30 protein-coding genes, 1 pseudogene and 1 CRISPR repeat array are annotated in these 51,079 nt (G+C 60.5%); of the genes and pseudogenes, 7 read left to right on the top strand and 24 right to left on the bottom strand.

Annotated features, from left to right (window positions below; all coding sequences use genetic code 11):
- Positions 1-773 (bottom strand): formylglycine-generating enzyme family protein (locus tag LLH00_16320; GenBank protein ID MCE5272845.1); only part of this gene is annotated, 773 nt, incomplete at its 3' end.
- A 29-nt stretch (positions 774-802) separates the two neighbouring features.
- Positions 803-2,143, bottom strand: a complete 1,341-nt coding sequence (locus tag LLH00_16315) for a PQQ-binding-like beta-propeller repeat protein (protein MCE5272844.1) — start codon at positions 2,141-2,143, stop codon at positions 803-805.
- 234 nt (positions 2,144-2,377) lie between these two features.
- On the opposite strand from LLH00_16315, the gene ettA reads away from it, so the two are divergent.
- Entirely contained in the window at positions 2,378-4,048 is a 1,671-nt protein-coding gene (gene ettA, locus LLH00_16310) for an energy-dependent translational throttle protein EttA (GenBank protein ID MCE5272843.1), read from the top strand.
- Positions 4,045-4,527, top strand: coding sequence for a GNAT family N-acetyltransferase (locus tag LLH00_16305; protein ID MCE5272842.1), 483 nt, complete (start codon positions 4,045-4,047; stop codon positions 4,525-4,527). The genes ettA and LLH00_16305 overlap by 4 nt, the downstream gene beginning before the upstream one ends.
- 8 nt (positions 4,528-4,535) lie before the next feature.
- Here the strand turns inward: LLH00_16305 and LLH00_16300 are convergent, their stop codons facing one another.
- From LLH00_16300 to LLH00_16255, 10 genes are all read right to left on the bottom strand, one after another.
- Positions 4,536-5,321: a hypothetical protein gene (locus LLH00_16300; GenBank protein MCE5272841.1), complete on the bottom strand. Its 786-nt coding sequence runs from the start codon at positions 5,319-5,321 to the stop codon at positions 4,536-4,538.
- Positions 5,322-5,369: 48 nt separating this feature from the next.
- Positions 5,370-6,164, bottom strand: a complete 795-nt coding sequence (locus tag LLH00_16295) for a hypothetical protein (GenBank protein MCE5272840.1) — start codon at positions 6,162-6,164, stop codon at positions 5,370-5,372.
- A gap of 278 nt (positions 6,165-6,442) precedes the next feature.
- Positions 6,443-7,534 carry a response regulator gene (locus tag LLH00_16290; protein ID MCE5272839.1) on the bottom strand — a complete coding sequence of 364 codons (1,092 nt, stop codon included), beginning with the start codon at positions 7,532-7,534 and terminating at the stop codon, positions 6,443-6,445.
- Between the two features lie 13 nt (positions 7,535-7,547).
- Entirely contained in the window at positions 7,548-11,501 is a 3,954-nt protein-coding gene (locus tag LLH00_16285; GenBank protein ID MCE5272838.1) for a PAS domain S-box protein, read from the bottom strand.
- Entirely contained in the window at positions 11,498-12,598 is a 1,101-nt protein-coding gene (cheB, locus tag LLH00_16280) for a chemotaxis-specific protein-glutamate methyltransferase CheB (protein ID MCE5272837.1), read from the bottom strand. The genes LLH00_16285 and cheB overlap by 4 nt, the downstream gene beginning before the upstream one ends.
- 15 nt (positions 12,599-12,613) lie before the next feature.
- The gene (locus LLH00_16275) at positions 12,614-14,950 is read right to left on the bottom strand and encodes a response regulator (GenBank protein ID MCE5272836.1); all 2,337 of its coding nucleotides are present in this window, start codon (positions 14,948-14,950) and stop codon (positions 12,614-12,616) included.
- A 22-nt stretch (positions 14,951-14,972) separates the two neighbouring features.
- A complete protein-coding gene (locus LLH00_16270; protein MCE5272835.1) occupies positions 14,973-16,586 on the bottom strand; it encodes a methyl-accepting chemotaxis protein in 1,614 nt (537 codons plus the stop codon).
- Between the two features lie 18 nt (positions 16,587-16,604).
- Positions 16,605-17,177 (bottom strand): chemotaxis protein CheW, encoded by a 573-nt coding sequence (locus LLH00_16265; GenBank protein ID MCE5272834.1) that lies wholly within the window; start codon positions 17,175-17,177, stop codon positions 16,605-16,607.
- A complete protein-coding gene (locus LLH00_16260; GenBank protein ID MCE5272833.1) occupies positions 17,152-18,696 on the bottom strand; it encodes a chemotaxis protein CheR in 1,545 nt (514 codons plus the stop codon). Before LLH00_16260 ends, LLH00_16265 begins: the two co-directional genes overlap by 26 nt.
- Positions 18,689-19,159: a chemotaxis protein CheW gene (locus LLH00_16255; GenBank protein ID MCE5272832.1), complete on the bottom strand. Its 471-nt coding sequence runs from the start codon at positions 19,157-19,159 to the stop codon at positions 18,689-18,691. The genes LLH00_16260 and LLH00_16255 overlap by 8 nt, the downstream gene beginning before the upstream one ends.
- A gap of 654 nt (positions 19,160-19,813) precedes the next feature.
- Between LLH00_16255 and LLH00_16250 the strand changes: the two genes are divergently transcribed.
- Positions 19,814-22,321 (top strand): hypothetical protein, encoded by a 2,508-nt coding sequence (locus tag LLH00_16250; GenBank protein ID MCE5272831.1) that lies wholly within the window; start codon positions 19,814-19,816, stop codon positions 22,319-22,321.
- 101 nt (positions 22,322-22,422) lie between these two features.
- Here LLH00_16250 and LLH00_16245 read toward each other — a convergent pair whose 3' ends face one another.
- The gene (locus LLH00_16245; GenBank protein ID MCE5272830.1) at positions 22,423-23,094 is read right to left on the bottom strand and encodes a hypothetical protein; all 672 of its coding nucleotides are present in this window, start codon (positions 23,092-23,094) and stop codon (positions 22,423-22,425) included.
- A 518-nt stretch (positions 23,095-23,612) separates the two neighbouring features.
- On the opposite strand from LLH00_16245, the gene LLH00_16240 reads away from it, so the two are divergent.
- Complete coding sequence (locus tag LLH00_16240) at positions 23,613-23,924, top strand: hypothetical protein (GenBank protein MCE5272829.1); 312 nt, start codon at positions 23,613-23,615, stop codon at positions 23,922-23,924.
- Between the two features lie 103 nt (positions 23,925-24,027).
- Here LLH00_16240 and LLH00_16235 read toward each other — a convergent pair whose 3' ends face one another.
- The 8 genes and pseudogenes from LLH00_16235 to LLH00_16200 all read right to left on the bottom strand — a co-directional run bounded on the left by LLH00_16235 (position 24,028) and on the right by LLH00_16200 (position 40,666).
- Positions 24,028-25,623 (bottom strand): DUF4832 domain-containing protein, encoded by a 1,596-nt coding sequence (locus LLH00_16235; protein MCE5272828.1) that lies wholly within the window; start codon positions 25,621-25,623, stop codon positions 24,028-24,030.
- Positions 25,624-25,874: 251 nt separating this feature from the next.
- Positions 25,875-27,089, bottom strand: a complete 1,215-nt coding sequence (locus LLH00_16230; GenBank protein ID MCE5272827.1) for a PorV/PorQ family protein — start codon at positions 27,087-27,089, stop codon at positions 25,875-25,877.
- 61 nt (positions 27,090-27,150) lie between these two features.
- Positions 27,151-30,444 (bottom strand): hypothetical protein, encoded by a 3,294-nt coding sequence (locus tag LLH00_16225; protein MCE5272826.1) that lies wholly within the window; start codon positions 30,442-30,444, stop codon positions 27,151-27,153.
- 68 nt (positions 30,445-30,512) lie between these two features.
- On the bottom strand, positions 30,513-33,614 hold the full coding sequence (locus LLH00_16220) for a TonB-dependent receptor (protein MCE5272825.1): 3,102 nt from the start codon (positions 33,612-33,614) through the stop codon (positions 30,513-30,515).
- Between the two features lie 345 nt (positions 33,615-33,959).
- Positions 33,960-34,370, bottom strand: a complete 411-nt coding sequence (locus tag LLH00_16215) for a response regulator (protein MCE5272824.1) — start codon at positions 34,368-34,370, stop codon at positions 33,960-33,962.
- Between the two features lie 249 nt (positions 34,371-34,619).
- On the bottom strand, positions 34,620-36,098 hold the full coding sequence (locus tag LLH00_16210; GenBank protein MCE5272823.1) for a sigma-54 dependent transcriptional regulator: 1,479 nt from the start codon (positions 36,096-36,098) through the stop codon (positions 34,620-34,622).
- Positions 36,095-39,736 carry a GHKL domain-containing protein gene (locus tag LLH00_16205; GenBank protein ID MCE5272822.1) on the bottom strand — a complete coding sequence of 1,214 codons (3,642 nt, stop codon included), beginning with the start codon at positions 39,734-39,736 and terminating at the stop codon, positions 36,095-36,097. The genes LLH00_16210 and LLH00_16205 overlap by 4 nt, the downstream gene beginning before the upstream one ends.
- Before the next feature lie 594 nt (positions 39,737-40,330).
- A pseudogene (locus tag LLH00_16200) lies at positions 40,331-40,666 on the bottom strand (PAS domain-containing protein).
- A 641-nt stretch (positions 40,667-41,307) separates the two neighbouring features.
- Here LLH00_16200 and LLH00_16195 point away from each other — a divergent pair.
- From LLH00_16195 to LLH00_16185, 3 genes are all read left to right on the top strand, one after another.
- Positions 41,308-41,619: a hypothetical protein gene (locus LLH00_16195; GenBank protein MCE5272821.1), complete on the top strand. Its 312-nt coding sequence runs from the start codon at positions 41,308-41,310 to the stop codon at positions 41,617-41,619.
- Positions 41,620-42,862: 1,243 nt separating this feature from the next.
- Entirely contained in the window at positions 42,863-43,537 is a 675-nt protein-coding gene (locus LLH00_16190; protein ID MCE5272820.1) for a response regulator transcription factor, read from the top strand.
- Entirely contained in the window at positions 43,518-44,930 is a 1,413-nt protein-coding gene (locus tag LLH00_16185; GenBank protein ID MCE5272819.1) for a HAMP domain-containing protein, read from the top strand. The genes LLH00_16190 and LLH00_16185 overlap by 20 nt, the downstream gene beginning before the upstream one ends.
- Positions 44,931-45,139: 209 nt before the next feature.
- On the opposite strand, the gene LLH00_16180 is transcribed toward LLH00_16185, so the two are convergent.
- From LLH00_16180 to LLH00_16170, 3 genes are read right to left on the bottom strand one after another with little or no spacing between them, the layout of a single operon-like run.
- On the bottom strand, positions 45,140-48,217 hold the full coding sequence (locus LLH00_16180) for an efflux RND transporter permease subunit (protein MCE5272818.1): 3,078 nt from the start codon (positions 48,215-48,217) through the stop codon (positions 45,140-45,142).
- Positions 48,214-49,278 (bottom strand): efflux RND transporter periplasmic adaptor subunit, encoded by a 1,065-nt coding sequence (locus LLH00_16175; GenBank protein MCE5272817.1) that lies wholly within the window; start codon positions 49,276-49,278, stop codon positions 48,214-48,216. Before LLH00_16175 ends, LLH00_16180 begins: the two co-directional genes overlap by 4 nt.
- Entirely contained in the window at positions 49,275-50,417 is a 1,143-nt protein-coding gene (locus tag LLH00_16170; GenBank protein ID MCE5272816.1) for a TolC family protein, read from the bottom strand. The genes LLH00_16175 and LLH00_16170 overlap by 4 nt, the downstream gene beginning before the upstream one ends.
- A gap of 418 nt (positions 50,418-50,835) precedes the next feature.
- Positions 50,836-51,067: a CRISPR direct-repeat array (repeat unit 32 nt; unit sequence GTTTCAATCCACGCCCCTGCGCGAGGGGCGAC).
- Positions 51,068-51,079: the final 12 nt, after the last annotated feature.

Here is a 51,079-nt window from a genome sequence, read left to right as displayed (position 1 = left end):
CGGCAGACCCGGAAACCCACGAAACGGCTCTTGCGCTCCGGGTCGAGGCAGGAGCGGTAGCCGCGGCCCCAACTGCTGACCAGCGAGAGAAAGCTCCCCCCGCGCACGGTGCGCTCCGGGCTCCAGGCTCGGCCAGTGGGGTTGTCCGTAGGGAGGGCCTCCTCGGCCAGGGGGTCGTGGTTGTCGTTCACCCACTCCCAGAGGTTGCCCCGCATGTCGTACAGGCCGTAGAAATTGGGCGGGTAGCTGCCCACCGGGCGGGTGGAGTGGGATTTCAGGTCGGCCAGAAGGCGGGGGACACTCTCGTTGTCCGGACCTCCAAGGTTGGCCGCCCGCAACAGGGCCGCCGAGTCGGCGGGCGCGGCCTGGCTGTCGGCGGCGCTCCATTCGGCATCCGTGGGCAGACGGTACCCGTCCGCCGCAAAATCGCAGGCCCCGGAGGAAAGGTCATAGCAGGGGCGGAGGCTCTCTTTGAGGCTCAGCGCGTTGCAGTAGCGCAGCGCCTCCCACCAGCTCACGTTATCCACGGGCAGTTCGCCGCCCCGGTGCAGCGCGGGGTTGTAACCCATCACGGCCTGGAACTGCGCCTGGGTCACCTCGGCGCGGCCCATCAGGAACGGGCTGATCCGGACGGTTACGTTGACCAGTGTGGCCGGATCGGGATAGCTTCTTTCCGTGGCCGGGATGTTCACCAGGTCCTCCGCCGCGGAGCCAGTCGCCGCGGAGGCGGCCAGTGCGGCGAGCGCGAGTGGCAGTATCGCTTTCAATCTCATCCGTCGCTCCTTTCGTTTATCACGCAGATTCACTCCACCGCGTAGAGGCAACTGTCCGTGGCGGCGAAATAGACCGCCTCCTTTGTCACCAGGGGCGAGGTGATCACCGCGCCTGCGCAGAGCATGCTCTCCAGTTGCTGGCACATCTGGTCGTACACCGGCTGGTCGGTAAGCTTGAACGCCGCCTTGTTCATCGCTCCATCCGGCAGGAGCACGCCGCGCGGGTCGCTGCGCGAGCCGAGCGTGCTGTACTCCCAGAGCTTTTCGCCCCCGGGCAGGCCCAGGGCGTACAGACGGCCGTTGAACGAGCCGACATAGACCGCGTTGCGCGCGGCCACGGGTGAGGAGAACACGAACATCTTGGCGTCGAACTCGAACCGCAGCGCACCCGTGGCCCGGTCCAGGGCAATGAACCGTCCGCTGTCCGAGGTGCCGAACAGCACCAGGCTGTCGGTCAGGGCGGGCGAATCCACCACCCAGGAGGGCTCGGTGGAATAGGCCCAGAGTTGCTTTCCGGAGGCCGCCTCCAGGGCGTAGAGGTGCCCGTCCCGGCTGCCGAAATAGACCGCGCCGCCGCCCGCCGCGGGTGAGCCCTGGTTGCCGCGCATCAGGTTGCCCTTGGGGTCGGCGCCGGTGGAGAAACGCCAGAGCTCCCGGCCGGTTTCGGCGTCCAGGGCGTAGAAATTGGTGTCGTAGCCGCCCACGAACACGCGCCCCTCCGCCAGCGCGGGCGAGGAATGCACCACGTCGCAGGTGGGGAAACGCCAGACCTCGCGGCCCGTAGCCAGCTCCAGGCAGTACAGGCTGCCGTCCCCACTGCCGAAATACACCTTGCCCTGCCAGATCGCGGGGGAGGAGTCGAAAAAGTCCCAGGGGTCGGTCAGGACCGTGTCCCGTCCGGCCAAGCCGAACAGCCCGCCGCTGGAGTAATGATTCTCGCCGCGGGTGGCGAACTCCCAGAACGTATCTCCGTCCGAGGCCCGCAACGCATAGAACGAACCGTCCCCCCCGGTGAAACAGACCACACCCTCGGACACGGCGGGTGTCGAGCGCACCGGGGCCAGGCTGCGGAATTTCCAGACCCCGCGGCCGCTGGCGGCCTCCACCGCGTAGAGGCAACTGTCATCGCAGCCGGCGAACAGGACCCCGCCGCTCAGCACCGGGGATGAGAAAAAGCGCCCACCGCCGCGGGCGATCCACTTGACTCCCTTATGTCTGGCCGGGCCCTCCAGGTCGCAGAACCCGGTGCGGGCGGCATCGCCGCGGAACATCACTGCGGCGGGAGCCTTGGCCCCCGGCTTTTCATGGCAGGCGAACAGGACAAATAGCGACAGACAGACAGAAAAAGCGGGCAGGCGGAAAGAACGCATCTATGGGGCCCTCTCGGGGACAGGGGTTCTCCCGGCGCGCCGGGGCAGCGTCGGCCGGGACCAATCAAATATCGCAACTGTGGGGGCGCTTGTCCAGACCGATGCCTCCACGAGCCCTTGCCAGGCGGGTATGTAAAGCGTTATCTTTCCGCACGGAACACTGTCGGCGGACTCCCCCCGACTGCGGCCCGCCGGGTGCGGGCGACAACCTTTTCACCGGATGAGAGTACGGCTATGGAACAATATATTTTTACCATGCTGAGGCTGAATAAGTTCTACGGACAGAAACAGGTGCTCAAGGACATCAACCTCTGCTTCTTTCCCGGGGCCAAGATCGGGATCGTGGGTGAGAACGGCTCGGGCAAATCCACCGTGCTGCGGATCATGGCCGGCCTGGATGAGGAGTTCCAGGGCCGGGCCGAGATCACCAAGGGCTTCCGGGCCGGGATGGTAGCCCAGGACCCGGAGCTGGACGGCGACAAAACGGTGCGCGAAAACCTGGAGCAGGCTTTCGCTGGCACGATGGCCCTCATGCGCGAGTACGAGGAAGTGACCGCCAAGATGGGCGAGCCGCTGGATGACGACCAGATGCAGAAAGCCCTGGACCGCATGGGCGAGCTGCAGGAAAAGCTGGACGCCGTGGATGCCTGGAACCTGGACACCAAGCTCAAGCAGGCCGCCGAGGCCCTGATGCTGCCGGATGACGAGCGGATCGTGGACAGCCTGTCGGGCGGCGAGCGACGGCGCGTGGCCCTGTGCAAGGCCCTGCTCGAGCAGCCCGACCTCCTTCTGCTGGATGAGCCCACCAACCACCTGGACCCCGAAACTGTCGACTGGCTCGAATCCCAGCTCGTCGACTACCCCGGCACCGTGATCGTGGTCACCCACGACCGCTATTTCCTGGACAACATCACCCGCTGGATACTGGAGCTGGATGGCGGCCACGGGGTGCCCTGGGAGGGCAACTACAGCACCTGGATCGAGCAGAAACTGCAAAAGCTGCTGGGCCAGGAGAAAAAGGAATCCCCCCGCTACCGTATGCTGGAGCGCGAGCTGGCCTGGATCCGGATGAACAACAAGGACCGTCACGACCTGAGCCAGAACCGTCTGCGCGAGTTCGAGAAGCTGGTGGCCCGTGAGTCCTCCGAGGAGAGCGAGCTGATCCAGATCGCCCCCGGCCCCGAGCTGGGCGACCAGGTGATCGAGCTGCGCGGGGTGACAAAGGCCTACGCCGGCGGCGAGCCGGTGATCCGCGACCTCAACTTCTCGGTGCCCAAGGGCGCGATCGTGGGGCTGGTGGGGCCCAACGGCGCGGGCAAGACCACCCTGTTCCGCCTGATCACCGGGGCCGAGAAGCCCGACACGGGCGAGGTGGTGGTGGGCAAGAGCGTGAAGATCGCCTACTCCGAGCAGGAGCGCAGCGGCCTCGACCAGGGCCGCAGCCTGCTGGATGAGATCGGCGAGGGCGCGAGCGAGGTCAGCCTGGGCAAGCGCAGCATGCCGCTACGGCGCTATCTGTCGCTCTTCGGGTTCCGCGGCCCCGACCAGCAGAAAACCGTGGGCCAGCTCTCGGGCGGCGAGACCAACCGCTGCCAACTGGCCAAGGTGCTGAAAGTCGGCGGCAACGTGCTGTTGCTGGATGAGCCGACCAACGACCTGGATGTCAACACCCTGCGCATGCTGGAGGAGGCGATCCTCGATTTCAGCGGCTGCGCCCTGGTAATCAGCCACGACCGTTTCTTCCTCGACCGTATCTGCACCCACCTGCTGGTGTTCGAGGGTGGGGGCCAGGTGCGCTGGTTCGACGGGAATTTCCGGGACTATGAGGAATGGCGCAAGAAAGAGCTGGGCTCGGGCCTGTTCGAGAACCGGCGCAGCCGTTACCGCAAGCTGGTACGCAAGTGAGCGGGGCCGGGGAGGGAACCGCTACGCTTGCCATCCGCCCGGCCGTGGCCGCGGACTCCGCGCTGATCGCACGGTTCAACGCCGCCATGGCCGAGGAGACCGAGGGGCGCGCCCTGGACCGGGCGCGCCTTCTGGCCGGGGTGGAGGGCCTGATCGCACGGCCGGAGTATGGTTTCTACCTCGTGGCCGAGTGGAGCGGCGAGCCCGCGGCCTGCCTGCTGGTCACCTACGAGTGGAGCGACTGGCGCAACGGCCTGTTCTGGTGGGTGCAGAGCGTGTACGTGAGCCCGGAGCACCGCCGCAAGGGCATCTACCGGGCCATGTACAGCCGCGTGCGCGAGCTGGCCCAAGCCGACCGTCTGGTCTGCGGCCTGCGCCTGTACGTGGAGACGGACAACACGGCGGCCCGGCAGACCTATGAAAGCCTGGGCATGCGCGAGGCCCATTACCGGATGTACGAGGAGGTTTTCCGGGCCTGAGCCCGCGCTCAGTCCGGGCAGTTGAACGAGTGGTTGTCCTGCCCCGCGTTGATGCATCCGATGATCTCGCTGGAAAGCTGCGGCTTGTAGCGCGCCAGTTTCTCCCAGTAGCTTATCGCCAGAGCTTTCGTCTCCTCGATCTGTTCCTCCAGCGTCCGGTAAGGGTGCACCGTCTCATCGAAGCTGCAACTGCATTCGTAACGGTTGTCCTGTGCTTTCATCCACAGCAGGCAAAAATATTTGTCATGGTAGAACCCACCCAGCACGTATAAAACATCACTGATGTACGGCCCCTGCGGGAACTCCTTCTCGTACTGCAAAGCCAACTCGATATTGGGCAAGTCGTATTTCAGGTAGCCCTCATCGCCGTAGATCGCGGCGTAGAGGGTGTATTTGCGGAACGGTGAGTCCGGGTCGAGTTGGTGGGCCTGCCAGAGGAAAAGACCGTCGTACACCACATTTATGCTGTAATACTCGACCTCGAACCCGATGTCGCCGTATTTGTCCGAATCGAACGGCGGCAGGCCGGGGTAGTGCTCCGAGTTGCAGGCTTCCAGGTTGGTGGCCCCGAGCGAATCGTAATGCTCGATCAGGCGCTGGGCCCGCTGGTCCAGGCTGACAAAAGCCGCCACGGACATGTCCTCGAGGACAAGCTGGTAATCGGCGCACAGCGAGTCCAGGCCCGCCAGGAACTGAATGTAAGCCTCCCGCCGCGCGGGGTCCTCCTCCTGGGCGCGGCAGTACGGCGCGGTGAACAGCAGAGACAGTGACAGAAAGATTGCGGCGGCTTTCATCCTGGCCTCGGGCGTGGTTGATGGTTTGGACGGTCTGGCCGGCGGCGCTCAGTCCGCGCAGTAGTGCCATGAAGAGACTGCATCTTCTGTTAAACTCCCTATCTCCTCATTGAACTCGGCGCGACGGGACGGATACCGCACTTTCAAACGCTGCCAGTACTTGAGCGCCTCCTGGCGGGCGGCGGCTATCTGTACATCAAGCGGCTGGTCCGGGCAAGAGGAAGGCGTGCAGTCGTGGTAATCGTCATCGCCCTTTTTCTCGCAGACAAGGTGGTGATAAAGGTCCGTGTTACAATTACCGATCATTTCCAGCACCTGTTCGATGAACGGCCCCTGGGGGAACTCCCTTTCATACTGGTATGCCAGGTCGATGTCGGGCGCACCCCACCAGGCATCCTCACCGGTTTCAGCCCAAATCTCCGCATAAAGGGTGTAGTTACGCAGGGGGGAATGGCTGTCCAGGCTGTCCGCCACCCGGAGCAGGTAGCCGCCATAGTCGATTGCGTCCGAATAATGCCCAACATCCATACCGAGGTCGCCGACCTTATCGAAATCGAAATTCTCCCAAATCTTTCGCTTCTCCTGATTCTCGTCGTACCTGTGAGTATCGGTCACTCCCAATGCCTGATAGTGCCCGATGAGCTTGCGCGCCCTCTGGTCGAGGTTGACAAAGTCGACGGCCGAGGCCGCCTGGCAGGCCCTCAGATAGTCAGCGTGGAGCGAGTCCAGCTCGGCCACCATCTGCTTGTGTTGCAGTATCAGCAACGAATCCTCACTCTGGGCGCGGCAGTACGGCGCGGTGAACAGCAGCAGACAAACCGGGATTAATGCGGCGGCTCTCATCGGCGTCTCACTCCGGGTGCGGGGTTGGGCGGCATTGCCGCTTGTCGGCGGCTTAGGCGGGCGTGCACATATTATAATCTCCAAGACGAATTATGCACAACATTATTCATTAATTCGTCAGCGGTGGATTAGGTTTTTTCCAGCGGGGGACAGGCGGCGCCCCTGCCGCGGCGCAACAGGGGTGGACAAGCGGCAGGATACACCTGCGCAGGTTGACAGCCCAGGGGTGGGACTGGACTTTCATCTGCGGAACATGCGCCCTGGGCGTTACACGGGGCTCAATTGCTGAAATTCTGACGGATTTCCAGTATCTGCGGCTCGACCGCGAAAAAGGCCTCGACCACGTCCGGGTCGAAATGCAGCCCAGCCAGGGACAGCATCAATTTTTTGATTTCCTCGTGCGGCATCGCATAGGGACGGTAGACCCGCGGCGAGGACACCGCGTCGTAGAAATCGGCCAGGCCCAGGATCCGGGCCGACAGGGGGATCTCCTCCCCTTTGAGCCCCTGCGGATAGCCCGTACCGTCGTAACGCTCGTGGTGGCTCAGGGCGATCTCGGCCCCCAGGTTCAGGAAACTCTGGACCCCGGTCTCCAGGAAAATGTTGCGTATCGCCTCGGCGCCGATCACGGTGTGCCTTTTCATAACTTCGTATTCTTCCGGGGTCAACTTGCCCGGCTTGTTGAGGATCGAGTCCGGGATGCCCACCTTGCCGATGTCGTGCAGGGGGGCCGACTCGAACAGTAGGCTGAAATACTGCTCGTCCAGGATGTTGCGGTGCAGTTTCCGGTCGTACAGGGAACGGGCCACGGCCACCGTGTAGTAGGCCATCCGGTGGATATGGTCGCCGGTCTCCTTGTCCCGGGTTTCGGCCAGGCGGGCCAGGGCGATGATCGTGGCCTTGCGGGTGGCCTCCAGCTCACCGGTGCGCTCGGCCACCCGCCGCTCGATGTCGAAGATGTAGCGGCGGTGCTCGATCCGCAGCGCCCGTTGCTCCAGGGCTTTCTGGACACGGGTCTCCAGCTCGTCCACGTTGATCGGTTTCTGGAGCAGGTCATAGGCCCCGGCTTTCATCGCCTCGACCGCGGTGTCCACCTCGGCGAACCCCGACATGATGATCACGGCCAGGTCCTGGCTGTGCTTGAGCAGGATCGGCAGGGCCTGAAGGCCGCTCATGCCGGGCATGTTGATATCCACGAAAGCCAGGTCGTAGCCCGCCTCTTCCGCCCTGACCATCTCGACCGCCTGCGAGCCGTCCTGCGCCTCGTCGATCTCGAACTGCCCGTCCTCGAAAACACTGCGGACAAAGGTGCGGATGAACGGGTCATCGTCGACAATCAGCAGGCGCGTTTTTTCCTCCAGGACATCCATGATCCACTCTCCGTCAGACATGTTCACCATCGAGCACTTTTCTCACCGCCTGCGCCAGGGCCTTGGCCTGGTAAGGCTTGGCAACAAAACCGTTCACTCCCATCTCTATCATCTCGCGCGTGCTCTGCGGGGCGTAACCGCTCGAGAAAATGATTTTAACCTTGGGGTTGACGGCGCGCAGCCTTTGCATCAGCTCCGTGCCGTTCATATTGGGCATGCCGATATCCGAGATCACCAGATCGATCCGGGAGCCGGCCTCGGCGAATATTCCGAGGGCCTCTTCACCGCTGGCGGCCTGACAGCACTTGTAGCCGAACTCGGCCAGGATACTGGCGGCCATCTGCAGGATCGGCTGCTCGTCATCCACCAGGAGCACGTTCTCAGTCCCGCCCTTGACCACTACCTCGGAAGCGGACTTGTCCTCCACCTGATCGTTGGTGCGGGGTAGGTAGATGCGGAAAGTGGTGCCGCAGCCCGGCTCGCTGTACACGTTTATCAGGCCGCGGTGCGATTTCACTATGCCGTAGACCACGCTCAGGCCCAGACCGGTGCCCTTGCCGGTCTCCTTGGTGGTGAAAAACGGCTCGAAAATCCGGGCCTGGATTTCGGGGGGCATCCCGGCGCCGGTGTCCGTGACCGACACCTGGATGTAGTTGCCGGGCTCGATGTCCAGATGGTTGCTCAGGTAGCGCTTGTCGATGTCAATGTTGGCGGTCTTGAAGCTGATCTTGCCGCCCCCCGGCATGGCGTCGCGGGAGTTGATCGCCAGGTTCATCAGCACCTGCTGCATCTGGGTGGCGTCCGCCCTGATCTGCCCCAGATCCCCGGCCAGGTCCAGGTCGATCGAGCAGTCCGGGCCGATGGTGCGCTGCAGGAAACCGAGTGACTCGTTCAGAATGTCGTTGAAATTGACCACCGCGAAGCGCGGCTTGCCCTTGCGGCTGAAAGTGAGCAACTGGCGGGTCAGCACCGCCCCGCGCTGGGCGGCCTGCTCGATCTCCTCCAGCTTCTTCCGGTCCTTTTCCGGGATGTTAGGCGAGCGCACCAGCAGGTTGGCATAGCCCAGGACTATGGCCAGGATGTTGTTGAAATCGTGGGCCACGCCGCCGGCCAGCAGGCCGATGGATTCCATTTTCTGCGCCTGCACGAGCTGGTTTTCCAGCTCCAGCTCCTGGCTGATATCGCGCTTGACCGCCACGTAATGGACCACCCGTCCGGAAGCGTCCTTGACCGGCGAAAAAGTGACGTCCTCGTGGTAGTCCGTCCCGTCCTTCCGGCGGCTGATCAACCGTCCCTGCCAGAAATCGCCCGCATCGACCGTGTCCCAGAGCTCCTTGTACTGGTCCTCGTCCTGACGGTCGCTCTTGAACAGGTGGATGCTCCGGCCCAGTATCTCCTGGCGGCTGTAGCCCGAAACTTGCTCCAGGGCCGGGTTGACATATTCGATGTTCCTCTGGGTGTCGGCGATGATCACGGTCTCGGCGGCCTGCTCGAAAGCGGCCTGCAGCAGACGGCGCGCCTCGCCCATGCGCTTGCGTTCCAGGACATTGACCACTATCTCTCCGACCAGCACCAGTGGACTGAGGAAATCCTCACCCAGCGGCTTGGCCCCCCGGCTTGTATCGAACCCCAGAAAACCGAACAGCGTAAACTCGCTGACCAGCGGCAGGATCACCAGCGAGGTGAGAGAGTAGCTTTTCAGCCATTCCCGGTCGGTCGCCGCCTGCTCCGGAAGGCTGTCCACGTCGGAAACCGCAATCTTTTCGAAACGGTGCAACCTTTCCAGACACCAGGGGAAATGTTCCGCCGGGAAAGTCATCACCTCGGTCGCCTGGGGCTGGACGGAGGAGGTATGCCAGGAATATATCCTCGCCATGTTCAGGGAATCCCGCGACAACAGGGAAAGATAGACATGCTCGAAATCCGCGAACTCTCCCAATGCCTCCAGGGTGTAATCCAGCCCGCTGTCCTCCTGGCCGTCTTTCAGGTTGTTGAACACCGTGGCGATGGAGGCGACGAATTTTTCGATCTCCAGGCGGTGCTCGAGCGCCTCCTCGGCGCGCTTCAGCTCGGAGATATCCTTGACCGTGGTCCGGATGCCGCAGATCGCCCCGGACTGGTCGTAGACCAGCTTCTCATCCAGCATGCAGTCGATCACCCGCCCGTCACGGCAGAGATAGCGACGGTTGAACGGGGCGACCTCTTTTTTCCCCGCGATCTTGAGGCTGAAATTCTTTCTGGAAATTTCCCGCTCCTCCGGGTCAATCAGGTCAAACACCGGGCGGCCCAGCAGTTGCTCGGGAGAGTAGCCCAGCAGTTCGCTCTCGGTCCGGTTGACTCGAACGATGCTCCCTTTGGAGTCCAGCTCTTGATAGCCCACCGGGGCGTTCTCGTACAGCTCGTGATAGGCCGCCTCCGACTGGCGCAGCTCCTGCTCCATCCGCATGCGGTCCGTGATGTCGTTGTAGATCGCGGCGAAATGGCTCGGGTCGGGGGAATAGACCACCAGGGAGAACCATTTGTCGCGCGGTTCGAAATAAAAGTCCTCCACTCCGGCTTTTTTCTTCTTCATCACACGCGTGGAGATATCGGTCAGATCGGGTATCCCGCCCGGGTGCCGGGCCAGTATCGCGGAGGCTGTCTTGCCAATAAGGTCGCTCCTTTTCAGGCCGGTCTGCTTCTCGAAACTGGAATTAACCTCCAGGAAACGGTAATCCACGGCTTTACCGTCTTCCAGGATCATTTCGTGATAGGAGAAGCCCGAGTACATGTTTTCGAACAGGGAGCGGTATTTCTGCTCACTGGTCACCAGGGTTATCTGCGAGAGCAGCTTCTCCAGCTCCAGATCGGCGTTGCCCAGGCCGAGACCGATATCCAGCGCCACCTCGAGCAGGACCTGTTGGCCCTCCTCGTCCAACGGCGTCCCCTCGGGCAGGGTCACGACCAGCAACCCGAACACCTTGGCGTTGTTCTCCACCCGCACCAGAACCATCTTTTCTATCGGGCAGCTCCTGCAATCGAACAGGTCGGAATCCTCATAGTCATCTTTATCGAGAAGCACGACCTCCGGGCTTTGCAGCGCCCGCTCGAAAATCGCCGGTATGCTCGGCAGGTGCATCTTCTTGGCGCTATAGCGCATGCGACCCATAGTTTCGCTGTCGGCATGCCACTCCAGACCGCCTTTCTCGCAGAGCACGAATACTCTGGCGCACTTGAACGCCCCGGTCGAGACCAGGCTGTCGCAGACCCCCTGCAGCAGACGGCCGCGATCCTTTTCCTTGGCAATCAGCTTGTTCACGTTCCGCACCGCCAGGATGATCCGGTTGAGGTTCCTGATCCTTTCGGTCCGCTCCAGCACCTGCTTTTCCAGGCTCTGGTTCAGGGCCCGCAAATCCTGGTGTGCCTTGTTCAGCTCCACGTTCTTCTTTTCCAGCTCCTTGCCCCGCAACATCACGCTTTCATAGGTGGAAAACAGCAGGTCGAGTATCTGCGAACGGTCGGAGTTGATCAGATGTTTCTTGCCCAGGAAAAACACCTCCAGGCCGCGCTCCGAGACCGGCTGCCAGCGTAGGTCCCGGTTGATCAGGGTGTACTCGACCCGGGACAGCAGGAGATCGTCCTCGTAGGGCTTGGTGAGGAAATTGTCCGCCCCGCTGATCAGGCCCTGGACAATGTCATCCGGCTCGTTCAGGGCCGAGACCAGTATGACCGGTGTGGATTTAAGCTGCGGGTCGCTCTTGATCTGGCGGCACAGCTCGAACCCGTCCATCTCGGGCATGACCACGTCCGAGATGACGATAGCCGGGGGGGTCTGACGGGCCAGGGCCAGGGCCTGCCGGCCGTTCTGGCTCCAGGTCACCCGGTAGCCGTCTTTCTGCAGCACGTGCTGGAGCCGCAACGCCTGAGTCGGGCTGTCCTCCACGATCAGGATGTCGATCTCGCCCTTGTTGATCTTCGGCTCGGTCATGTCTCCTCCCCGGTCTCGCTCCAGGCCTTGTCGACAGCGTCACGCGGCGCCTCGCTCTGGACCGAACCGAGCAGAGCGTCCACGATCTGTCCGGGAGGCAGGACGAGTCCGGCCGCGCCCAGTTTCTGGGCCTCGCCCGGCATCCCGAAAATCATGGAGGACTCGCGGTCCTGTGCGATTGTCAGGCCGCCGCTCTCGCGGATCAGGTTCATCTCCGCCGCCCCGTCACAGCCCATCCCGGTCAGCAGCACCGCGGCGGCCTGCTTTCCGCAGACCCGGGCCACCGAGCGGAACAGGTATGAAACCGAGGGGCGCAGGTGGTTCTCGGGCGGGTCGTCCACCAGGCTGATCCGGTTCGGGTCGAGCAGGCCCATCTGGTAATTGTCCGGAGCGAAATAGGCCCGGCCCGGCATGAGCACCTCGCCGTCCTGCGCCAGCCGCACCTGGACGCTCGAGCTGGAGTCCAGCCAGTCGATCAGCCCCTGGATAAAACCCACGGTTATATGCTGGACCACCAGCACCGGCGCTGGGAAATTCCGCGGCAGACCGGACAGGATTGTCTGCAGCACCGGCGGACCACCGGTGGAGGCCCCGATGGCCACCAGCCGGATGTCGCGGCGCCCGGGCCCCGGTCCGGAGGCTTTCATGCCGCTGCCGGATGGCGCCGCGGGGGTCAGCGACCGGATGCGGCGGACCACTTTCACCTCGGACATCGCCTTGACCAGTTGTATCAGCTCCCGGGCCGAATGGTCGTACTTCGGGTGACCGACCGCGGGCGGCTTGCCCGCGATGTTGACCGCCCCGGCCTCGATCGCCTGGAAAGTCTTGGACAACTGCTCCTGGTCCCAGCTCGCGGTGACAATCACGATGGGAACCGGACTGGAGGCCATGATTTCCCGTGTGGCCTGGAAACCGTCCAGCTCCGGCATGTGGATATCCATCGTGATGACATCCGGACGTTTTGTCCGGGCCAGACTCACCGCCTCCAATCCGTTGCGAGCCTGGGCCACCACTGTCAGCTCCGGGTCGCTCTCCAGGATATGCACCAGGTTGGCGCGGACAACGGCTGAATCCTCTGCAACCATCAATCTGATCACAGGCCGGCTTCCTTCTTAGATAAAGCGTTTTATTGTTTCGAGAAGGTTTCCCTGATCGAAGCTGCTTTTGACTATGTAGGCGCTTGCCCCCACATCGAACCCCCGCTCGCGGTCGCTATCGGAGTCGAGTGCGGTGACCAGTATCACCGGCAGGGCGGCAAGCGATTTGTCGGCCCTTATCCTGGAAGTCAGCACGAAACCGTTCATTTTCGGCATGTCGACATCCGAGACCACCAAGTCGAAAGCGCGCTCCTTGAGCCGGGCGAACGCTTCCGCCCCGTTGGTCGCGGTCTCCACGCCGTAGCCGGACATCTCCAGGATGTTCTTGAGCAGCATTCTGGAGGTCGGGGAATCCTCGACCACCATGAGCGAGGCCTTCCTCTCCTGAGTTTCCTGAGCGGAGGGCCCGTCCCCGGCCGGGCTTTCCGCCCGGGCGGCGGCGGTATGCACCAGGTCGGCCGCGTGCAGCACCGGGACCGCCTGCCCCGTGCCGATCACGGCCACGCCGGTGACATTGCGCACCCGGACCAGTTGACGGCCCAGGCCCTTGATCAGCACCTCCTGCTCGGCCAGGACCTCGTCCACCTGCAGGGCCACGCTTCGCCCGGCCTCGCTCAGTATCAGGGCCACCACCGCTCCGTCACCCTCCGGACCCTCCTCCTGCTGCGTGCGCAGGCGAAGGACCTCCCGCAGCTTGACCAGCGGCGCCTCGACCCCTTCCCAGCGGACAGTTTCCCGGTTCTCCACTGTCCCCACCTTGTCCCGCGGCACTTTCAGCGCGGCGCCGACTTTCACCGAGGGGATCAGGAACAGCCGTCCCCCGCTGCGCAGCAGGACCGCCCGGGTGGTCGAGACAGAGACCGGGACCACCATCCGCACGCAGGTCCCCTGCAGCGGCGTCGATTCGAGCGACACTGTCCCGCCCAGACGGCCCAGAGCCTCGCGCACAATGTTCAGCCCCAGGCCGCGGCCGGACAGGTCGGTGACGAACGCGCTCGTGGACAGCCCCGGCTCGAAAGCCAGGGCCAGCAGACGGTTGCGGTCGGTATCCTCTGCGCTCTCTCCGGCGAGGATCCGTTTTTTCTGCGCCTCCCGCCGCAGCGACTCCACATCCACCCCGCGCCCGTCATCCGAGACCGCGATCTCGATCCGTCCGCTGTCCAGCCGGCGGGTGCGCAGGCTGATCCGTCCCTCCGCCGGCTTGCCCGCGGCCAGACGGTCCTCGGGTTTTTCGATCCCGTGGTCGATCGAGTTGCGCAATATGTGGTTGAGCGGATCCTTGAGTTCCTGCAGCACCCGCCGGTCCAGCTCCAGGCTCTCGCCCTCCAGCTCGAAACCGATCTGCTTGCCCTGCTCCCGGGCCAGACGGCGCACGAGCTTGGGGTAGGTGCGGAACAGGGAGGACGCCGGAAGAGTGAGCAGGCCGAGCGTCTCAGCCAGAAGGAAATCGACTGACCGCGACAGGGAACGGCTATATTCGACTACCGATTTCTCGAGGCCGGAGGAGAGTCCCTCCAGCCGCCGCATCCGGCCGCCACCGGAGTCGACGTACTCCAGCAGGCGGTTGACCGAATGGTTGTCCAGCCTCTGACCGGAAGCCGTCTCCAATGTCCGGCCCAACTGACGAAGCACGGGTTGCAGACGGCCCAGGTCGCGGCGCCAGAGGTCCAGCTCCTGGCGCATCTCGGCTGTCTGCTCCAGTATCTGCGCGTTGGCCAGCTTGAGGACCGTCATCTCCTCGGTCTTGCGCAGGATCGCCTCCAGACGCCTGGCGCTCACCCGGACCGTGTCCCGGCTCAATCTTTCGACGCCGCCGTTCTCCGCGGCGGCGGCCGGGAACTCCGGACTGTCCTCAGGTGTCAGGGGTGACAGGTCTGTCTCTGCCTGCAACTCCGGCGCGGGCGCAGCCTCGGGCACGGCTGTCACGGCAACGGCCTGCGCGGCCGGGATAACCGCTCCCGAAGCCCGGGCTTCGAGTTTGCCCGCCAGGTCCGACAGGTCCGGCTCCGCCTCCGGGTTCGCACCGACCGCGTCGTTCAGGCTCTCAAGGGCCGTATGCAGCAGGTCGAACAGCTCCGGCGTGGCGGCCAGGCCCTGGCTTTTCCAGCCCGAGAAGACACTCTCCATGGCCCTGCAGAGCGCCTCGATCTGCACCAGGCCCACCGAGCGGGCCGCGCCTTTCAGGCTGTGCGCCTCCCGGAACACCGACTGCACCAGGTCGGCCCGTTGCTGGCCGTCGGAGGATTTCTCCAGCTCCAGCAGCAGGTTGGACATGTTTTCGACATGCTCCGCCGCTTCGAGACGGAACGCCTCGAGCAGGCGGGCCAGAAAAGCTCTGTCTTCTTCGTTCATCGTTGTCCCGTCCGCCCCCGGATCAGTCCAGCTTGTACCGGTTCACCAGTTCCTTGAGACTCTGCCCAAGCTCGGCCAGACGGCGCGTGGTCTCCTCGATCTGGCGGGTGCCGATCGCGTTCTGGGTGGTGGCCTGACGGATGTTGTCGATCGCCACCACGATCTGCTCTATCCCGGCGGTCTGCTGCTGGTTCGAGGCAGCGATCTGCTTGCCGGCCTGCGCCGTGTCGGCTATGCTCTCGGTCATGGATTGGATCGCCTCGCGGGCTTTCTGCGACTGTTTCATCGCCGCCTCGACTGTCTTGCCGCCCTGCTCCACCGCCAGCACGGCGTTGGTCGTGGCTTTCTGCACGTCGTTGAGGATCGTGCGCACTTTCTTGGTGCCCTGCTTGGACTGGTCGGCCAGACTGCGAATCTCCTGGGCCACCACGGTGAAACCCTTGCCCTGGTCCTCGTAGCGGGCGGCCTCGATCGCCGCGTTGACTGCCAGCAGGTTCGACTGGTCCGCCAGGTCGTCCACCGAGGCGATTATCTCGCCGATCGCCTGGCTCTGCTCGCTCAGGCGCATGATGCTCTCGCCGATCGATTCCATCCGTATCTGGATTTCGGACATCCCGCCCAGCGTGTCCTCCAGGGCCTCGCGGCCGGAGCGTGAATAGTCCTCGGCCTCGCGGGCCAGTGTGGCCACGTTCTCGGCCTTGTTGCTCGACACCTCGGCGGTCTGGCGGATTTCCTCGGCCGTGGTGGAGGTCTCGCTCACCGCGGTCGAGGTCTCGGCCGTACTGGCCGCCAGTTGCGAAACGGTGGTGGAAATCTCGCTGGAGGAGGCCGCCAGCGAGTTCACCACCTCCGCGATGCTGCGCGTCTGCTGCCGCAGGTTGGCCAGCATGCTGCGGAAAGATTCGTTCAGCTCTCCCACCTCGTCTTTCCGTCTGTCTTCCGGGATGCTGGTGGTCAGGTCGCCGCCGGCGATATCGCTCGATACGGCGACGACCATGCCCAGCGGACGGGTGATGTCGCGGGTGATGATTGTGCCGGCCATGATCAGCAGCACCAGCCCGATCAGGCTGCCGAAAACAATGAAATTACGCGCCAAAGAAGAGCTTTTCTGCATGGCTGCGCTGCGCTCGGTCAGCTGGGCCAGTTCCCCTGTGCGAATGCCTCTTATTCCGCTGTAGATTTTATCCCGCAAGTCATTGGAACGGCCGATTTTCATCTGTGCAATGGCCGTCTCGAAATCACTCCCCCTTGCCAGATCGATCTGGCCCTGCAACTCGGCGATCATTTCATCGACCAGGGTCTTCAAGGCGCCAAGCCGGGCCCGGTCCTGCTGAATCGACAGGCCCAGAGTCTGAAGCGTATCGAAATCCGTTCCGAGCTTGGTCACTGCATCCCGGTAGTCTTTCAGATACAGCGTGTCACGGGCAAGCAGGAATCCGCGGCAGGAGTTTTGCGCCTCTCTCAGGTGTGAGAAAGTTATTTCAAGGGTCCAAATTTCCTGGTTGGTGCGGTTCACCCAGGATACTGTCTCCATGAGCGAGAGGTTGTTCCGTAAGGACACCGTGCCTATCAGCAGAATCAGCAGCGCCCCGAGGCCCAGTCCAAGAGATATTTTCCTGCCGATCGACCATTTCATCGCCCGACCTCCACCGGTTCAGGTGAGCCGTCCGTTGATGTCACGCCCGAGCGACGGGGGGTCGTTCACCCGCAGCTCCGGGTCCGAGAGGAGTTTCGCCGCGTTGAGCACGATGATCCGCTCCGGGGTCACGCCGAGAAGGTACTTGTCCCCGATGCCGTTCAGGCTCGACCCGGGCGGGCGGATCTGGTCCGCATCCAGCAGGCGGGTCCCGTGGACCTCATCCGCCAGCACGCCGAATTCCATCCGCCCGTCCTCCAGGACCAGAATCTTGTTCAGGTCGGTCAGACCGCGCTCGGGCAGCCCAAAGAATTTTTTCAGCTCCACCAGGGACAGTATCTCGCCGTGAATATTCACCACTCCCAGCACGAAATCCGGCGTGCCTGGAATCTCGGTCAACTCTTTCAAGGGGTGGACCTGGCGGACGAAACGGGTCTCGACCGCGTAGTCCTCCTGCGCCAGCTGAAACATGACCACGCTGAGCTGCTTTTGCGGTCTCCGATGGCTCTGTTCCTGACGGGCCAGGGCCCTGGCGCGCTCCTTGAGGACCGATTCGGTCCTGGGGTCAGCCTTTCGCTTTCCGGCTTTCATGGCCTGCCGCCTTTCCCGTTTTGCTCTGTCCGCTCATCTGCGGCAGCATCTGGCTTATCAGGCGCTCCAGGCGCCCCGCGGTCAATCCGTCCGATTCGGCCACCTCCTGATCGGGGGCGAGCCGCTGAAGGGCCGCCAGGCAGTTGCGCAGGTGCTTTTCCGCCTGAGTGCGCTGCCCGGCCTGGAACGCCAGACGGCCCAGCGCGAAATGCGCCAGCGCGTGCCCCGGCTCCAGGTAGAGCGTCCTGCCCAGCTCCGCGGCCGCCTCGGCCCCCTGTCCCGATTCGACCAGCAGCATCGCCAGCAGATAGTGCAGCGCCGGGTCCAGGCGGCGTTGTTCCACCTGACTGCGGCAGAGTTCGAGGCTACGGCCCAGCTCGCCCAGGTTGGCCAGGGACTTGATCAGGCATATCGCCCCGGCCGGCTCCGGAGTCGGGACCGTCGCCAGGCGCTCGACCACGGCCGCGTAATCGCCAGCCTGGAACAACTTCCCGACCTCACCCACGGCACGGCTGCCGGGAGCGGGTTCGGGCGAAGCCGGAGGTTTGGCCGCAGCCTCCCGTTCTTTCCCCGCGGGTTCCTCTTTTCGCGCCGTCGCCCGCGACGGGTGCGGAGCCTCTTTCCTCCCGGCCGCCTGCCGCTGGACCGCTGCAGCGGGCTTGACCGTCCCGGGCTCCGGCTTGCGGAACGCCGACATCTGGGGCAGACTGACCGTATCGAACTCCGAAAACAGCCAGGCGCTCGCCTCGCAGGGGCTGACCAGCAGCCAGCCGCCCGGGCGCAGGCAGAGCAGGAATCGCGAGATGACCTCCCGCTGCCTCTGAGGACTGAAATACATCAGCACGTTGCGGCAAAGGATCAGGTCCAGCGCGTTCGTGCCGCCCAGTAGCGAGGGGTAGCAGTCCTCGGCCAGGTTGAGGTAATCGAACTGCACCATTTCCCGGATGCGCCTGGCGACCCTCCTTACCTCGCCCTCCATCTCCTCGAAGCAACCCGCGGACGGCGGGGCGGCCGGGTCACGGAAAGACCAGCGCCGGTACTCCCCACGCCGCGCGCTCTCCAGCGCACCTGTATTCAGGTCCGTGGCCAGGATCGTGGCCTGGCACCCGAGCTTCTCCAGCTCGAGGCTTTTCAGCAGGATCGCCAGCGAATAGGGTTCCTCGCCCGTGGCGCAGCCGGCGCTCCAGATACGGATCAGCTTGTCCTGGCCGGCCCGCCGCCGGATCAGCTCCGGCAGGATTGTCTCCCGCAGGGCCTCGAACGAGGGCCGCTCGCGGAAGAAATACGTCTCCCCCACTGTGAGGCTGCCGGCCAGCCTCTGTATGGTCTCACGACTCAAGCTTCCCGAGAACAGGCCCTCCAGGAAAGCCCTCAGGTCCGGCGCCCCGGATTCGAACGCCGCGGCCTCCGTCTTCTTCTGCATATCGACCCAGCGCTCGCGGGGGAAATAAAGCCCGAGCCGGGTCGAGATCAGTTCGCTCAGCCGTCCCAGTTCGTATTCCGACAGCGGCTCACCCATCGCGCGACAGTCTTTCCAGGGCCTGTTCCAGTTGCCGCCTGTCGTCCAGTGAGAGGAAGCGCTCCAGGTTGTAAATCAGGATCATCCCATCCTCCAGCCGCAGCGCGCCCTCGGTCAGTTCCATGGACGGGACCACCCGCTCGGCCGGGGTCACGCTGCCGGCCTCCGGGCTCAGCACACCCTCCACCGCATCCACCAGCAGGGCGGCCCGCCGCGTATCCAGGCTGGCCAGGATCAGGCGGTCGGAGGGTTCCAGCGCCTTGGCGCCCAGACCGAACCGCCGGCGGGTGTCGATCACCGGCAGCACCTCCCCCTGGACGTTCACCACTCCCGCGACCGTGGCCGGAGCGTCGGGCAGGGCGGTGAGCTGGACAGCCCGCACCACCCGCAGTACGTTCTCCAGCCGCAGGGCGTGAAGGGTATCGTCCAGACGGAAAACCACGAGTTTTTCCGCAGAAGACATGGATACTCTTAGTCCGGGAATTGATTCAGTATCGCGGGGGCAGGAAAGGCAGAGATGCCGAAATGCAGCCTCACGTCCACAAATCGACCGTCCCAGTCTCAATCAGGTCAACGGGATGATCCGGCCCCGCAGAAATACCAACCCAATATCGATGTTCCATCTGTCTGACATTGCCTTTATTCAAGCGCGCGGGCTTACTTCTTTAGCATTATTGTTTTCCAATTTGAATGTCAATAGAGGATAGTCTCTTTTATTTATTCAACATCTATAGATCACCCGAGAGGCTAATAGCTCTCACTTTAATCAATCGCCCTTCCGTTAAGCCGGCATGCCGCAGGACCTTGATTTGCACGATTCCCGGACATTGAGCACCCATCCGTCAGCGCGGGGAGATAATTCTGTCCAGCCCGGTGGCGTCATGGACCGGTCCGCAGGGAGACCTCAGGGTGTGGAAAGCCCGGGACTTTTGATTCGGGTGGCAGGACAGACTGCGCCGGGGGCCGGGCATTTCCTGTTGCCGGGACCGCGTTTTGGCTGTATGCTTTAGCACTGACCGGATGCCGCTGAGCCATTCTCTGCCAGAACGCCTGAAGAGCCAAGCCCGGCTGCCGGTCCCGTCCTGAAGCTCTTTCTCACCCTAACCCGGAGCTCGAAATGCGTCCCGCGAGACGAACGGCCCTGTTTGTGGTTTCATCGCTGTTACTGGCGCTGGCGCTATCCGCCGGCTGCCGGGAGTGCCGGAAAGCGGCCGCCCCAGCGGCTGAGGCTTTCCAGGCGCCCGGCCTCCACGGCTGGACCGTGCTCGGTCCGGGCGGCGGGGGAGCGCAGTTCATCCCCACGCTCAACCCCCACGACCCGGCCAACGTGCTCGTGCGCTGCGACATGACCGCCGCCTATGTCACGAGCGACAGCGGCGACAACTGGCACATGTTCAACCTGCGCACGGTAGTGGAGGATTTCGAGTTCGACCCTCTCGACCCGAACACGGTCTACGCCTGCAACACCGGGCTCTACCGCTCGGGCGACCGCGGCGCCACCTGGGAGCTGGTCCTGCCCGACCCGGCCCGGGTGACCGGCGAGAGGATGTCCGGCGACCACGCCGGCCAGAGCTTTGTCACCGAGGACAGCTCCGGAGCGGGCGAAATCGGCCTTATCCGGGTGGACCCGCAGGACTCCAGACGGATCACTATCGCCCGCGGCGGACGGGGGTTCCGCGGCAGCGGACAGTCGATCCTCACCTCCGCCGACCGGGGCCGCTCCTGGCAGAGCGTGGCCGAGGTGGAGGGACGCGAGGTGCTGGCCATTTTCCCCGGCAGTTGGGGCGAGGACAGCGGCAAGGTGGTGGTTATCACCTCCAGCGCCGGCTGCCGGGTGCGCCTGGACGGCGGCGGGAGCGAGACATTCGCCCTGCCGGTGGAGGCTGCCTCGGCGGCCGAGGGCGGCAGCGGCCCCTGCGGCAGCCGGATTTATCTCCTGGGCGCAGCCGGGGGAGTCTTCCGCTCCACCGACCTGGGCCGCAGTTGGGTGAAAGCGGACAGTTCCCTGGCCGTGGAGCCGGACACCAGCGCCGACTCCGGGATGCGGCGGCGTTTCGGCAGCCGCTACCGCGCCCTGGCGGTCTGCGCGGGGCGCCCCGAGGTGGTCTACATGTCCGTTGCCGGGATGCCGCAGGAAATGAACGGGAGCATCCAGCGGGTCTCGGGCATCCTCAAGTCCACGGATTCGGGGGAAAGCTGGAACTGGGCGCTGCAAGTCTGCGGCGGGGACATCCTGACCCATAATTACACGGGCGGCTGGCTGCTCCGCAACCTGGGCTGGTTCGGCGCGCCCTCGCACCTGGGGGTCAGTCCCTCCGACCCGGATATCTGCTACTCGACCGACTCGGGCCGCACGTTCCGCACGCTGGACGGCGGCGTGAGCTGGAAACAGGTGATCAGCCGCGACCTGCCGGACGGCTCGTTCACCACGCGGGGCCTGGATGTGACCACCGATTACGGGGTCCATTTCGACCCCTTCAACCCAGAGCATTTCTTCATCACCTACACCGACATCGGCCTGTTCCACACGTTCAACGGCGGCACGAGCTGGCACCAGGCGATCACCGGCATCCCGCAGCAGTGGCGCAACACCTGCTACTGGCTGGAGTTCGACCCGGCGGTGCGGGGACGGGTCTATTCGGTCTGGTCGAATGTCCACGACCTGCCGCGACCCAAGATGCACCGCTCGGGCAACCTGACCAACGGCAACCAGCAGGGCGGAGTGGCGGTCTCGGGCGACGGCGGCCGGAACTGGGGCATCCTCTCCCGCGGCGAGCTGGTGGAGGGCGACTACGTGCACCGGATGCGCCTGGCCGCGGTGCCCACTCATATCGTGCTCGACCCCGACAGCCCGGTGCGCCAGCGCACCCTGTATGTCTGCGACTACGGCTGGGGGGTGTGGAAATCCACCGATGGCGGCGGGACATGGGACCTCAAGCGCAAGGGGATCGACCCGGCCAACCTCAACTGCTGGCGCATCACCCGTCTGCCCTCCGGACGGCTGATCCTGCTGGTGGTCCGGGCCGGAGTGGAGGGCAGCGGCCAGACCTCCGGCGCGCTCTACACCAGCGATGACAAGGCCGAGTCCTGGCAGCCCCTGGCCCTGCCGGCCGGGGCCACGATGCCCAACGACCTGGTTTATGACCCCTCCGACCCGCAGCGGATGTACCTGTCCTGCTGGCCGCTCAACGCCGGCTCACGTCTGGCGCGCGAGCAGTCCCGCGAGGCCGGCGTGGTCGAGGGTGACCAGCTCGAGATGGGGCGGAGTGAGAAAGGCGGCGGGCTGTTCCGCACCGAGGACGGAGGAGCGACCTGGAAGCAGGTGTTCGACGAGAAGATGCATGTCTACGCCGCGGCGGTGGACCCGCAGAACCCGAACACCGTCATTATCAACACCTTCGACAGCAGCGCTTTCCGCAGCGATGACCGCGGAGAGACCTGGAAGCGCCTGGGCGGCTACAATTTCAAGTGGGGCCACCGCCCGGTGTTCGACCCGGCGCACCCGGGGATGCTCTACCTGACAAGTTTCGGCGGGAGCGTATTCCACGGCCCGGCCACGGGCGTGGAGGGCGTGGTGGAGGATATCACTAACCTGCCCGTGCCCGGTCTGGACCGTCTGCGCTGAGACTTCAACCAGGGAACAAGAAGCCGGGCCGCCCTGTGGGATTCGGGGTGGCCCGGCTTTTTATCTGTGAGAGATTGTTATCTTCTTTCAGCACCGCAATGTCAACCCAGACGCTCTTTCAGCCACTCGATGGCCTTGTCCTGCTCGTAGTCGGCCACGCCGATCACGGGAGTGTCCAGTTGTTCCGCGGCCAGACGTTTTTTTAGCTGGCGGATGAACACCCCCTCGCCGTCCTGCTCCTTCCCGTCCAGCCAGGTCCGGGTCACGCCGCAGGAGGGCGAGCCCTGCTTGCCCAGGATGCCCACCACCTCGAATCCCTGGAAGCGGTATTCCTTGAGTGTGAACACCAGGTCGTCGATCAGGCGTTCGAGGCGCTTGCCGCCGGGCCCGCTCTCCAGGCCCACCCGCACGTCGAACCGCCCCAGGCCCAGGCAGTAGAGCTCCGGGCAGACCATCTGGATCATTCCGACCTGGCGCTCCTGCAGAAAGTCCACCAGCGGGTCGAACATGGCCGGGAAATCGGCGCAGTCGATCATGCGGGCGTTCTGGTTCAGCACGCAGTGGGCGACGAAGACCACCTTGTCCGAGCGCGGGTCGCCGTTCCACTGCCGTTTGTTTTCGGCTTTGCCCTGGAAACCGTTCTGGGGGATGCTGTAATCCGGCTGGGGGATCGGGTTGCCCTCGGCCCGGGCGCAGCCGGCCATGAGCGCGGCCGCGGCCGCAGGAGCGCCGCCCAGGAAAGTTCGCCGGGTAAGGAGGGGTTTTCTGGCCATTTTGTTCTCTCCGAGAGGAAGAAACGAGTCTCCAGAACGGCATGAAGGAGGCCGACGGATTTCCGCCGGGGCACGGCACACCGGATTTTAGCCCGATCCACCCGCCGCAGTCAAGCCCCGGGCGCACGAAGCTCGGTGTCGCCCTGTCGTCATGATGGCGGCACGTGATTACAACCTGTCAAACTTCTCATCGATTACAATCCCGAATACGCAACTTGATATCGGGATAAGCCTCATCAATACTCGCTTCCAGGATTGCCGCTTTTATCTGTTAACCACGCACAGAGTTAGAGCAGTATCAGATGAACATGATTTTTTCTTTCGGTGCAATGTGATCCATAGAGCCATATTACTTTCGACACTTTTAAATCAAATCCAAATTGCAAATGAAGATTATCCGCTCGTATGCACATCACAAAATATCGGTATTTTCTTTTGACTATTCTCTCTGTTAATATATATTGAATTGAGAATCAATAACAAGGCAGCCAATCCAACATCAGCCATTGGAGGTTTTAGTGCCGAGAGGGAAAGGTATCGACAAAGCTAAGCTGTACAAGCTTGTTAAGGCAGGTAAAAGCGCCCAGTCGATAATGGCCGAACTGGGGATCAAAAACAAGGCCGCGCTCAAGCTGGCCCTGGCCGATGTGATGATCGAAAAGGGCGAGGTCCTGCAGGTGGCCGGCATGTCCGCCCGCGCCACCGGCAACCGCAAGCTGACCAAGATGGGGCTCATCATCCCCCGCGCCCAGCTCGAACCTCAGTTCAAGCAGGGCGATCAGTTCGAGATGTCGATCGAAGGCGGCACGATCACTCTGACCAAGGTGTGAGTGTCTGCCGGAAGATACGGTTACAGCCGGGCCGGAAATTCGGCCCGGCTTTTTTACTCCCACCGGAAACAGTCATCCCCCGGTAATACCCAGTCCTTACCGGTCAGTGCACCCGCACGCGGCTCAGACGGTACCAGCCGTCCTCGGCCGCTCCCTCGACGGCGAATTTTATCCTGGGGTCTTTGCCGGTCCTGTCGAGCATGGCAAGACCGAGTTCGTACTCGCCCGGAGTCAGGCTGTCCGGCACGGTCACGACCGTGTTGTAATTCACCTGCCCGGGCAGCCACTCCCGGATGTCGGCATCCGTATTTACGACCCAGGTTTCCTTGCTCACGGTGTTGCGGAACTGCACGGCCAGGGGGTGCAAGTAGTAAGAGGGCGCCACTCCGGCATTCTCCCAGTCCATCCTGAGCGGCAGCTGCCCGCCCGCGGTCACGCGGGACGGGTGGGCCAGGCTGCGCAGCACGAAGCGGTAGCCCATTTTCTTGCCCCATTCGAGGTAGGCCTGGATCCATTCATCGGGCAGTTCCTCGAATTTGGGACCGTAACACAGGTTCATCCAGGAAAGGTGCCAGGCCAGGGACTGCGCGATCGTGGTGTCGCGGGCCATCTCCCGGGTGAAGCGGCCGCCCATGCCGTCGAGGTACCAGGTGGTGCAGGTGTTGCAGGCCTCGAACGCCACCGGCGAGTGCTTCCAGGCCTCCAGGGCTTTCGGGGTTTTTGCCAAAAAGTCGGGGTAGATGGTGGTCATGTGGCTCCAGTTGTCGCTCCACATGCCCCAGTCGCCCAGGCAATCGGCGCGGTAGCCCGTCCCGCGCTCGATAGCGTAATCCATGTAATCGCCTATCAGCATCAAAAGCTTTGTTTTGGTGAAACTATCCAGGTAGAGCTTTATTATGTCATTTAATACCGGTTCCGCAGGCATCTGGAAGCCTTCCGGCGCTCCGGCCGTGTTCCATTCACCCCAGGAACCGACCGACCCAATGTCAACATAATACAGGTTCGGGTCTCCATCGTAACGCTCCGCCAGCGCCTTGATCAACCGGCTGTGGTACTCGATGAACAGAGGGTCCGAATAATCCGGCTGAAACCCTTTCGAATGGTCCTTTTCATCGTAATACCGGCCCTTGAGCCCCTTGTCTATCAGCCACTGCGGCACGTACACCGCGCCGTCCTGGCACATCACGCGCATGCAGAAAGTCTGGCCCTCTCTCTTCGCCTTGTCCATCAGCCCGTCGATCATCTCGAAATCGATCTTGTCCTCGGCCGGCTGGATCTGGCTCCAGTACCAGCGGTAATAGACATTGGCGCAGGGGGGATATTTGGGGTCGTAAGTCTTCAGCCAGGAGTAGAAAGCGCCTATGGAGCAGAAACCCATGCCTGGGTTCAGAAGGAACTCGTCGGTCCTGACCGGGTACACCACGGTTTCGAGAGGCGTCAGACGTTCGCGGACAATGTTGATCAGCATCGCTTTGACATCGGCCATCGAATATACGCCGTCCCAGTTGTAATCCGCCCTGGGGTCGGACGGGTCGGCCCGGCCGAGCAGCAGAAGGGCCAGCGCATCCATCAGCGTCACCTCGCCGTCCCCGTTCACATCCTCCTGATACACCACCCCGTTCGCACCCTGCGATTCGGTGACCGCTCTCAGCAAGCCGACCATCAGGAGCGAGACCGTAACTCCCAGAATCAGAAACACAGGCTTGTGTTTTAACGGCTTTGTGCAAGTCATCCTTTGCCCTATCTCCCTGCAATCGGGTCTGGCCCGGGGTAAAGTCGCGTCGTTTCAGGACCCGCCGGAGCTTGTCCTTCCATCCCGCCGCCCGTATATCGGAAAACGGGCAACGTTCCCGGCAGGTGTTCCATAACTGATCAGCCTGCCCCCTTCATCCAGTCCGCCGTTGCGGGCAGGATTCAGGGGGCAGGCCGTTTCAAGTTGCTGCAGAAAGGTCAGAACCCGAAGGACACGGAGAAGAAGTTATCCGCGGACAACCGACCCTTGTTCTTCCAGGCATAGTTGAAACGCAGGATCATGTCGCCGATCGTGCGCTGCACGCCGCCTCCGACGCTGAACCCGCGCCAGGTCGGATCATCCCCGAGGTACTCGTAACCCATCTGGTCCTTATCCTCGGTGTACTCGTCGGTCTGGATCTGCCAGCCCAGCCGCAGGGCCGCCGAAATGGCCGGATTGAAGTTGTAGTTTATCTCGGTGCCGGTGGCGTAGGAAAGCGGAATGTAGCTGGGACGCCAGAGCTCGGCGGAGGCCATCCAGTTCATCTTCTCGCCGGTGTAAAGGTTGTAGGCCAGCGCGATCTTCATCGTCGTGGGCAGCCGGTAGGTGTGGGTGCGGAAGAAAACCTCCCGGTCCAGACGGCGGCTCATGGCGTAAGGATCGTTGGGATAATCCTCATAGCCGCCTGGCAGGTTGCCGGTCTGGAGGCTCTGTGGCCCGACGGATTCCAGGAGCACCGGCCCGTTCATGGTCATGTTGGTGCCCAGGTTCTGGATCGCGAAAGCGAAACGGATCTCGCGCTCCATGAACTCGGTGTGGTAGATCGCACCGGCGTCAATGGCGAACGCGTTGGCGCCCAGGTTGCCCCACACGTCCTGATGCACGTACTTGGCGCTCAGGCCGCCGACGAAGCGATCCGAGAAATTGTAGGCCAGCGATCCGCCCATCTGGAAATCGTAGGCGTTGAACGTGCTTCCGGTGCCCTCGGGGCTGGAGATCGTGGTGATCTCCATGTCCGGAATGTCGAGGTAACCGAAGAACCCGCCCACCACCACCTTACCGTCGGCAAACGGCATGGCCGCGGCAGCATAGCTGTAGGTCAGGTCCAGGGTGTAGTCGACTACGTTCAGCATCATTTCGCGGTTACGCAGGAATCCCAGACCGGCCGGGTTCCACCAGATCGAGCTGATATCGTCCGTGACCGCGGTGTAGGCGCTGCCCAGGGCGATACCCCGTGCTCCCACCGGGATGGTCAGGAACTCCGCGGCGCGGACTCCGACAAACGAGGAGTTGTCCATCCGCCCCTGGTCGATGTACTTATCCAGCCCGGAGTAGTCCTGACGGCCCACGCCCTGCGCTTGCAGGCCGGCCGCCACCAGTGTCAGGACCGCACAGGCCGTGAACATGGCTCGTATGGCCGTTTTACTTATCATTATCAAACCTCCGTATAGGCAGCGGGGAAAGATCCCGTTCAAGTTCAAGGTGTTGATCCTGTTAAAGGACGATATAGAACTTGCCCGTAAATGTCTTGCCCCGCGAATCCGTCACGTGGAAGAAATAGAGGCCGCTGGCGACCGTCTGTCCGAAACGGTTCCTCAGATCCCACGGTTCATTTCCACTGTGATTGTCGAAACCGGTCATGACCTTGGGTTCGTTCACGGTCAGATGGTCCCAGTCGGTGTAATTCCCCCAGCCGGAACGGTTCGCCCCGATGTGGTTGAGCACGTTGACCAGGTTGCCGCCCATCGAGAAGATACGGATAGTGCAGCGGTCCGGCAGGTTGACGAAATCGATGCGGCGTTGCGTGGCCGACAGGTCGAGCAACGAGCTGGCGATGTACGGGTTCGGGACCGCCTTGATCCTACTCAGGTCGGCGTCCTCCGGATTCAGCGTGCTCCGGTCGATCTTGATCTCCCATTTGTCGCCGACAGCGGGAAGCTCGGGGACTTGCGTGAACACGGTCTTGTCGCTGTTCCAGCTTCCGAAAACGTTGGTCACGGTCCAAACCGAGCCGGGCAGCGGCATCGTGATTCCATCCACGCCGTCGCCGTTGGTGCCTGCGAGGTCGAAACGCCACAGGATGCCGTTCAGGTACAACCCGAAATGCTCAATGTTATCGGCGGGCATGGTCTCCGGCATCTTGACCGTACGCTCATTGAACGGCAGCAGGGCGACGAAAGCCTCGTCGAAATACGTGCCGCGTTTGTTGTTGGCGCCGATATTCGCGCCGAAACCTTCCTTGGTCTGGAAACCCCAGCCGTCCTGATCCGGGTAGTCCGCATGCGGCACGGCCCGGTTGCGTGTCAGGTCCTTGACCTCCAGGGTCAAGTTGCCGCCTCCAGCATCCTTCCAGGTCACCGAGAACCTTCCGTTCCGGGTCAGGGACACCATGCTCGGCGGCTGATTGGGTCTGGACGCGACACCTGCGCAATCGGCGACATTGGGGATGGTGATCTTGAACCGCGCGGTGTCCGCCCCTGCTTCCATGTAGGAGGTGGTCTTATTCGAAACCTGGGTTATCAGGCTGGTGAAGGTCACATCCATGGCATAATTGAGGCCGACAGCATCGACCGGGCCCTGGAAAGTGATTGTCTGATCGTTGGTCTTGCCGCCGTAGAGATCAAACTCCGGGGTCTCGTAGCTGCCGTCCACCAGAACCAGCCCCCTCATGCCGCCCGTGGTGTTCCGGCCCGAGCAGTTCCAGTACTTGTCATAGCTTACGCACTTGATGTAGAGAGTTTTATCCTGCGTTATCCGCTCGTTGTTCACCGGAATGAAACTCATCGCGGATATCGCGGGCGCCAGCAGCAACGGGTCTTCAACGATCCTGCCCGTTCCGTCGCCGGCCAGAGTGTAAATGAAAGCGTCCTGGCGCTCCAGGCCATCCGCCGGGATGTAGTTTACGCTGGCGATGCTGGCCGCCTTGAAATTGCTGGCATCGGAGCGCGGAATCACGTTGTACAGCCCCGGTACGCCGGTCCGGTTCCAGACCTTGCCCGAGGCCGCATCCGGCAGGCTGAACTGGGCGCCTGTGGCCGGGTCGTAATTCTTGTCGTAAGGCACCAGCGCGTACCAGACCTTCATCCCGTTCTTCATGCGGCTGTAAAGACGGTCGTCCGCAAGTTTGTCCACGTAGAAAAACTTCAGGTTGTTGGACGACTTGTTGCAGTCCATCAGCAGTTCGCTGTGCGTGTCGTTCGGACCGACATAGCTGCGGAACAGACGGAAACCCTCGAAATCGTACTCGACATAATGGTTGTTCGGGTCGAGGTTGTTCGCCTGCAGGAAAGTGTAATACGGGTCCGGGCTCTGGACATCGATATCGCTCCAGGTGAGCGTGACCTGGCGGTCACCGGGAATGATGGTCATCTCAGGCACCAGCGGAGCGGTCGGAAGGATGTACCCGCCATCGTGCACCGACTGCGCCACCTCGGCATACTGCTCCATGGGCTTGAACGCTTCCTGGATATAACCGGAGATGATGTTGTCCACTGTCTTGGTCGGAAGCTGCAGCGGCAAAGTGGCCGGATAGCAGAACATGTAGGCGTAATCGAAGGAGAACGTGTCGCGCGACGTGACGTCGTGAAGCTCGGAATAGAAAGCCACGTCTCTCCAGTTGCTGGCCCCCCAGAGCCACTTGGAATAATTCGCATCCGAGGGCTGCAGCACACCCGGAGTGCCGGTCCCCTCCCGTCCGGTCCAGGGACTGACCGTGCCCAGGAAATAAGGGGCGCACTCGTCCACCAAACCCCTTCCCATCCGGTATTTCTTGCCTTCCGGAGAGACCGCGCTGTAATACATGTCGGGTCCGGCTTTGAACCCGAAATCGGAGCCGGAATGGATCAGGTTGGTCATCCGGGCGGATTCGCCGTTGTACATGGGCGGTTTCAGCATCTTGCCGCCCACCAGGAACGGATACTGGGGGGTGTAGGTGCTGAGAGTGGGCTTTTCGGAGTAAGTCATCCAGATCTCTTTCTCCGGATGATAACCCCAGGCGATATCACCATCACCGCCGAAATTCATCTGGCGGCTTTCCCAGACCATCACGCCTTTCCAGGTCCAGCCGTCCTGGTTGTTCATGATTCTCGGATCCGGGTTCGACGCTTTAATCCCTCTGTTACTGTGGTATTTGGCATACATCGAAGAATTGCCGACCAGGTAATGCAGGAAAACGATGTTATTCCCCTCGGCGAAGTCCAGGAAATAAGCGCTGATCCCGATATAACTGCAGGTGGAAATGTTGTTCAGCCAGGTCAGCAGCGCATCGCCCGTGTGCACGAACATGGTCTCCGCGCCGTGGACTATCGGGGCTCCGCTGGGAGAAAACCCCTCGCGCGCCTCGATCGGCCAGTCCAGCAGGTTGTCCGCATCCTTGGTGCTCCAGACCTGCCGGTACTTAGACAGCGTCGGGCCTTCCAGATTGTCATCGCCGGCCGCGAATGTCTCGGCGAGGTACTGCTCGCACTCCGGCAGCGGTGAGCACCAGCCGCTGACATCGTTGCGTCCGTCCTGCTGCATGCAGGTGTCTTCCGGGAGACCGTCGCCGTTGAAATCGCGGGTGGTGCAGATGACGAAATTCCAGTTGTCGTTGCCCATGTAGTTGCCGGAACCGCGCGGGAACTGGACGCTGGTGCTGTGAAACGCACCGCCCCAACCGCTCGATTGTATCTGAAATCCGACATTGTTCCCGGTGGAGAACCGGCTCGACAGCATCTCAGCCTGGGACGGTGAGACCGTCAGGCCGAGAATCGCCGCGAGTGTAACCAGAATAATGCCATTTCGCATCATAGTAATCTCCACTGTTTCTCACTGACAATTAAGCCGAGCGAAACCTTTCCGCCGTCTCAAGGTCCGGCTCAGAAAGAGAAATCGATTCCCATGCGGATCTGACGCGCCGTGCCCCAGATGCGCTTATCCATTGTGTTCTGGAGCATGCTTTCGGCATAGGCGCCCAACACCGCTTCGGACCGGCTCAGGATCCCGTCGCCGTTGAAATCGCTGTTGAACAGAACGTGCCTGGAATCGCTGGAGGTCAGATCATCCCAGACCAGGTCCAGTCCGGCGTTCTGGGTCTTCACGGACTGCTCGTAGCCGCCGTAGGTGGGATACTGTGAGTTGTTCCGGCGGTTCAGGAGGTTGAAGACCTCTCCGAAGACCGACACCTGGCGCGTGCGACCCAGCCTGAAAGCCTTGGACAGACGGATATCCATGTTCGTGTACCAACGGCCGCGGAAGAAATTGTAACCGTCCCACATGCTCGTCAGGGCCGCATCCTCCTGCTTCGTATAGCCGGAGCCGTTGCCGCGTTTCAGGAGCGGCTCGCCGCTCTGGAACGAAAAGAGAGCGTAACCCCGCACGTTGCTCAGTATCTTGTTGTAGACAGTCCCGGCCTTGAAATCCTGCGGGACAAGGTAGTTGAACTGGGCCGTGAACTTGTGCGTGCGGTCACCGTCGATGGGGCGCAGCTCGTCCGGGGGCGTGAAAATCTCGTTCGTGGAGGCGTCTATCGACGGACTGCTGTTGTAGGCGCTTCCGGTGGTGCGGCTGAACTGCAGGGTGTACATCAGGTTATAGGAGTAGTTTTTGGAGAAGCGCTTGGCCAGCTTGAAATCCACGCCCTTGATATTCCCGTTGTCGCGGTTGGTGTAGCCCTCGATCCAATCGCGGCTGCGCAGTTGCTCGTGCCAGGCGTAGTAGTCACGGAAGAAGGTCTTCTGGGCCACGTTCCCGTCCACATCCCGGTAGAAAGCCACGACATCCAGCATCAGGTCGTTGTTCACCAGGTAGCTCAGGCCGCTCTCGAAAGCGTCCGTGCGGCTGTATTCCAGTCCGCCCGGATTGGCCCGGTCGAACATCAGGGCCAGGGTGGGAAGCTGCGAGAACACACCGTAGCTGAAACGAAGCTGCGATTTGTCGGTCACCGGGAACCCGACGTCGAAGCGGGGCGACCATTCGTGGAATGCATGCGGACTGAACCTGTCACCGTACTGGTTCGAAGCGGTCAACCCCCAGTTCGCGTTATGCTGGAAACCGTCATAGCGCAGGCCGTAGTTGAACACGAAATCACCCAGGTCGGTCCGGTTCTGCACGTAAGCCGCATAGATAGGCGGCTTGTAGTGGAACTCGTTGCGCGGGTCGCGCAGAGGGCTCGAGTAAATGATGCTGTACTGGTCGTTGTTGATCCCGGTGTACTGGTAACCGATCTTCGCGCGGTTGGTGCGGTTCATCTGGAAATCCAGGTCCACCTTGTAGTTATCCTGCTGCTCCTTCAGATAACGGTACGAAAGGTAGTACACGGACATGGTTTCCATGGCGAAGGCGGTTTCATAGTACTGCCCCTGCAGCCAGGCCTCGTTGCCGTTGGGCAGGTACGCCAGCTTCTTTTCCGGCAGCAGCGGGTTTTCCTTGTTCGGATAGGTCTCGACCTCGAACTGGATGTCGTGCGGGGACCAGCTCAGGAAAGTGTCGCGCTCGTAGTTGGTCCTCAGGCTCGAGGAGTTGATTTCCTGGGTGTTCAACCGCATGTAGCGGAACTGCAGGTTGGCGCTGCGCGAGGCATTCTGCCAGAAGAACCAATCTGCCCCCAGGAGCGTCGTATTCGTCCGGCTGCGGCGTCCGAAAGACTGCGGGACGACGAACCGGTCAAAGCCCTTCGCCCAGTACGGACTGTTTTCCCAGGACGCCGATATGTAGCGGTTATAGAAATCGGTGGTCCGGTCGATCACCCCGCTCTGGAAATAGTTGCCCTCACCCGACCAGCCCCAGGGGTAGGACATCTGGTTGCGCGTCCAGTTGTTCGAAACCAGCAGTTTGAGGTTCTTGACGGGTGAATAGGTGATCTTGCCCGAACTCAGCGTGCGGTCGCCCCAGTTGCCGGGCAGGCGGACCGGGTTGCCGGGCGAGAACAGCGAGGCCTGCACTCCGGTTTTGGAGGCGTAGAAAGCGTGGCCGGTCTTGAACATGTCGAGGTTGTACGGCGGGGTGGCGAGCTTGCTCAGGTATGAATCGTTGCGGATAGCCTCGTTCATGCGGTCGACGAAATCCTGGTTCACGCCGCGGAAGCCCTCGTCCGCATGGGTCGGGGTGCGGTCGGCCTGGCCCTGGATTTCGCCGGAACCCTGGAAATACATGTTCGGGACCAGCGGGACCGGGCCGCCGATACTGGCCTGGACCTGGTTGTAGCCCCAGTCCGAGGTGCGCGGCTGCTGCTCGTCAGTCGTGAAACGGAGGCTCCCGCGATAGTCCGGGCCGCCTTCCTTGGTCACGATGTTGATTATGCCGGACTGGACATTGCCGTACTCGGCCTGGAACCCGCCGGTGATGATATCCACCTGCTCCACCGCGTCAACCGAGAATTCCTGCGGCGTGGCGTCCTCGCTGGTGGAGCCGATCTCCTGCTCGAAAACCCAGCTCGCGCCGTTGGCAAAGGGATTTGCGGTGTAGTTGCGGACCATGATCCCGTCCACAACCATGCCTTCCTCGCCCAGACGGCCGCCGCGGATGCGCAGGCCGCGCCCCGCTGCGTCACGTCCGCCGATCTGCACTCCGGCCTGCAGGACCATCATGTCCTCGAGCCTCGTGGCCGGGGTCTCGGCTATGTCAGTGGCGGTCAGGCGCTGCTTTGTCACCGTGTTGTCGCGGGGCACCAGGATTTCGGATTCACCCTCGATCGTGATCCCCTGCATCTCGACCACCGTGGAACTCAGATTCGCGTTCACGGTGGCGGTCTGGCCGGCCAGCAGCAACTGGTCCTTGATGGTCAGCTTCTGATAGCCGGTGTAGGTGAAGGTGATGGCCTGGCGGCCGGGCGGGACGCTGAGAATGAAATAGTAACCGTCGGTATTGGTGACATTGCCCAGCCGGGTGCCCTCAACAGACACCTGCGCCCCCTGTATAGGGTTGCCCGTATCCTTGTCACGGACAATCCCCTCGATCTTCACCGTGCTCAACTGAGCCATCAGGCTTGAGCACGTACACAGCAAGGCCGCGATTACGCACAGGAAGTTCAACTTCGTTGGTTTCAACATAGATCGCCCTCCAAATAAGAATCCTCCTTCGCGTCGACCGTCCGGCGAAGGAGTTCCCTGATGGTGCACACGATATGGCTCGATCTAAGGCACACAGATTCACCACTCTGCGCTTATAGGCAGCTCCTTTCTCCGTTTGGTTAGCCGGCTGCCCGGGACTGTCGTCCCGGGCAGCCTCTCCCGCTATCGCCACCGGATCGGTCCCGGCGGCATTTCATCCGTTTCGAGCCCGCCAGACGGAGAACAAGTCCCCGACAAAAGAGGCGGGACATCAACTCACAGTGAATCCACTTGTCGTTTTTTCGTTTTATCGCAAATTTTGGCAGTCAACCTTATAAGCTTGTTGAAATCAACGGGTTTATAGATATAGGCATAAGCTCCTCTCTGCATCGAGGCCTTTTCGGTCTCCAGGCTCAGGTCCCCGGTGACCACAATCACCGGAATGCTTGCATCGTGAGTCTTAATCGCTTTGATCACATCCAGCGCGGTCATTTCCTGCATGTGGAAATCCGTGATGACCAGACCGATCTCGATTTGCTGGACAGTCTCCAGCGCCTGCCGGGGATTCTGGAAAAGGAGGGAGTGATAGCCAAGCAAACCGAGCGTATCCGCCACGATTTTCATGAATTCGAGATCGTCGTCTATCAGGACTATTTTCTTTGTGAAAGGCATTCCCCTGCGAGCCATTCTCTGTCACCTGGTGGTCAAGGGCGATTTAACCCGCTGTTCCCTACGGCCCGGGGGGCAAAACAGGAAACATCTGGCAGGAGCAATACAAGAAGGATACCAGCAGCAGGATATCGATTAATTCACTGATGTAATTGATGATAGACGACAAGAGAGCACGACGGGATGGTGGCTAACAATTAGCCGCGAGACATAATTTAGCCGGCTATTATTTAGCCCGTTGTGGCGGTGTTGAAGCCTTTCCCGCAGTCAGGGTTTTTCTTCGACCGCATACCGGGAAAGTCTTTTCAACTTGTTCCTCAGGGAATATCTGGTTATTCCGAGATAGGAGGCGACCTTGGTTTTGTTACCCTTGAACAGGGCCAGGATCTTTTTCAGGGCCTGGGCCTCGATTTCGTCCAGGCTGAGCCCCTCTTTCGGCAAGTGAACGGAAAAGGAATCGACGGCCTCGTGGCTGGCCGGAGCGCCGGACTGCCTTTGACTGCCGGCGATCCTGAAAGAGAAATGCTCCTGCCGCAGTTCGGGTGCGTCGTTCAGGAGGACCGCCATGTCGACAATGTTCTGGAGCTCGCGCACGTTTCCGGGCCAGGAGTAATTCTCCAGAATCCTCTCGGCGCCCGGATCGATCGACCTGAAGCGGCGTCCCCGTCTCCCGGCGTATCTCGAAAGAAACATCCGGGCCAGCGGCAGGATTTCCTCTTTTCTCTCCCGTAGCGGTGGGATGAAAATCCGGCACATGTTCAGACGGTAGAACAGGTCTTCCCGGAAACGGCCTCTCTTCACCAGTTTCTCGAGGTCATGATTCGTGGCGCAGATCACCTGGGCTTCCAGGTTGATCTTGCGCAGCCCGCCCACCCGGAAGAAATTCCGTTCCTGCAGCACGCGCAGCAGTTTGGGCTGCATCTCCCTGGGCATGTCACCGATTTCATCCAGGAAAACAGTCCCATCCTGGGCCAGCTCGAACTTTCCGATCTGTCCGGTTTTCTTGGCGCCGGTGAAAGCCCCCCCGTCATAACCGAAAAGCTCGCTTTCAAAGAGGCTCGGCGATATGGCCGGGCAGTTGATGGCCACAAACGGAGTGGAGCGTCCCTTGTCTCCGTAGTGAATCATGCGGGCCACTATTTCTTTTCCCGTGCCGGTCTCTCCCTCGATCAGGACCGGGATCATCTTGTCCTTGCTCATTTTCCGGGCCAAAGTCATCACCTCTTCCATGGCCTTGGAAAAAATCCCGATCTCACCGATGCCGTCGATGTCGGCGCAGGTGTGACGGAGTTGCTCGAGCTTGGACTCCGTCTCCCGTGTCGCCTCTTTCACCTTTTCCTTGAAATGCTTTGTAAGCTCGTAGTTCTCCCTGATCAGCGCCTGATGCTCCACCACCCGGTCGACCACGGAGTTCAGCTCCTCGAGCTGGATCGGTTTGTTCAGGTAGTCGTAGGCCCCGGCCCGCAGGGCAGCTATGGCCGTGGTCATGTCTCCGTGGGCGGTGATCAGGATTATATCCGTCCCCTGGCCCTGAGGCATTTCTTTTATCCTGTTCAGGAGCTCGATCCCGTCCATCCCCGGCATGCGGATATCGGTAAGCACCAGAGGGAAATGTTCCCGGCTGAATATCTCGAGGGCCTTTTCCGCTGAATCGCACTGGACCACCCGGTGTCCCAGTTGATTCTCAAGATGGTCCGCCAGCACATCGCGTCCCAGAGGCTCATCATCGACAAAAAGGATATTCATGAACGCTCCGTGGGATTGTGACCGTTGTAAAGAGGGATTTCCACCACGAAAGAGGCCCCTCCGTCTTCCGTGTTGCCGGCTTTCACCCTTCCTCCGAAACCTTCGCAGAACCGTTTGACAATCGCCAGGCCCAGGCCCATCCCCTGCTCATCCCTTTTTGTAGTATAGAAAGGATCGAATAGCTTGCTGCCCGCGCCCTCGAGGATACCCGGCCCGTTGTCCCGCACTTCCATCCGGGCGAAATTGCCGTTGGAAGAGAGAGCAATCGTTATTCTTTTATCCCTTTTTTCCAGTGTATCCAAGGCGTGCATCGCGTTGACCACCAGGTTGAGGACTATCTGCTCCAGGTTTATCTTGTTCCCCCTGAGCTTCAGCGGGCTGTCGTCCCCCACCACATCGAGCCGGATCATGTGAGTCGCCAACTGTGTGCCGATCAACGAAACGGCCTCGCGCACCGCCTCCTGAAGGCTGAACTGTTCCTCTTTCGTCCTGTCCGGAGATATCCAGTACGATCGCATCTGCTTGATGATTTCGGTAATTCTGTTAACGCTGCCCGAGATGGATTGCAGCCACATCCGGTACTTCTGGGGGATCAGGCCCTGGTTCCGCTTGTTCCAGAACAACAGGCTGTCCGCGATCACCTTGATATCGTTCAGGGGCTGGTTGATCTCATGGGTGATCCCGGCCGAAATCACACCTATCGAGGCCATCCGGGAGGCTCTTTCCGCCACCTGCAAAGCCTCCTTCTGTTGCCGTTCCGCCTCCAGGCGGGCCTGGAACTGGGCATATCTGCCCCAGGTATTGGCAATGATATCGGCGATGGTTTTGAAAATATCGTTTCCGGAAAGCTCTGCAAGGGGTGATTCTTTCTGGCAGAAGCAGATGAATCCCATCAGCCTGTCCATCGTGCCCACGGGAAGGATCAGCAAACGGCCGATATTACCCCGCTGCAAAGCATGCCTCAGGTTCGCGTTCAAATCAGAAAAATCCGATATGAGTATCTCTCCCTCCTCAGCCAGTCTTTTGCCGAAAGGGTCAAGTTCCCTGCGGCTCAGGGCAAAAGAGCTTGTTTCTCCGGGATGCAAAGGCTCTCTGAACCACTGCCCGATTACCGAGGCTGTTGCCGGTTCCGGCTCCAGCCTGTACAGCAACACCCCGCCGATATTCAATTCCTCCCCTACCGTTTCCATCAAGTCGTCGAGGATTCCGAAAAAGTCGTCCGTGGAATTGAGGCGGGAGGAGACCCTGGCCAGCAGTTTTTCATATTGCAGCGCGTTGAGCAGTTTCTCCTGTTCCGTGGTCAACTGCACGTTGGCCTGGTGCAGTTCGTCGGTCCGCTCGAGGACCAGTCTTTCCAGAGTAAAATGACGGTGAATGGCGTAACCGAGGAGAACGATAATCATAATGCTCCCCACAGTGGCCAGAAGCACGAACCCGGTTTCCCGGTACCAGGGCGGCAGCACTTTGAAATGGAACTGCGCCGGGTAAAGGTCGCAGTTGTAATTGACATCCATGGACCGGACTTCGAATGTGTGAGGCCCGGAGGACAAGTTGCTCAACCAGGCAATAGTGCTGGTCTTGAAGGGGGACCACTCCTGGTCATCCAACCGGTAGGAATAGAACAGTCTTTCCGGCCGGGTGAAATTCCATTTATCCACCGCTGAAAAAACCAGCCTGGTTTCCCCGGAGGGAGATATTTCCTCCAGGTTGTCCCGCTTGCTGATCAAAGTCCTGGGCGGATCCGAATCCGCTTCAGGATGAAAGCATCTCACGCCTTGAGTCGTTCCGGCCCAGACCGTACCATGGCTGTCCTCGAAGACGAAGTTCGCTGCCGTGTTGGGCAGCCCGTCCTCCGAGGTGTAAGTGACCCATGTTCCCTTGAAATACCGGTGGATGCCGGTTGTCGAGGCTACCCATTTGCTGCCGTAGCTGCGGCCGTGGATCGAATAAACGTTGTCCAGGCCCCAATTCCGGACCAGGGACCATTTACTGCCATCGAATTCGAAAATCTCATTCCGTCCGCCCGCCCAGATTTTACCGTCCTCGAATTCGTGGAAGCAAAACACTCCTCCCCCTGAATAGCCCTGCTCGGGCCCGACCTTCTCGAGCCTGCCATTCCGGAAAATTTCCAGTCCGTGCTCCGATACGGATGATCCACTCCAGATAACACCGTTTGAAGCTTCAAGAAAACATATTATCTCATAGGGTTCCTTAAGGGTGATGACCGGTTTGTATACCTCACCGTCGAAAACCTCAAGCCTTTGAATCGGAGAATCTGTTTCACAGACAGTTGAAAGCCAGGCTTTATGATTGAAGCCCGGAAAAATCATGTCAGGAATTCTTTCCCCGTCTTTAACCGGAGGATTCGGATCATGATAGGGAAGCCGGCTCAATCCGGAAGGCGAGATCAAATAGCACCCTCGTTTCCCCGGGAAAAAAACGGCCACCCTGTTGCCAGGTAGAGAGAACAGGGTGACCGGCATACGGTCGATGCTCGTGATTCCCCTGGGCAAATCGAACTTCCGCCATTGTCGGCCATCATACACCAACACGTTCCTGTCCGCAGCCAGATAGATATTACCGGAGGAATCCTCGTAGATAGCGTGGCATCTTGTCAGCTCCTCATCCAGCCCGGGCGGCATCTGCCAGAGCGGCGGCGTGTATCTTGCCAGGCCGCGGCTGGTAGCCAGCCAGAACACTCCGTTTTCATCCAGAGCGACTTCTTTGCTTATGTTACCCGATAATACTCCAGCCGCCTCTTTCGATTCGCCTTTCCCCGCTGAAATCCTGTAAAGATCGCCATTGTCATTGATTATCCAGTAACTGTCCTTAATCCCTGGCCAGCCGATGTCTATGGAACCGGAATACCCGGTTTTTCTCATCCATCGCTTGTTTTCGAAAACCAGTAAATCCTTTTTGTTTTTTTTGATATTGTCGGCGACAATATACAGTTCCCCCTTGCCGCCCTCGACCGGAGACCGGAACGAAGCATATTCAGCCCAGGGGGTGTGGAATTCCTGCCAAGCCTGTTCCGGGGAAGCGGAGTGCGGGTCGTACAGGCCTATCCCCCGGTTGCCGGTAATCCAAAAACGGCCTTCCCGGGATCCGGTCAGGTCCAGAAAAGGACCAATCCCGGTCTGGTCGGATTGAAACAGTTCCATACATCGCTGCTCAGCGGCGTCAAATAGAACCAGACCCTTCCCCGTCAGATAATAAAGCCGGTCTTTGTCCCCCGGTAGGAATGGAACGTCTTTCGGAAAAATATGATATATTTCCGGGTACTTATTCTCGACTTGTCCGGGTTCGGCAAAGAAAGACACCCATCCGCTTCCCAGAAATAGCTTTATTTCTCCCGGAGTGTAAGACCACAGTTGTCCCTGACTGTTTTCCTTTATTGTCGTGAACTGACCGGGAGAGGGGAAAGGAAAAACAAGTTTACCGTTCTCGTCCGGCCAACCGTCCATCCAGCTCGCGGTTCTTGTCGAGCCGTGCGTAATCCAGATTCTCTCTCCGGGTCCGATTGTCACATGAGAGATATAAGATTCCTCGGCGCCCTGCGGCGCCTGAAAGAAACGCCAATCCGCAGGCTCGCTGCAGAGCGGACGGTCCGAAGGCGATAACAGGGTGAACAGAAGCAAGGTTGAAACCCACCGAAAAGCGGGTATAAAAGGCACCTGGAGGAAGCGCAAAAAGGTTCTCTCGAGTTCAGGATGAAATTTCACGGAAGGCACGGCGACAACCTCACATAAAGCAATAATCAGACCATTTTTCGATAACGCTGATCTGTTCCATGGAAACAAAAAAAACACCGGTTGCCGGCGGAACTGAAAAAAGACACGGGCGGAGATTGTGATACAACCGGATGAGGCTGTTCTTTGCTTATGGGCAGTCTTATTAAAATCGCAGTCCTGGATAAAGTCAAGTTTGGTCTTGAGGCCGGGCGTTGAGGCGTACGATCTTGACCGGTCCCAGCCCCATCTTTTACTGCCGGTGACGATCGTTTCCAGGTTTCCGCATAAGAGAGATCGGGCGGGAACGCCTGCCTGTCGGGACGGCGAACCCGCCCTGTGGGCAAGACTTCCGGACAGGTTGGACGGATCGGAAGAACCTCTTTGGATCAGTCCACATACAGACCGTGTTTACCTTGGGAATACTCCGGGCTTGTGGGGTATGGTGTGGGGATGATTGATTGCACTAAAAGAAAAAGGACCCGGGAAAATCTCCCAAGTCCTTGACTCGCTCTCGCTCAGGTCGCGGAACGTCTCCGCCCCTCCTATCACCTGCCCGTTTGAGTCCCGCAGCACCGCGGTGGAGATGCTGATCGGGATACGCCCGCCCTCCGCGTCGATTATGTAGCAGGCCCTGCCGATAACCGGACGGCCCGAACCGAGGGTGCACCGCAGGGCGCACTCGCTCTCGCACATGCTGGAGCGCAGCACCTCCGGGCACAGGCGGCCGAGGGCGTCCTACCGGCTGATCCTGGTGTTCTCCCCGGCCGCGCGGTTAGACGAGGTTATGCGCCAGTCTGCCTCTACGGTGAAAACACCGTCGGAGATACTCTCCAGGATCGCATCGGTCGGTGCGGGCGGAGGTTCCCCGCGACCGTCAGGCCGGTGGACTGGTTCGCAGCTTTCTGTTTCCTCGGCATCTCACCTGCGCCTGTTCATAGCATTCGACAGCGATAAACGGAGTAATTCAAGCCGGCAGCATTTGCTCCCGGAAGCAAGGACTACATCCGAACGGCTGATATTGCCCGGCAGTTTTTAGGATAGGGATGCATCCCACAGACGACAAGCCGTTACAGGCATTCCAAAGGTGCGGGGCTTCTGACGGCATCCCTTCGGCCCACGCTTCAGGCGCCGCCTCGGCCCCGGCTCGATTATAATCCCAAGGGCATGACTTGAATAAGGAGTCCGAGGCCCGGAACGGTATTTTCGCGCCGCGTTAAGCAATGATAATGGCACGCCCGTCTACAGCGGCATCAGATAAACACAGCTTTCCCTATCGATTCAATACTATTCAACAAGTTGATTACTTTTAACACATTCACATCGTTCCATATTGTCAAGATAGAAATCATTCAGCGCTAACACGCATCTTCAAATATGAAGATTTTTGTTTGATTATTCTCTCTGTTAGCATATATTGAATTTAGATTCAATATTAATATTAAGACGATTTGTCAATCATTCAATCACAGGAGGTTACAATGCCCAGAGGAAAAGGTATAGACAAGGCAAAACTGTATAAGCTTGTGAAAGCCGGCAAAAGCGCCCAGGCGATAATGAGCGAGTTGGGAATAAAAAATAAAGCCGCGTTTAAAGTTGCCCTCGCCGATGTGATGATCGAGAAGGGCGAGGTCCTTCAGGTGGCCGGCATGTCCGCCCGCTCGACCGGCAACCGCAAGCTGACCAAGATGGGGCTCATCATCCCCCGCGCCCAGCTCGAACCTCAGTTCAAGCAGGGCGATCAGTTCGAGATGTCGATTGAAGGCGGCACGATCACGCTGACCAAGGTGTGAGTGTTTGCCGGAAGAGGTTGAAAGCCGGGCCGGGAATTCGGCCCGGCTTTTTTGTTTCCCGTGGAACCGGACTTGATCCGGCTGACAGGGTGGGCGGGCGCCGGGTTGGAGTGCCATCCATCGTCCGCGCCGCCGACCGGTTGCCTGCCGGGCGTGCGAAGCGGCGGCTTGCCCGGGGGGCTTCGCCACTGTAGCCGCTTGACCTCAAAGCCCAGTGAATGCAGCCTCGGCCAGGCCTGTGACTTATGTCTTCAATCTGCACCGCGGCCAGGGATTGCCCCGCGGCTGACACACACTCTCGCTGGCGCACGGAATAAACATCAGGAATGTCTGCAACCGGGCTTAACTGTTTGATAATAACTTAGTAAAAATCGCAGCAAGGTGGAAATCATCATCCGATGCACTATCATCAACGAATTGGTGTTCGTTGATGATCAGAATGCGGAAAACAACAGATCCGAGGATTCTTGTCCGTCACAGATGTTCGACATGGAGATGCTGCCCAAAGGTTCCAGACGGACAACGATCGAGGTTCCGGAGGGGATGCTGGAGTTCAGCTGCGGCCACCCGGAGCACACTTCAAAGGTAAAGGACAAGTATGTCTGTCTGGTCGGGGAGTCATTCCTGGGGAACGAGGACAACAGCCGGACAAGCCTGGGGTCGCCTGGTGCAGGGAGCGCTGGAGACCCATGCGAGGCTGTCGGTGTTCGACACAAGCCTTCTATAGCACCTGTACCGTGACCTGGCCGGCTTTCCGCTGGAGTGTGTGATCCCGCCGATGAATCCACACAACCACCTCCCTGAGGGTGACCCGCGGATAATCCGGACTATCCTCTGGGCCAATGTGGAAATACCCCAGCCTGGAGTATTCTTAAGTCGGGTGGATCGGCACACCGGGGGCGATGCGGCTGGTGCTGCAGGTGGAGGAGTTGACCGGCTCAACGTGATGCGGATGAACTACACTCCGCCGGAGGGGTTCAGCGAGGCCTCCTCCCTGGGTCTATTTAAGTTACAGCTCTGAAGAATATGGATCAGCTTGTATCGAATCAGGTTTGCCGGATCGGCGGTGAAATCGGTCCGGAAAGCCTTTGTTTTTCACCGTTCTCTCCGCAGCAGGACGAATTATCAAGTTCAAGAACAGCCAAGAAAAACGGTTGCATTTTCTTGGCGCGGCCTCTTAATATGAAATGCCCAGTTCCACTATCAGGCTCTTATGGCGTACAACAGCGCTATCGGAGAAAAAATGCGGATCCTGTTGGTTGAAGATGATTTGAGGACGGCTTCGTTTATAAAGAATGGTCTGCAGCAGGAAGGCTATGTGGTAGAACACGCCGCGGACGGTGAAGAGGGCTTGAACCGGGCTCTGGTGGAATCCTACGACACGGCTGTGATCGATATCATGCTGCCCAGGTTGGATGGCCTTACGCTGATCAAAGAGCTCCGCCGACGGAAAGTGTTGACTCCGGTCATCGTACTCAGCGCCAGGAATTCGGTGGACGACCGGATTCAAGGCCTGGAGTTCGGGGGGGACGATTATCTCGTCAAACCGTTTGCCTTCGCCGAACTGTTGGCCCGTATACAGGCGCTCATACGGAGAACGCATTCTGTTTCCGAGCCGACAAGCCTGACCGTGGGGGATTTGTCCATCGACCTGATCAGGAGGAAAGTGTTCCGTGCCGGGAAAGAGATATTACTTCAGCCCCGTGAATATGTTCTTCTTGAATATCTCATGCGGAACCCCGGCCGCGTCATTTCGAAAACCATGATAATGGAGCATGTCTGGGACTATAATTTCGACCCGCAGACCAATGTGGTGGAAGCCCGGATCTGCAAGTTGAGGGATAAAATCGACCGTGATTCAGAGACGAAGATGATTCATACGGTCCGGGGAATGGGATATGTTCTGGAAGAAAAATAGTGGCTTTCTCAGAAAAGTGACTTTCCGCCTCACCGTGTGGTATCTGGCCCTTTTTGCCACTTTTTCCATCACGGTTTTTTCACTCATCTTTGCGATGCTGACCTCGGACCTGCGGCAGCGCGCGGATGAAGAGCTGCTCGACAACATGCGGGAATACGAGGCCTGCTACAAGGAAAACGGACTAATAAAAACAAACAGGATGTTCGTCGACGAGGCGGCCGGCGACGGGATATCACGCGTTTTCAACCTTCTGCTGTCTCCCTCCTCCCAAATCCTCGCCTCCTCCGATCTCAGCGCTTGGCAGGGGATTGGTCTGACTGCGGATAAATATGCCGATCTGTCGGACAAGGCCAGCTTCAAAACCCTGTCCGTACCGGGGCAGGAGTATAAGGTGAGATTAATTTACAAAAAGATCGGAGACGGCAATATCATGGTCCTCGGCGCCTCCTTGGAAGATGATGAAGAGATATATGAGGGATACAGGAATATTTTTATCGTCGGCCTATTGTTGATGATGACATGCGGAGGATTTCTGGGGCTGGTGATGGCCCGCCGGGCCATGGCGGGTGTGGAGAGGGTCACGCAGACAGCCATCCAGATCAGCCGGGGGACTCTCGGTCAGAGGGTGCCGGCCGGGAACGAGGGTGAGGAAATTGAAAATCTCGTTTCGGCCTTCAACGATATGCTTCAGCGCATCTGCGTTCTCGTAAGGGAGCTGAAAGATGTCTCGAACAACATCGCCCACGACCTGCGCAGCCCGATAACAAGGATCCGGGGGATCGCGGAGACCACACTCACCAACGGGAAAAGCCTCGAGGAATACCAGGAAATGGCCGGCGTAGTCGTGGAGGAAAGCGACCGTCTGGTGGAGATAATCAACACCATGCTCGAAATTGCGGCTACGGATTCCGGGATGGAAACCACCGCCAGGACCACGGTGAACATCAACGAGGTTGTCCGGGATGCCTACGATATTTTTCTCCCGGTCGCAGAGGGCAAGGATATCCGGTTCCGGTTGTCGCTCCCGCAGGAACCCTTTTTCACTTCCGGTAACATTTCCCGCCTTCAGCGGGCTATAGCCAACCTCGTGGATAATGCCATCAAGTTCACGCCCGAAGGCGGGGAGGTACAACTGACCGCAGGCGCTACGGTCGACCGGGTGCTGATCTCCGTGATCGATTCGGGTATGGGGATGGATCAGAAAGAGTTGGACAGAATTTTCGAACGCTTCTACCGGGTGGACAAGAGCCGGTCGACTCCCGGCAACGGCCTGGGGCTCAGCCTGGTCAGAGCGATCGTACACGCCCACGGCGGCGAAATACAGGTAAAAAGCCAGCCCGGCAAGGGAAGCGGTTTCACTGTCGCGCTGCCCCGTCTTTCCGCCTCTCATTAATCCACAACTCGAGTATTACCAAAATTTAATCTTCCGGTTAGGTTTATCGAGCTATGCATAAAGCGTTTCAAACTCATTCGCAGCACTCCGGGTGGACCCGGAGGCCCGGTTTCAAGGCGGGTTTTCTGTCTGTCGGGAGGGGAGGTCGATAAAGGAAAGGAGAAATACAGCCTGCAGAAGATGTATCAACACGATCTCAAGCCTGAGTTTTAATGCTTGTCAGGCCGGAACCGCTGAAAAAAAGACGTCCTGCCGCACCAGAGCATCAGCAGGGGCACCACGAACAGGTTGACGAAGATGGCGAAAGTCAGGCCGCCCATGATCGAGATGGCCAGGTTCTGGATTATCTGGGTGCCGGTGCCCAGGGCGAACGCCACAGGTAGAAGAGCGAAAGCGTTGGCCAGCATGGTCATCACAATCGGCCGGAACCGGGTCCGAACCGCGCCCAGCATGGCCGTCTGCTCGCTGTCGCCGCTTCGTCTGCGGATCAGGTAGTAGTCGAATATCAGGATGTTGTTGTTGATCACGATGCTCAGCACGATCAGCATGCCCATGAACGCCGTGATGTCCAGCGGCTTGCCGGTCACCAGCAACCCGGCGAATATCCCGAGCATGGTCAGAACCAGCCCCAGCATTATGATTGTCGAGATGCGCAGGCTGCCGAACTGGAACAGCAGGGCGGTGAACATTATCAAGATGGAAAGCGCGATCACCAGCGCCATCTCGCCGAAAGTCCTCTGCTGCTCGCGGTAAAACCCGGAAATGTCCGGGGTGATGTCCGGCGGCAGGTCGAGGCCGGCCAGGGCGGTGCGCACTTTCTCCACCGCCGCTGTCATGTCGTTGCCCTTGAACCGCACCGAGACCACCGACACGGGTGACAGGTCGTAGTGCGTTATCTCCGGGACTTTCTCGGCCAGGCTGATCTCGGCCACGCTGCCGAGCGGCACCTGACGGCCGGTGCGGGGCGAGTAGACTGTCAGGGAGCGGCGCAGGTACTCGATCGGGTCGCGGTCCGGGCGGTCCAGCATCACCCTGAGGCCCAGGACTTTCTCGCCCTGGATCACGCTTCCCACCAGGGCGCCCCAGTACTGTGCGTTGATCTGCGCCGACAGGGTGCTGACATCAATCCCGTAAATCGCTTCCGCATCCGGCTTGAGTTTCACCCCGATAAAGGGCGAGGTGTAGGTGGTCTTGAGGTTCACCTCCTCCAGTCCGCTCACCGCGCGGAGGGTGTCGCGCACCTCGGCCCCCCGGGCGACCAGTGAGTCGGGGTCGGAACCGTACAGCACCACCGTGATCGGCGACTCCTCGCCCAGGATGTCGCCCAGGCGGTCCTCCAGCACCATCGGGATATCGAACTCCAGCAGGTGCGGGTAGCGGGTCCCGATCCGGTTCAGAAGGTCGTCGCGCACCTCGTAGATCGTGCGGGAGCGCTTCTTTTTCAGGCTGACCAGGAAATCCCCCACGTTGGGCTGCTCGGAGACATGGCCCAGCGAGTTGCCGATCCGGAGCGTCCAGCCCTCGACCTCCGGCGCCCGGTCGATTATCCGGCCGATGTCCCGGAATTCGCGGTCGCTCTCCTCAAGCGAGGTCCCGGCCGGCAGCGCGATATCGACCACAAAATTCCCCTCGTCCCACTTGGGCAGGAACGTGGCCGGCAGGCCCTTGTACAGCAGGACGCTGAGCAGGATTCCCACCGCGGTGATCGGAAGCGAGATCCAGGCCCGGCCCAGGAAACGCCGCAAAAGCCCCTCGTGACGGTCCGCCAGAGTGTCCAGCCAGCGCCCGCCCTCAGGCTTCGGATGCTCCGGCAGGGCGATATAGGCGATTATCGGGGTGACGAAAATGGCCAGTAACTGGGAGATTACGTAGGTCGAAATCAGTACGAAAGCGAGCTGCTTGAAAAACACCCCCACCACCCCGGAGAGCAGAAGAAGCGGCAGGAAAATCGAGATCGAGATCAGGGTGGCGACTGTCATTATCGGCAGTATCTCGCGCGAGCCCTCGATCACCGCCTCCTGCTTGGAGCCTGAGCGGCGGTAGTGGCGCTCGATGTTTTCGATCACAATGACCAGGTGGTCGATCAGCCCCCCGACCGCCGCGGCCATGCCCCCCAGCGAAAAGATGTTGAAATCGAAATGCACCACCTTGATCCCGATTATCGTGACCAGGAAAATTATCGGGACAATCAGCAGGAGGAAGAAGGAAAGGCGCTTTTTACGCAGGAACAGGAAGACGATGAACGAGGCGATCAGCGTGCCCAGGATGATGGCATCCACCACGCTGCGGATCGCCTCGCCGATGAACTGGGTCTCGTCGTAGTATTTCCGTATCTGCATGCCCCGGCCGGCCAGGCTGCGGTTGAATCCCGCCACCATGCGGTCAACCGCCTGGACCACCTGACGGCTGTTGCCGTCCGGCTGGCGGATCACGTTGAACACCACGGCGTTCTTGAACCCGCTGGCCGCGGTCATGCTGGTGGCCGGAGTGTGGTCCTCAATGGTCAGTGCCAGGTCTGAAAGCTCCACGTAGCGGCCATCCGCCAGCGGTATCTTGAGTACCGGAATGTCCTTTATACTCTCGGGTTTCTGGGTCAGCGAGAGCACGTACTGACGGTCGTAGTCGCGGATCAGGCCCAGGAAATCGATGGCATCCTGCTCTTTCAGGAACCGCACCACCGAGTCCATGTCCAGGCCGCAGGCTTTGACCTTTTCGTTGTCCAGTACGATTTTGTACTCGGTGTACTGCGGCGCCCGTATCTCCACGTTGTACATTCCCTTGACCGAAAGGAGCACGGGCCGGAGCTGGTAATAGAGGGTTTCGGTCAGACGGTTGCGGGGCGCCGTCTCGGAGCCGATCGCGTACATAGCAATCGGGAAACGGGCGGGCGAGGCCTGCAGGATTGTCACCTTGGCCTCGGGCGGTATCTCGTTCTTGATCTCCGCCATCCGGGCTTGCACGAACTGCAGGGCCTGGTAGGGGTCGGTGCTCCAGGTGAAATAGATATTGATCTCGGTCGCGCCGACCGAGGTAGTGGAGATCACCCGCTCCACGCCCTGGATGGTCTTGATGCTCTCCTCGGCCGGCTTGGTGATCTGGAACAGCACCTGCCGGATCGGGGCGTAGCCGTTTTCGATCGTGACCTGCACCCGCGGGAAGTAGACGTTGGGGAACACGCCCTGGGTGATGTTTCCGGCCAGTTTGTACCCGACGAGGCTGAGGATGAAAATCACGATGAAGATTGCTATCTTGTTCTTCAGCAGATAGAGGAAAAACGAGCGCCTCATTTCACCCTTACATTCATTGCGTCTGAGAGAAGATAGGCGTTGCCGGTGACCAGCTCTTCATCCGGCCCCAGCCCGCCGGCGATCACCACCCGGTCGAGGTAGTCTTTTTCCACGGTGATGTATTTCCTGTAGGCTACATTGTTCCGGACCACAAACACGGCTGGCTTGTCCTCGTCCAGCACCACCGCGCTCTTCGGGATCAGCAGCCCCTTTGCAGTCCGCAGGTGAAAAGTCACTGTCACCTCCAGGTTCAGCGGCGTCGGTTCCTCCGGCCGGATTATCACCCGGAGCTGGTTGGCATCGGCCGAGGGATAGCTGTGGCTGACCCTTCCCGCCACGCTCCGGCCGTTGCAGGAGATCGTGACCAGTTGGCCCGGCTGAGGCTGCTCCAGTGCGCCGTACGGCACATAGGCCTCCACCTGTTCATCCTGCGGCGACACGATACGCGCCACCGTCTGCCCGTAGGTGACGAAGCTCTGTTCGGCAAGAACCTCGGCCACGTACCCGGAACTGCCCGCTGTCACCACGTAATTTCTCTCCCGTCCCTCCAGGCGGCCGCTCGTTATCTGCTGGTCCCGAGCCTGGGCTTTCTGGTTGTTCAGCTCCTGTTTGATCGCCACGTTGTCGTTCTCGGAGATTATCCCGAGCCGGAGCATCTCGGCTGCGTCCTCCACTTTCCTGTCCAGGGCCTCTACTGTTGCGTGGCTCAGCTCCAGCTTTTCTTTCTGGAGTTCAAGCTCGCGATCCAGCTCGGTGTTCTCCAGACGGGCGACCGGCTGGCCTTTCTCCACTGGCTGTCCCACCGATACGTACATCCGGCCGATCTTGCCCTCCGACAGCGCGGTGACCGCGAAGCTCGTCCGGGCGACCACCCGGCCCTGGGCGCTGAATACCAGAGTGTCGATCACACCGGCAGGCCGGGCCACAGTGACCTCCACCAGCGGCTCTGGCTCCGGCTCCGCCTCTGACTGTCCCCCGCGGCGCAACATCACTACCGCCAGCACGGCGATCGCTGTCAGCGCCAGGGCGGAGACTGTCCATATCATTCGCCTGTTGTTCACTCGAAAATATCTCCGGCTGACAGGTGATTCAGTAACTGCCCGAGTTTCTCGTACTCGAAGCGTGTGCTCTCGTAATTCTCCCGCAGCGCGACATCATCCCTGAACGCGTTGAACACGGTGTTAAAATCCACAAACCGCCGCCGGTATCCCTCCAGCAGCTTTCCCAGGGTGTTATCGGAAAGCTGTGTGGCGGTTTCCAGGTTTGTCAGCATCTCCCGTCGGGTCTCGATCTCCTGGAGCCGGCTGCTGTAGAAATCGGCAAGCTCGGCCCGGGCGGCCCGCTCCTGCTCGGCTGCGGCCTCGGCACGGGCCCTGGCCGCCGATATCCGGTAGCGCCTGCCCCCGTCGAACAGCTTGAACAACAGACTGGCCGACACCATATACTGGTCCCCGGTGCTGCCCGGCTCGCGGTTTCGGACCAGGGAATTGCCCACCTGCAGGTCGGGCAGATGGTCCCGGCTCTCCCGGCTGACCTCCAGCAGCGCCTGTTTCCTCTCCAGCTCCAGGACCGCAAGCTCCGGTGAACGTGCCAGCAGGTCCGTCTCACTCACAGCGGGCGGCCCGGCCGTGTCGAGGCTGTCCACAGCGACACTGTCCAGGCCGGTCAGGGTGCGCAGAGCCCGGATTGCGTTATTCAGACCGAGACTGTCCGAACGGACCGAGTTCTGGCAGTTCAGCTTCTCCACTGTCCAGCGGCTGATCTCGGTGGCCGGGAACACGCCCTTATCCACCCCCTGGCTGGCCAGAAGGATATTCCTCTCGATCAAGGCCAGGCTTGCTGTGTGCACCTGCAGCAGGCGACTGTGATACAGCACGCCGTAGTATGCCTCCGCCAGCTGGCTGAAAATGTCTTTCTTTTGGATCCGGGTCAGAGAGCGGTTTTTCTGGATTTCGTAGCCCAGGCCAGTCCGCTCCAGACCTTTCTTGTTGAACAGATCGATTGTGTTGAACAGCCCGATGTCTCCGCTCGTGTAGCGGCCCAGGTCTCTGGTGGAAAAGTGGAAATAATCCACCGCGCCGTCCAGGTTGAGGTATTTCTGCCAGGCCAGGCCGGTCTTTTCGCTCCGCAGTGCCTTTTCCTGGAATTCCATGGCCCTGATGGACGGGTAATGCGCCAGAGCGTCCCGGTACAAATCCATCAGTGTTTCGGCGCGGGCCATCCCCGGGCCTGAGGCAATCAAAAACATTAGGCAGATGATAAAGCATGCAGGCATGGGTCTCATCGGACTCACCGGATCACTGAACGTCGCGTGTTAAAATGCCTTTCCGTTCTCCACAGTACCGAACGGGTATCGTAATAAATATAAAGGTATTCAAATTATCGGGAAATTGCCGTAAGATTACCATTTGGTAATGTTTGAATGAAACTGAGGAGGAGACGGGGTGAGACTGACTTGATTCAGATCACCGGTGCAGGCTTCAGGGATAAATGGCGCGTAGAGTCAAAGACAGTCAAATGAGGAAGCGGGGAGGCAGATAGCGTGTCAATGCCTCACCCACAACAGCGGTCATGCCACTGGGAGCGCTCTGCATGATTGTTCTTAATCCAACCTCCAGTCGAACAGCCACGCCCCTGCGCGAGGGGCGACCCGCGCCGTCCGGCAGGTCATTGTCAAAGAAATCGTTTCAATCCACGCCCCTGCGCGAGGGGCGACAAAGCCGAGGCTGGGACGACTGGCCTGCGTTCGAGTTTCAATCCACGCCCCTGCGCGAGGGGCGACTTGAGTTGCAGCTCAAGGCCCCCGCTGGCCATGCTTGTTTCAATCCACGCCCCTGCGCGAGGGGCGACCATCCCGCCAAA

Source organism: bacterium (assembly GCA_021372515.1).
GTDB lineage: Bacteria > Gemmatimonadota > Glassbacteria > GWA2-58-10 > GWA2-58-10 > JAJFUG01.
This window is presented reverse-complemented; position numbering and strand designations above follow the sequence as displayed.

Excerpts from the sequence above, each read along its gene's own strand:
- LLH00_16190 (MCE5272820.1), top strand. The coding sequence starts at position 42,863 with ATGCGGATCCTGTTGGTTGAAGATGATTTGAGGACGGCTTCGTTTATA.
- LLH00_16285 (MCE5272838.1), bottom strand. The coding sequence starts at position 11,501 with ATGACCGAGCCGAAGATCAACAAGGGCGAGATCGACATCCTGATCGTG.
- LLH00_16255 (MCE5272832.1), bottom strand. The coding sequence starts at position 19,159 with ATGTCTTCTGCGGAAAAACTCGTGGTTTTCCGTCTGGACGATACCCTT.
- LLH00_16180 (MCE5272818.1), bottom strand. The coding sequence starts at position 48,217 with ATGAGGCGCTCGTTTTTCCTCTATCTGCTGAAGAACAAGATAGCAATC.
- LLH00_16245 (MCE5272830.1), bottom strand. The coding sequence starts at position 23,094 with ATGGCCAGAAAACCCCTCCTTACCCGGCGAACTTTCCTGGGCGGCGCT.
- LLH00_16215 (MCE5272824.1), bottom strand. The coding sequence starts at position 34,370 with ATGGCTCGCAGGGGAATGCCTTTCACAAAGAAAATAGTCCTGATAGAC.
- LLH00_16275 (MCE5272836.1), bottom strand. The coding sequence starts at position 14,950 with ATGAACGAAGAAGACAGAGCTTTTCTGGCCCGCCTGCTCGAGGCGTTC.
- LLH00_16265 (MCE5272834.1), bottom strand. The coding sequence starts at position 17,177 with ATGAAAGCCGGAAAGCGAAAGGCTGACCCCAGGACCGAATCGGTCCTC.
- LLH00_16270 (MCE5272835.1), bottom strand. The coding sequence starts at position 16,586 with ATGAAATGGTCGATCGGCAGGAAAATATCTCTTGGACTGGGCCTCGGG.
- LLH00_16220 (MCE5272825.1), bottom strand. The coding sequence starts at position 33,614 with ATGGCTCAGTTGAGCACGGTGAAGATCGAGGGGATTGTCCGTGACAAG.
- LLH00_16290 (MCE5272839.1), bottom strand. The coding sequence starts at position 7,534 with ATGGATGTCCTGGAGGAAAAAACGCGCCTGCTGATTGTCGACGATGAC.
- LLH00_16260 (MCE5272833.1), bottom strand. The coding sequence starts at position 18,696 with ATGGGTGAGCCGCTGTCGGAATACGAACTGGGACGGCTGAGCGAACTG.
- LLH00_16195 (MCE5272821.1), top strand. The coding sequence starts at position 41,308 with ATGCCCAGAGGAAAAGGTATAGACAAGGCAAAACTGTATAAGCTTGTG.
- LLH00_16170 (MCE5272816.1), bottom strand. The coding sequence starts at position 50,417 with ATGGATTTGTACCGGGACGCTCTGGCGCATTACCCGTCCATCAGGGCC.
- LLH00_16300 (MCE5272841.1), bottom strand. The coding sequence starts at position 5,321 with ATGAAAGCCGCCGCAATCTTTCTGTCACTGTCTCTGCTGTTCACCGCG.
- LLH00_16225 (MCE5272826.1), bottom strand. The coding sequence starts at position 30,444 with ATGATGCGAAATGGCATTATTCTGGTTACACTCGCGGCGATTCTCGGC.
- LLH00_16230 (MCE5272827.1), bottom strand. The coding sequence starts at position 27,089 with ATGATAAGTAAAACGGCCATACGAGCCATGTTCACGGCCTGTGCGGTC.
- LLH00_16250 (MCE5272831.1), top strand. The coding sequence starts at position 19,814 with ATGCGTCCCGCGAGACGAACGGCCCTGTTTGTGGTTTCATCGCTGTTA.
- LLH00_16315 (MCE5272844.1), bottom strand. The coding sequence starts at position 2,143 with ATGCGTTCTTTCCGCCTGCCCGCTTTTTCTGTCTGTCTGTCGCTATTT.
- LLH00_16295 (MCE5272840.1), bottom strand. The coding sequence starts at position 6,164 with ATGAGAGCCGCCGCATTAATCCCGGTTTGTCTGCTGCTGTTCACCGCG.
- ettA (MCE5272843.1), top strand. The coding sequence starts at position 2,378 with ATGGAACAATATATTTTTACCATGCTGAGGCTGAATAAGTTCTACGGA.
- LLH00_16185 (MCE5272819.1), top strand. The coding sequence starts at position 43,518 with ATGTTCTGGAAGAAAAATAGTGGCTTTCTCAGAAAAGTGACTTTCCGC.
- LLH00_16210 (MCE5272823.1), bottom strand. The coding sequence starts at position 36,098 with ATGAATATCCTTTTTGTCGATGATGAGCCTCTGGGACGCGATGTGCTG.